We start from the raw sequence: 57,671 nt of genomic DNA, 5'->3' as shown, positions 1-57,671 counted from the left end.
ACCGCCCGGATCGAACCCCTTGTCTCTCACCGAAGGTTTCGCGCGGAAGCCTCTTCGGTCACCCGCTCCCCGGCGGGAAAGGCGGGAACTGTTCGCGACACTGTCAGTCGTCGGCTTTCCTGTCCAGTATGGCGCCGGCCAGGTAAATATTCTTCCTGCCGTATTCGGCGATGGAATCGGCAAATTCGGCAAGCTTCATCTCCATTCTCAGGGTGGGCACTTTCAGAAGCATGGGAAGATTCACGCCCGTAACGACTTCAATCTTGTTCTTTTTCAGAAACGACAGCGATATGTTGGATGGTGTCCCGCCGAAAAGATCCGTCAGGATAAGGACACCCTCTCCCGAGTCAGCTTTCTTGAGAACCGTGGTGATCTCCTTTTTCAGATCTTCCACACTCTTTGTGGCATCCACTGAAACGGGAAGTACGCCCTTCATCTCCCCCTTGATCAACTCGGCGGCCCGTATCAGCTCCCTTCCGAGATTCCCGTGGGTAATTACTATTACACCTATCATATCTCCCCCGTTCGACGGTTTATTGCCGTAGGCCGTAGTGCTGTAGGCTAATGAATCAGCCATCAATTGTCAAGGGATTAGGCAGAGGCCGCGAAAACGGGACACCGGCGGGCCGAACAGGATTGACAGGGGGGATGATCAGGCTTATACAATTAAAAATCAGCCATGGCGAGCAGGGAGGATATCCCATGACCGTTCCAGCGACACGAAACTGTCCGCATTGCGGCGGCCCCGTCCAACGGTACCGGAACCCCGTCCCGACCGTTGATATCATAATCGAAATCGATGACGGCATCCTGCTGGTTTACCGGAAAAATGAACCCGTCGGCTGGGCGATCCCCGGCGGCTTTGTCGACTACGGCGAGTCCCTTGAAGAGGCCGCCCGACGTGAAGCCCGCGAAGAAACATCGCTCGATGTCACCGATCTCCGGCAGATGGGAAGCTATTCAAACCCTGACAGGGACCCGAGGCTTCATACCATATCCACGGTTTTCATCGCCCGTGCGACGGGAACGCCGGAAGCCGACGATGACGCGGCCCGGATCGGCCTCTTCACAAGGGACAGCCTCCCGGAACCGATCGTCTTCGACCACGGCACCATACTGTCGGACTATTTCAGAACCAAAAAAGCATCGGGGTAACCCCGGACACGGACGGGTCATTCAGGATTTTTTCGTCCCGGCGTTTCTGAGGCTGCCCGATCCCGCCGGTGTCGGGCCTGAAAGGGCCGTTTTCACCACATCCATCATCTCATCGAAGAAATAAAATGTTATATCCTTCCGTACGTTCTTGGGGATATCCTCCATGTCTTTCATGTTCCACTTCGGAAGAATGATGGACTTTATTCCCGCCCGGTGCGCCGCCAGCACCTTGTCCTTGATTCCGCCTACGGGGAGGATCGCCCCTCGAAGGGTAATCTCTCCCGACATGGCAAGGTCCTGCTGCACGGTCCGCTGCGTGAGGAGCGACGTCAACGCCGTGAGGATCGTTACACCCGCCGACGGTCCGTCCTTCTGAATAGCTCCGGCCGGCACATGGATATGGATATCCATGTTATCGTAAAAATCCCTGTCGATGCCCAGCTCTTCCGCGTTGGTCCGTATGAAGCTCAGGGCCGCCGAGGCGGATTCTTTCATCACGTCCCCCAGTTGACCCGTGAGCAGGAGCCCCTTGTTCCCCTTCATGGCAGTGGCTTCCACAAAGAGCAGTTCTCCCCCGGCGGGTGTCCAGGCAAGGCCCATGGCAACCCCCGGTTTTGCTATACGGATGTTTTTCTCCGGTATGATTTTCGGGGGACCAAGGTACTTGTGAAGATCCTTCACACCGATCACCGTTTTCGCTGCCTCACCTCTGACTATGGCGCTGGCAATGCCTCGGCACAGCGTCGCGATTTCCCGTTCAAGATTCCGCACGCCCGCCTCACGGGTATAGGACGCGATGATCTGCTTCTTTGCGGCTTTCGTGAACTTTACCTGTCGGGGCTGAAGACCGTTTTCACTGATCTGTCGGGGAATGAGGTACCGCTCGGCAATCTTGATCTTTTCATCCAGTGTGTAGCCCGGCAGTTCGATCACCTCCAGGCGGTCACGGAGCGCCGGCGGGATCGTGTCAAGTATATTGGCCGTGGTGATGAACATGACCCGGGACAGATCAAAGCTCACATCCAGATAGTGGTCCATGAAGGAATTGTTCTGCTCCGGATCAAGCACTTCCAGGAGCGCTGATGAGGGGTCTCCCCTGAAGTCCATTCCCAGTTTGTCGATCTCGTCGAGCATGAACACGGGGTTGTTGGTCTCCGCCCTGCGTATCCCCTGGATGATTCTGCCCGGCAGGGCGCCAACGTAGGTCCGTCGGTGTCCCCTGATCTCCGCTTCGTCCCGGACACCTCCCAGCGAAATCCTTACGAATTTCCGTCCCAGGGCACGGGCTATGGATGTACCCAGGGAGGTTTTGCCCGTTCCCGGTGGACCAACGAAGCAGAGTATGGGCCCCTTGGTGTCGGGTTTCAACGTTCGGACCGCCAGGTACTCGATAACCCGTTTCTTCGGTTTGAGCAGGCCGTAATGATCTTCATCAAGAATTTTCAGGGCCTTTTTAATATTCAGGACATCCCTGGTTTCAATGTTCCAGGGAAGTGAGGTTATCCAGTCGAGATACGTGGAAGCCACGGTATATTCCGCCGATGAGGGATGCATGCGGGAAAGTCGTGAAAGCTCTCGTTCAGCCTCTTTCCGGGCTTCCTCGGGAAGCCCCCTCTCTTCAATTCTTGACCGGTATCCCTCTATCTCGACTTTCGATTGATCGTCGGTCTCTCCCAGCTCTTCCTGAATGGCCTTCAGCTGCTGGCGCAGATAATACTCCCGCTGGCTCTTGTCAAAATCACCCTTGACCTGTGTCTGTATCTTGTTACCCAGTTCAAGTATTTCCACCTGGTGATTCACCAGGCGTGTCACCATCTCCAGGCGTTCCCGAATGTCCAGGGTTTCGAGGACTTTCTGTTTTTCTTCCGCGTCGACGTTTATGACGGCGGCAATCATATCGACCAGGGCGCCCGGCTGGCGTATGGCTTTCGCCATGGCGCCGAACTCCTGAGGCAGAAAGGGAGACAGTTTTACGACCCGATCGAAAAGACTCACCAGATTGACCATGAGGGCTTCAATTTCTATTCCTTCGGCCTCTCGGTCAATGAGGGTCTTCACCCGCGCCGTCAGGTAATTCTTTCCCGTCAGGAACTCTTCTATCTTGAAGCGACGGAGCCCCTGGAGGATGAGATGGGCCTTGTTGTCACCGGCGTTGGCCATTTTCAGGATGGCGACGACGGTCCCCACATGGTGTATATCATCGGGATCGGGAAGATTTTCGTCGGGAATCTTCCTGGTCATGACCAGACCGATCAATCGGTCCCCCGTCATGGCTTCGTCAACGAGGGCAACCGCCCTTTCGCCGACTACTTCCATGGGAAAGGTCATATGGGGATAGATGACCACATTCCATACAGGCAGGATGGAGAGAACATCGGGGACTTTTATGTCTTTCAGGTCTTCCGACAGCTGCTGTTCGATCATGAATACCTCTCCTTTGCGCGAGCGGACAGGAATAGAACAATTGACTCTATCAGTGAGAGCCGATAGAAACCTTGCAAACCGCACTGGCCGGCGGAATCTTGGGAATCCGTATCTCCAGGAACCCCCCGGACAGGGTTGCTTCTACGCCATCGACATCGACGGGAACGGCGAGGGTGAGTGTGCGTTCGAAATTGCCGTAGGTTATTTCGGCAAGACGGTACCGGCACTGTCCGGCTCGAATCCGTTCCTCTCTCGACCCGTGTATGCGCACCGTACGGCTGTCGATTTCCAGGTGAAGATCCTCGTTGCGCACCCCCGGCAATTCAACGATGACGGTATACAATTCCGGGCTTTCGTAGATGTCCACGGCAGGTCTCCAGATTCGACGGTACACCGTAAGTGCCGGATCGAAAAAACGCATCGCCTCCGAAAGAGAACTGTGTCCTTCCACGTCAAACAGCCTGCGCTCGTCACTGAAACGTATCTTGATGAAATCCATGTTCCTCTCCTGAATCTCCCTGTGAATCCCGAGGGACGGCAGGTTCACCCCTCCATCGAGTGTCACGGGGGAAATCGCGTCTGCCCATACCGGCCCTGACGACTTCGTAAAATGGCAGCGGAGGCTTGCCTGGCACTATAGCCCCTGATGCTCGTTTGCGCTCCGGCCTCCGTCACTGCAGCGTACCGCACAGTACGCCTCGGTCCTCGGAATGCGCACGCCGTGCCTCAAAGAGCTTTTTACAAAGTCGTCCTCTATCAGACGTTTTTCGACATTGTACGAGTTCATCAATCCCTGATGTTGAGCGTTTTTTTCACGAGCCACTTCTCGTGCTCATAATCAATGACCCGCTGCAGCATTATCTTGTTCGCCATGACGGGACCCGCTCCGTGCCAGGTTCCGACGCCATGGAGGCCGGCGGTCCAGTTCTGCAGCAACTTGGTGATCTTCATGATATTCTCCGTCGGCGTTTCAGAACCGAAACCGAGATATTCATTCACGTAATCTTTTGTCTCGGGGTTCCTGAGATCCTTGAAGGACGGCATGGTGACGATCAGGCCGCCGCCGATATCCCCCGCCAATGCCATGACCCTCCAGAACGCCGTTGCCACGTTGAGCTTCGAGACATTGCCCATCAGTTCGTCGGGCATGAACACGCCCGAACCCTCGGGATCCTCTTTTCCGTCATGCGCCGCCGCAAGGCCGCAGGAACGGCTCGTCTCGCGCAGGACCACCATTTCCATGATCTGGTCATTGATGTGGGCGGCTTTGTCCAGACCCTTGTATTCCTGCAGCAGCTTGCAGCCGCCGATTATCTGGTTCATGAACCCGACCTTGCAGGTCCCCCCGCAGGTCATTCGATGGGTCCTGGCGAAGCGGGCCACAAGCTTTTCCGAATACTGATACTCACCACAGTGAAATACCCGTTCCCAGGGAACGAAAACATTGTCGAATATGACCATGGAGGTCTCCCGCTGGCCGTAGAGAGGATTGCCGAGCTCCTCGATGTCGTCCGCCTGCTCCCGTTCAGCCGAACTGGGCGTGTACTGGCATATGTAGGTTATGCCTTCGGCATCCACCGGCGTGGCGAAAGCGACGGCGTAGTCTTCTTCGCCCTTGTAGTGGGCGGCCTGGGGGAGAACATTTATGTAGTGGCTCGCATAGGCCCCGCTGATGTTTATCTTTGCGCCCTTAACAACGATCCCGTCCTTGTTTTTGTCCACGATCTTCAGGGACAGGAAGGGATCCTTCCACTCCAGGGTCTTCTCTTTCCTGCTGCCCCTGGGCTCCGTCAAGGCACCCGCGACGGAAAGGTCTTCCCGCTGGACCATCTTCAGATACTCCAGAAGCCTCGGGTGATACTCGGTGCCCAGATCTCTGTCCATTTCCCAGGTTGTCGCGTAGAGCGAGTGGAAAGAATCGTACCCCACGCATCGGTATATACAGGTCCCGAGCATCTCCGACGTAAATGTGCCCGCCTTGGCCTTCGCCACGAGATCGTCGATACCGGTGCTGACGTGGGTGTAGCGGTTCACCTTGTCATCGATGAGCGGTGAGTGGCAGGTCATGATATCTTCGTACTGCGGGTCGAGGGCCCACTCATAGCTTGCCTTGTTCGCCTCGACAACGGTTCTGGTAATCTTGTTGGTAAGAATGTTGTCGACCTTTTTCCCGTTCATGAAAATACGGGGTTTGATGGTTTTCAAACTCTCCTCAAACTGCTCCGGTGTCATTAATGGCATCGCTTCCCCTCCTGTCTGCTGTTCAGGTCACGGGGTTCCCGCGGCGGACGGATTTCCGTCCCGGGGCTCCCGACCTCTTATTATGTCAGTTTCCTCATCAGCACCTGGGCGGCCACATGGATCGCATCCCAGGCACCACCAAAAGTCGGTGAGTACGCGAGATCCAGGTATCCGACCTCTTCCAGGGACAGCCCGGACCAGAGCGCGACGGAAAGGCTGTTGATCCGCGCCACGGCCCCCTTTTCTCCTACGGCCTGGGCACCCAGAAGCTTTCCCGTCGGCGCGTCGGCCACGAGCTTTACGCCCAGCTTCTCGCCCCGAGACATGGACCGACCCACGGGAAGCCCCCATATCAGAGTACTGACAGGCCGGTAACCATAGGTTTGTGCTTCATTCTCCGTGAGACCCGTCGCGGCCGCTTCAAGATCGAACAGCCTGAAGGACTGCGCGCCCACCACTCCCTCGAATGGGGCCGTCGCGCCGCCTATGTTTCTGCCTGCCGTGCGCCCCTGCTTGTTGGCGATGTCGCCCAGCGGCAGATAGACCCATCTCCCGGCGACACGGTGAAAGACCTCACAACAGTCGCCCACGGCATAGACCTCGTCCCGGGAGGTTCGTTGGTAAAAATCCACTTTTACGGCACCGCTTTCACCCAGGACACAACCTATGGATTGTGCCAGGCTCGAATTGTTCCTGACGCCGACGGCCATGAGAACCAGATCGGCATTAAGCTCTCCCTGGTCCGTTATCACCCTGAGCCGGGAATCGACTCCCTTTTCAACGGAAAGCGGCCTCGTCCCGGGCATGAAGTTGACACCTTGTCTCTCCAGTTCATCTATCATCATGGCGGTTAACTCGGCGTCCCAGCGCACAGCCGGACGGTCCCGGCGAACCATGACCGTCGTCTCCAGGCCCAGGGTTTTCAGGGCCTCGCACATTTCCAGGGCGACATACCCGCCGCCTATGATGACCGCGCTGCGGCATTCGTTGTCATTCAGGAAGGATTTCAGGCGAAGGGCATCCGCCAGATTTCTCATCACGAACACTCCCTCACGGTCCGCGCCGGGGATGTCAAGGCGCAGGGCGTCCGCGCCGGTGGCCATGACCAGGATGTCATAGGACAGGCGGGTCCCGTCGGAGAGACGAACCCTCCCCGCTTCCGCGTCAATACCCTCGACGGCGGTTCCCGTCTTGACGTCGACGCCGGATTCTATGAATTGCCCGGGCGTCCGCACCACGAGCTTGTTGTAATCCCTGATTACATCACCGATGTAATAGGGCATGGGTCAGGCGGCATAGGAAACAAAGTCGCCACGCTCAACCATCGTGATCCGGAGTGACGGGTCTCTCCGCCTGGCCTCGGCAGCGACGGAAGGACCGGCGGCGCCTCCTCCCACGATAACGACGGATTCGTTCATGGATTCCTCCTGTACTCTGTGTGGACCTCTTGACGGCGGCGGCAGCGGACTCGCGCTTTTATACTCTCTAGCATCACCGGACGGGCAATTGCAAATATTAATCCGGGATTCTTTTATCTTGCCCCCTCGGCCGCCATGACGTACCATCCCGGTACGATCAACTGTCTTCTTCGCAACGGAAGGAAACCATGCCTGACCAGCAGCGCTCGTCCCGTCTCATACTCACATCTACGGAACGGCTCGCCAGAAGCCTTCAGAGGGCCTCCCGCGACGCTTTTCTCAAGGGCGGCGCACGTGGATGGGAACGGCCGGACATTATCAGTCTCAACGCCTGGCTCGACCGGGAATGGGCCGATTCGTGGCCGGAACGGGCGCCCGCTCCGGATCTGCTGCGCCTGGCCCTTTGGAAGCAGGTTGTGGACGAATTCCCTCCACCGGCCCCTCTCGAAGGCAGACCGTCCCTGTACCAGTCCCTGGACGAGACCTGCCGCATCCTGATCCGCCACAGGATAGACACCGGGAAGGGACTCCCCTCCACCGGCCTTGTGGAATGGCGCAGATCGGTCTGCAGTCTGTTTCTCGCGCGTCTGGCCGAAAACGGCCTCTTCCATCCGGCCGAAACGGTGCTTCACGTGCGAAAGGCCATTGAAGAGGGCTCCATCAGCCCTCCCGAGAACTGCTCCATCATGGGATTCGAGTCTCCCGCACCCGTTGAAGAAGATCTCTTCGATCTCATGGGCAGGGCATCCCGGACAGTCCGCGATCTTCTGACAAACCCCGTCCGGGGTTCGCTCCGGGCCCTGTCGCTTCCTACTCGGGAACAGGAAATCACCTGCCTGTGCCGTTGCCTCGCCGAAGACGCCCGCACCGTCCCCCTTCACCGGATCGGCGTCATCGTTCCCGAACTGGAACACTACGGCCGCGAACTCGCCACGAACCTGGAAGAGGTTCTCGGCAGGGCAGCCTCGCCGAGGGAAAGCTGGTTCAACATCACCCTTGGAGACCGGCTTTCACATCTGCCCCTCTTCAGAGCGGCCCTGCTCCCGCTCAGGATGTTCCTCGAAGGGGAAAGCCGGAGCCTCCTGCTCAGTCTGATCCTCTCTCCCTACTATCGATGCTGGCAGTCGTCCAGGGCAACGGTCGCCCGTGCCGACCGGATCTGGCGGGCCAACGGCGTGACGGGCGGTCTGAAGAAACTTCGCCGTTCCCTGAGGGGAGCCGCGAGGGACCTCGAAAGCCTCGTTTTCAACGAATCAGCCCAGGTACTGCATTCCCTCGAAACACACCTCGAGGAAGGGCGGGCCCCTCTTTCCTCCTGGATTGGGACGATCAGCGACTGCTGGGACGTTCTCGGCTTTCCCGTCATGGCCGATGAGACGGACCGGCTCGCCTGGCGGCACCTGAGAGAACTGACCGGTGATTTTCTCAACCACATGGGGGACACGACGCTCACGGGCGGCGAGTTTCTCGACTGGCTGACCCACCAGGCCTCCCTTCAAAGGACCCAGCCCGAACGCGCGGAAGACGCCGGAATCCAGATCATGGGCATGATCGAGGCCCGAGGACTTACCTTCGACAGACTCTACCTGCTGGACGCAAATGACCGTTCCCTCCCCCGACCGGTCCGTCCCCTGCCCTTCCTCGACAGTGCCGAACGGGCCATGGTCCAGGGCGGAACCACCCGGAGCCAGTTCGACTTCGCAGACATCGCCATCAACAGGATTCTTCATTCCGCCCTTTCCATCGTCTTTATGAGGGCTGAACAGGAGGACACGGTCCCTCTCACCCCGTCCCCCTTCTGGCCCCGGAACGAGGAACGGACCTCGATCAACATCTGGACAAACCCCGATCCCGCCTGGCTTCGGGCATCGTGGCTGAAAGCGGCCTGGGAGGGTCTGTCATCGGCTGAAACCGATGATGGAGGGCCACCCATCGGAACCGATACACTGCCTTTCCACCACCCGGCATTCCCGGAAAAGCATTCCCGGGGCCTCTCGTCGTCACGCCTGAAGACCGTCCTCACCTGCCCTTTTCTGTTTCTTGTCGAGATACTCCTGGCTATCGAACCGCTCGAGGATGTAACGACGCCTCCTTCTCCGCAGGAACGGGGCAGAAGAATCCACGACATACTCGCGTCCTTCACGGCGAAGCTCCGGGAACAGGCCGTAGATCCCGTCGAAAACCGGGAACAGGCATGGGATCTGCTTTCCCGGTGCGTGGACGCAGAATTCATCGGGCTTGAAGACCATCCCGCCTGGGGCCTTGAAAAGAAACGACTCCTCGGCTCTCCGGAATCGGACGTTTCGGGCGTGCTCGCATCCTGGCTGGAAGCCGAAAGGACCCACCGTGGCGAGGGCTGGCTCTGCCGCGCCGAGGAGAAGAGCTTCCAGGGTCTTGTGATCGATGATTGCCCCTTCCCGCTCAACGGCAGGATCGACCGCGTCGATTACCATGAAACAGAGGGATGGTCCTGCTACGACTACAAGACCGGCAGGATTCCGACGCGAGCGGACATCTGCCGGCACTTCACGGAACCCCAGCTCGCCGTTTACCTCCTGGCACTCCGTGATCGCGTCATACCCGACCTGGCAGGCGGCGATGAAAGGCTCTCACTGCACGGAGGCGGGTATATCCAGGTCAAATCGGCCGGTGACATCCGGTACCAGGTGATTCATGAAATCGCGGAGTCTCTGGCATCCTGGGAGGCCATAGTCGCCGATGCGGGCAGGCTCATCGCCGAAGGACGGTTTAACCCCGATCCCTGGCCTCTTGTGCCGGAAGAAACAAACAAGACGGAGCCCTGCCGGGATTGTTCCGTCCGAATGATATGCAGCCGGGGTCTCCTGCGGGAACTTTCACGGGACGATGAAGAAGAAACGGACAACGATCGGGAGGGACGCCGTGACGACTGACCCGGCCGACGCGCCGGCCCGGCGCGACACGCTCGATACAAGCCGCTCCTTCCACGTGGAATCACCCGCGGGATCGGGAAAGACAATGCTCCTGACAACACGGTTCGTGAAACTCCTGGCGCAGGTAGACCATCCCGCCGAAATCCTCGCCCTTACCTTCACGGAAAAGGCGGCCCGGGAGATGAGAACCCGCATCGCCGACGCCCTGCAGGGAGCCATGGACCCCGGGCCGCTGCGAGAAGGCTCTCCCCCCGGACCGGCTGAGGAGGAACTGTTCCGCGCCGCCGTGAAGGCCCTGCATCATCACAAAGACCGTCTGCGGCCCGCGTCTTTGTCAGGCGACCTGAACATCATGACCTTCCACGGATTCTGTCATTACCTGGCATCCCGGGCTCCGCTCGAGGCAGGCGTCAATCCCGGCTTCAGCATCATCGACGATTCCAGTCAATCGCTCCTGGCGGCTGAATCGGTCCACCGGTCCATCGATCGTCTGTTCACCCTTTCCTCCGATGACCCACGCAGACGGGCCCTGGAAAACCGCATCCTCTACCACGATAACAACCGGCGCGCCCTGACGGATGAACTGGTCGATGTGATCAGAAGGAGAGACCGTTTCGCCGACCTGGTGACAATAATCAGCGCGTCCGGAGGATCAGACCTGTCACGTTTCAGGGAATCACTAGAAAACAGGGTCCGTTTCTATGTGGAAAGTCGCCTCAGTGAACTGGCCGCAGGCTGCCTTCGGGCACCCCTGGGACGAGACTGGAAGAGGCTCAGGGCCCATCTTTCCGAAGCGGGGGCCCAAGTGGCCGAATGCCTGCCGGAGGAACTGCCCGGCGCCGACTGGGAGGAACTGCCCGCCTGGAAGCGCCTGGCGGACTGTTTTCTCACCAAGTCGGGAACTCCCCTGAAAACACCCGGCCCGGCCAGGGGTTTTTATTCAGGGTTTGTCAAATCAGAGTTGGGGACACTGATACGGGACATGCCGTCCTCGCTGTCCCGGCTGCTTCACGACACCCGGGGGTATCCCGGACACGACGAGCCCGCCGTCGATATAAAAACGCTCGCCGACCTGGTCATTCTTTGTGCCGCGATAATAAGCGACTACGAGACCTTTTGCAAAAACCGGTCCAGGACCGATTTTACAGGATTGGAGTACTGCGCCCTCCGTGTTCTCGACACGACAGACCCTTCCGACCTGGCTCTCTTCCTCGATCATCGCCTTCGTCACATCCTCATCGATGAATTTCAGGACACAAGCCGCCTGCAGTGGGAACTTCTGAAACGCCTGATTGACGGCTGGGAAGACGGCGGTGATAAAACGGTCTTCATCGTGGGAGATCCGAAACAGTCCATTTACGGATTCCGAAACGCGGAAGTGAATCTTTTCTATGACGCGAAGGGGGGCATTCCCCGCTCGGGCTCAAGACCTCTCGCCCTGTCGAGCCGCCTCCTTGAAACCAACTTCAGATCCCGCCCGGAACTTGTCGAATGGGTGAACCAGGTTTTCGGAACCACCGTCATGAAGGACCCCGACACCGAGGCGGACGAAGTACCCTTCAGCCCTTCCATCGCCGGAAGAAGCAGCCCGGAAGGCGGTTCCGTTCCCCTTTCACTGGCCCTGTTCGCGGGTCCCGGCGGCGCTTCGTCCGCCCGGGCGGATGAAGCGGCCTGGCTGGCGGCAACAGCAAAACAACTGGTGGCTGAAACCGGCGGCCGCGCGTCGGTGGGAGTACTTCTCTTTACCCGGACCCACCTCCGGACCTATCTGCAGGCCTTCAGTGACTACGGCGTTCCCCTGCAGGTCCAGGAGGGACTCTATCTCGCCGACCGTCCTGAAACGGGGCACCTGCTCCAGACGGCCCGCGCCCTGGCCCGCCCTCATGACGACTGTGCCTGGGCCTCACTGCTTCGATCCCCCTGGTCCTGGTTCGATGTCTCCACACTGGCGGAAGCGGCCCTGTCACCGGAAATACCATGGATCGAGAAGCTACGGGCACTGGGTCGCCGCCGTCCCGAGACGGAAGGGCTTCTTAATGCCCTTGAAGCGGCCTTGAAAAGAATCGGCAGAGACCCCCTCGGACGGGTAGTGCGTACCTTCTGGGAAGATCTGGACGGACCCCGCCGGACAGCCGCCCGTTACGGCATGGGCGGGGTGGCCAACTGTGTTCGTCTCTGCGGTATTCTCGACGACATGGATGAAGGTTCGCCCCAGGAAACACTGGAGCGTTTCGAAGCGTTGCTTGAAACCTTCTATGAACCCGTGGATCCCACAACGGCCCGGTCGCCCATCCACATGATGACCATCCACCGGGCTAAGGGCCTTGAATTCGACATGGTCCTGCTCCCCTTCATGGACTGGAACCCTTTGTCGGGAGGCATCTCGGGTCCGCCTCCCTACCTGGTGGAACGGCTTCCCGGCAAAAAGGAGGAACACCTCATCGCCACAGGCCGGGACCGCAGGAAACCCGATCCGGATCCTCTCTATCGCATCCTGTCCCGCCTCGAAAGACATCGAAAGACGGGAGAGGCAAAGCGGCTCTTCTACGTGGCGGCTACCCGGGCACGCTCCCGCCTGATCATGAGCGGTATCACGGGCCTGAAACAGGGCAATCCCGTTACCCCCCGAATGAGCCCCCTCTCCTGGGTGTGGACTCATCATGGCGGACAGGAGGGGCTGATGCCGGAATGGCCCGGGAGACCACCCGCTGTGAATGCCGGAATCGCTTTCGAAATCAATCCGGCTCCTCCCGAAATGCCCGACGAGAATTCCCCCGTGGCTCTTTTTGCCGATCAGATGCCGGCGGTTCCGGACATTCAGCCGGAACACCGGACCCTGTCCGTGAAGACACCCTCGGCGGGAAACCTCGACACCGATGCGGGCCCGGACACGGCGCGAGCCTCACGGGAAGAGGACCTGTACTCCATACCGGCAATCCGGGGGATGCTGATCCATCGGCTTCTCCGACGAGGTCTGGAAGGAAAGGGGCTTCCCGGCGAAGGCGCGGTAACGGACGCGCTGGTTCGGGAAGGCGTGCCCCGTGAGGAAGCGTTCCTCCTGACTCCGGGCATACTTGAGGAAACACGGGCAACTCTCGATTCTCCATTCATTGCCACCCTTCTTGAAAAGGCCGTCGGACCGGTCAGAACGGAATGGAAACTGGAAAGCGCCCTGTCACCATCGTCCCTGCTCTCGGGGTCCATTGACCTCGCTCTCTTCGACGGAACATGCTGGTGGATCATCGACTTCAAGACGGGAACACCCGGGACGGAACAGGACATGAACCTGTTCTTTGCGATCGAGGAAGAACGGTACCGCAGCCAGATCGGTGCCTACCGGCGGCTTCTGAAGTGTTTTATCGAACCGGAATCGACTCCTGTCCGGGCGGGTATTTTTTTCACTGCCCCGGGAGTGTGGAGAGAGTTATGCGATTGACATTACAGTAAACAATATTATATTAAGTGAAATTTTGTTTGTGGCTTATCAACACAATCCAATCATTCGTGTTGAAGAACCCTGTTGTCAATAGTCCCGAACGGGCGGAAAGGGTGTGAGCGGTGACCAGCTTGTACCGATGCAAGAAAACAAACGCCTTTATTGTTGAAAAGTGCGAGGACACGACCTGCGATTGGTGGCTCAAGACCGACACCTTCTGTAACTGCACGTGGGTTGCCTGTAATTATGGCCCCTTCACGCTGGAAGAGGTGGGCGAGATGATGGGCGTCACCCGGGAGAGAATCCGGCAGATTGAAGCGAAGGCCTTGAAAAAACTTCAGCACAAGAAGCGAAAGGACCAGCTTCTGGACTTCGCGAGTCAGTTCTACGAAGACTGACGGCTTCGAAAAAAAGGTTACCGGAGGCATGACCTCATGCATTATAACCGGATACCGCGTTGAGCCCCTCCCTCCGTCACCGCGGCGCACCCTGAAGTACCCCCATTCCTCGGGATATGCGCGCCGTACCCGCGATACGTGTATCGAAGCCGTCCCGCACTGGACGTCTTCGATTTTCTACGAGTTCCTCACGACTGATTCTGCTTTTTTTTCTTCGCCGCGAGTTCCTCGAGAAATCTCTGCATCTGCTCTCTGCTCTCCTTGAGATTGTAAAGCAACGCAGATATCTCGACCTCATGTTCCAGTGCCGTTTTTTTGTCCAGACGATGAACGATGTCCGAGAGTTTCTTCACGGCTTCAATGGCCCGCTCAGGCCGCTGGGCCAGTTCACGTGCCATGGCCCTGGCTTCCTCCATGAACATTTCCGGCGGGAGAACCTTGTTCACCAGACCGATGCGGTGGGCCTCCTTCGCCCCCATCGGCTCTCCCAGCATGGTGATTTCCTTTGCCTTGGCCGCCCCGACGAATCGGGACAGGGGATCGAAGAGCGGGTTCAGGCCGAACTTTAATTCGGGATGGCCGAAGATGGCCGTTTCCGACGCGATGATCATATCGCAGACCGTGGCGAGGTTGAACCCTCCCCCCAGGGCGATGCCCCCGACGGCGGCTATGACGGGCCGCTTGAAGGTGTAGATTTTCTGCAGGTACTTGACGGTAAAGAGAATGTAATTGTCGTTGTTGCCGTCGTTATCAGGACGGGGCGCGATTTCCTTGAGATCCATACCCGCCGAGAACACGTAGTCACCGCCGGTGACTATGACGGCCCGTACCGTGTTGTCATCTTCCATCCTGGTGAAGCAATCGATCAGCTCCAGCTGCATCTCACGCGACAGCGCGTTCAACTCCCTCGGACGGTTCAGAGTAACCGTGGCAAACCCGTCCTCGCGGGAAACTATAATGGTATTGTAGTTTGAGTACATGTTACGCGTAATCCACCATTTCTTTTAATTTTTTCCCTGGCTTGAACAAGAGGGTCCGTCGCTCCGGAATGAAGACGGATTCCCCGGTCCTGGGATTGCGACCCACTCTCGGTTTCCTGGTTTTTACGGAAAAGACTCCGAAGCCCCGGATTTCGATCCTGTCACCCTCAATCAGGGCGTCCCGTATAGAATCAAAAAGAATATCCACCGCAATCGCCAGGTCTCCCGGCTTGTAGTCAGGCAATCGATCCCGCAGACTTTCGACCAGTTGCTGTTTTGTCATGAATCAGTATCCGAGCCGGTAATCTTCCCGGTAAACGTAGCTGATACCGGTACCGCCGTTGACCATAATATCTGAAACGCCTGACGCCAGTTCCCTGATGAGATATCGGAGCAGCGTTTCACGCTTTTTCTTGTAAACAACGAGGGGTTCACCATCGATGCCGGCCAGGGACGCGGCGACGGCTATGGCGTCTTCCAGCCCGCCCAGTTGATCGACCAGGCCTTCTTCCAGGGCCTGCCGTCCCGTGAAAATCATGGACTCTCCGATTTTCAGGATATTTTCACGGGGGATGGACCGGTTCGCCTGGACGGCCTCCACGAACTGCTCGTGAATATCGTCCACCACGGCCTGGAGAATGCTCAATTCCTCATCAGTAATGTCCCGCAGAGGTGAACCCGTGTCTTTATAGGAGCCGCTCTTGATGACCTGGGTCCGCAGCCCCACCTTATCGAGCAGTTCCCGGAGCTGGGGGAATTGCATGAGAACACCGATGCTGCCCGTAATGGTACCCGGGTTGGCCATGATATGCTCGGTCGCCGAGGCGACATAGTATCCGCCCGAAGCGGCCACGGTCCCCATGGATGCCACGACCTTCTTGCTTTTCCTGACCTTCAGTATCTTCTCGTATATTTCCTGTGATGGAACGACACCGCCGCCGGGCGAGTTGACTCTGATGACGATGGCCCGTATGTCCCGGGATTTTCCATATTCATCGAGTTGCTCCACAACGTCCCGGGAATCGGTTATCATGCCCTCCACTTCGATGACGGCGACCTTCGGCCGGCCCGAGTGTCCGTCGCGTTCACCGGTGAAGAGAAGAACGGCCTGCGCGACCAGAAAAAACAGCAGGCCCATTACCGCAAGCAGCAACAGGCCGAATAGAATGGGATGTTTTCTCATAGGCTGACTGAACTGACGGGTATCCCGACGCAACCTCGCACCTGCAGTGGATGTTACATTTTTATGTTCGCCAGCAAGTCACCGAGATTTGAGACGACCTTTTCGTTGTTGTTTACATACTGGCGCTGGGCTGACGGTTCAGCTGACTGCTCGTAATCCTTGATGCTCAGCCCGACCTTCTGGTTTTCCATATCGATACTTTTGATGATCGCCGTCACCGTTTCTCCGAGGCTCAAGACGTCTTTTGCCGTCTTGACACGATTTTTGCTCAATTCCGATATGTGTACCAGGCCTTCGATACCTTCCTCGATTTCGACGAAAACCCCGAAATCGGTAACATTGGTGACAACTCCCGTCACGGTACCGCCGATTCCGTATTTCTCCTTCAGCTGCTCCCAGGGGTTTGGTTCGAGCTGCTTGATGCCCAGCGAAAATTTGCCGTTATCCACATCGATGTTGAGTACCGTGGCCTCGATTTCCTGACCCTTCCGGTAGAGCTCCGAGGGGTGTTTCACGCGTTTTTTCCAGGTCAGATCCGAAATATGCACCAGGCCGTCGATTTCGTCATCTATGCCGACAAAAATGCCGAAGTCGGCGACATTCTTTATTTTACCTTTAATAATGCTTCCTTCGGGATACTGCTCTTTTATGAGTTCCCATGGATTGGGCATGGTCTGCTTGAGGCCCAGGGATATCCGCTTGTTTTCAGGGTCCACATCGAGCACCTGCACGTTGACCGTATCACCTACGGATACTACCTTCGAGGGGTGACGGATCTTTTTGGTCCAGAACATTTCGGACACATGCACCAGGCCTTCCACGCCGGGCGCCACTTCCACGAAGCTTCCGTAGTCCATGATGCTGACGACCTTGCCTTCAATGACAGCGCCCACGGGATACTGTTCAACGATGCTGTCCCAAGGATTCTCCGTCAGCTGCTTCAAACCCAGGGATACCCGTTCCCGTTCGGGATCGAAGCTCAGAACCTTTACCCGGATCGCATCGCCCCGGGCATAGTTTTCCGAAGGGTGCCGAATTCGTCCCCAGGACATGTCCGTGATGTGAAGAAGACCGTCGATTCCTCCCAGATCCACGAAGAGACCGTAGTCTGTGATGTTCTTCACGATACCGTCAAGCACCAGGCCTTCTCTGAGCATCTCCAGGACCTTCTTCTTCTGCTCTTCCTGTTCCTGCTCGAGGATGGTTTTACGTGAAAGCACGACATTGTTTCTTTTTCTGTCGTACTTGAGAACCTCGAATTCCATTTTTTCGCCTATGTATCGATCGAGATCCCTCACAGGGCGGATATCCACCTGAGACCCCGGAAGAAATGCCGAGACGCACTTCACGTCGACGGTGAGGCCCCCCTTCACCTTCCTTACGATAATTCCCTCCACACAGGTCTTGTTGGCGTGAGCCTCGACGATGTCATCCCATATCTTGGCCCGTACCGCCTTCTCCCGGGAAAGAATCAGGTCCTCTTCGGTCTTTCGATCCACCACCACATCTATCTCATCACCAACGGCACAGGTTATGGCATCGTCCTCACCCTTGAATTCGGCGACACTGACCCGTCCCTCGGTTTTGTATCCCACGTCAAGCATGATGAATTCGCCGGTTATTTCCACGACCCGGCCGGTCACCATTTTCCCGATTGTCACATCCTGCAGGCTCTGTTCAAAGAGCTCGTCAAAGGTCATCGCCTCTGCCTGCCCGGACGCGTTTCCGGTGTCACCGTTCATTACCGCGCTTTCTTCCTGTTCACTCATCTGTCCGGCTGTTTTGTTGTCATCGTTAACCATGTACCTCATACCCCCTGGGCGTATTGTGTAACTCTCTGTTAAAAAAATAATTCGTACCACAGCAGAATTGAAATATCAAGCAGTTTGGCAATTCACCGGCCCCCCGGCGTACCTTTCGAAACCGACCGGATTTTAAAAATTTCCACCACGGCTTCAATGACATCGTCTATGCTCATGCCGGTCGTATCCAGAACAAGGGCGTCGTCCGACGGCCTGAGCGGCGCCAGATCACGGTTTCGGTCCTGTTCATCCCGGACCAGGATATCGTCATGGATGCGGTCATAGTCGGGATCATGGCCTCTTTCACACAGTTCCAGCCAGCGGCGCCGTGCCCGCTCACGGGGAGCGGCTTCAAGGAATATCTTTATTTCGGCATCGGGAAAGACAACGGTACCCATATCACGCCCCTCGGCAATAACGCCGCCATTCCTGCCGGCCTCTCTCTGGAGCGGCAGCAGGGCTTCTCGAACCCGGGGAAGTCGTGAAATTCTCGAGGCGGCCATGGCGACCTCCTCCGTGCGAATCATGCTGTCGACGGGCTCTTCTCCGACCATGAGAACCATCGTCCCCCCTCCGTCGGGCATGACAACCCCGATGTCCCTGCACACCAGGGCGAGGCCCTCCTCATCGTCAAGAGACAGGCCCGACCGGGCCGCCTGCCAGGCCACCGCCCGATACAGGGCACCCGTATCGAGACAGGCATAACCGGTTTTTTCGGCGAATAGCCTGCAGACCGTGCTCTTCCCCGAACCTGCCGGTCCGTCCACCACGACCACAGGCTGTCTTCCCCCCGGTCCGGCCACGGATTTGCCCCCTCATCACATTCACTTGATCGATATGAAAAAAAAAGATATTGTTTCAGAGAGCTGTCAAGAATACAACAAAAAAGAACCCGAACATGACCGCAACACGACCATGGAAACCGCTGCGGGCTCTTCTCAGCCTGTTCGTCGCGGCCTCCCTGCTTCTTGCCCTTCCCTCACCGTCACAGGCGACCTTTACCTATGACGACGAACGGCGCGTGGGCAAGGAACTCTACGACAAGATCAAAGAGGCAGGCCTTCTTCTCACGGATGATCCCCTGGTGGACTACGTCAATGAAATCGGGGAGCGCCTCATCCGGCAGGACAACCGCTACCCTCTTGACTTCACCTTTTCCGTCATACAGAGCTCCGGAATCAACGCCTTTGCCACTCCCGGAGGCTACGTCTACGTCTTTACGGGCCTCGTCAAGCTTGCTGAAAACGAGAGCCAGCTCGCGGGCGTTCTGGCCCATGAAATAGCCCACGTCAAGGCCCGCCACATAGCACAGATGGTCTCCGCGTCGAAACGGCTCGGTGTCGCATCGCTGGCGGCTGTTCTCGCCGGAGCCCTGATCGGCGGTGGTGAAGCGGCGGCGGCACTCATGGGATTGACCTCCGCGGCATCGGCAACCATGACCCTGAAATACAGCCGGGAACACGAGGAAGAAGCTGATCGCCTCGGCATGGGCTACCTCGTGGGGGCGGGGTACCTGGGCAGGTCAATGCTCGACTTCCTGAAAATCATGCAGTTCAACCAATTTTACTCGAATACCGTGCCGTCCTATTTCCTGACGCACCCCCAGACATCGGACCGCATCAGGTACCTGACTCTGCTCCTGGAGACCCGTTACAGGCAGGAGGGCGAAACGGAGATGTACGGCGGCTTCGAACGGCACAAGACGAGACTGTACCTGAAGAGGCAGAGTCCCCGGGACAACCTTCGATATTTCGCCGAACGGATTCGGCAAAACCCGCTGGATCCGGAAGCCCACTACGGCCTTGCCGTATCGGAAAGCAAGACGGGACAATACGACGCCGCTGCGCAAAGCTTCACCCGGGCACTGGAACTGAAGCCGGAGGACATTGAAATCATTCGTGATTTCGGCATCAGCTTCTTTGAGAAAGGCGATATACCCGCTGCCCTGGATCAGCTCGGCCAGGCATGGAACCGCGGCGCCCGGGACAGGGACACCCTGTTCTATCTCGGAAAAAGCTACGAAATGGAGGGAGACTATCCCGCGGCACTTGACATGTTTCGCACAATCAACGAAATAAATCCCAACGACAGCGAGATCTACTACAACCTCGCCATGATGTACGGGAAAACGGGCGAACTCGGTGAATCCCACTATTACTTCGGAAAATATTTCAAAAGTACAGGGAAAATGTCCAGCGCCCGATTTCACTTCAAAACGGCCCTCGACCAGGTTCCCCCCGAAAGTCCCCGCGCCGGGGACATACGGAAAGAAATGGATCCCGGGGAATCCTGATCCTTCAGACGCGCACGCTCGCGATCGCCGCCCCTATCGGGTCCGGCCGCGTTGAGGGCATAGACGACAAGGAAAAGGAATCGACCATGAAACTGACCGTCACAAAACAGTTCCCCGGCTCCTGCGCCACGGAAGCCATCATCGTCGGGCATTACGAGGAAAGCACCGGCCTCAGGGGGGCCGCGGGTGAGCTCGATGAAGCCGGCGGAGGCCTTCTTTCCTCGATCATCTCGGGAGGGGACTTCTCGGGAAAATTCAAAGACACAGCCCTCGTCTATACGGGAGGAGCGCTTCCGGCGAAACGGGTTCTCCTGGTCGGGCTGGGACGGGAGGAGGACCTTACCGACGAGAAGGTGCGTGTCGCCTTTGCCGGCGCGGCCCGGCGCATTCGAGACATCAAGGTGAAGGAATGTGCCCTGTCGTCCGACTTCGGCTCCGTCGGTTCCAGCCCGGAGGGGCCGATCACCGCTGTCGTCGAAGGAATGCTTCTGGGGCTCTACCGCTATACCCCCTACAAAACGAAGACCGATGATACGGACGAGATACAGTCCGTGTCCATTCTGTGCGACAGAGGACCCGGCGACCGGAAGGCAATGGCCCGTGCCGTCCGGGAGGCCCGGATACTCTGTGATGCCGTCTATCTGGCCAGGGATCTCGTATCGGCCCCGGCCAACGAGATGACGCCGGCACTGCTGGCCCGGGAAGCCCGCCGCCTCGAGGCCATCCCCTCGCTTTCCGTCAAGGTGATCGAAGCGGCGACCATGAAGCGCATGGGAATGCACGCCCTGCTCGGCGTGGGCGGAGGAAGCTGCAATCCTCCGAAACTTGTCGTCATGGAGTACCGTGGAGGAAAACCAAAGGCTCCTCCCGTGGTTATCGTGGGAAAGGGAATTACCTTCGACAGCGGCGGCCTCAGCCTCAAACCCCCGGACAGCATGGTGCAGATGAAAGATGACATGGCGGGGGCAGCCGCCGTCATGGGCACCCTCAAAGCCGTTGCCGAGCTGAAACTGCCCGTCAATGTCATCGGCCTTGTTCCCGCGGCCGAAAACCTCCCCGACGGCTGCGCCTGCAGGCCGGGAGATATTCTGCGATCCCTCTCAGGCCGGACCATCGAGATCATAAGCACCGATGCCGAGGGACGGCTCGTCCTTGCCGACGCTCTGACCTACGCGAAGCGGTTCAAACCGGCGGCTATCATCGACATCGCGACCCTGACCGGCGCCTGTGTCATCGCCCTGGGGGACAACCTGGCGGGACTGTTCAGCAACGACAAGCCCCTGAGAGACAGGCTCATGAAGGCATCGGAGCGAACGGGTGAAGCCCTCTGGGAACTTCCCCTCTGGGAAGAGTACGACGATCTGATCAAGAGCGATACGGCGGACATGAAAAACACGGGTACCCGGGCGGGAGGCGCCATCACGGCAGCCCTGTTTTTAAAAAAATTCATTGAAACGACACCCTGGGCCCATCTCGACATCGCCGGACCCGCCTTTGCCGCCAAAGAGCGGGGCTACATTCCCAAAGGAGCTTCCGGGGCGGGCGTCCGCCTGCTGGTTCAGATGCTTTGCGACTGGACATGACGGTCTGATGGCTCCGATTCTTGAAATAGAGGGACTCAAAACCCGGTTTCAAACCCGTCAAGGCACCGTCAAGGCCCTGGACGGCGTAAACCTGTCCCTTGATCGGGGAGAAACCCTGGGCGTCGTGGGAGAGTCGGGAAGCGGCAAGACGGTTCTCGCCCTCTCCATCATGCGCCTCGTGCCACAGCCGCAGGGAACAATCGTCGCCGGGCGGATTCTTTTCAAGGGGAAAAACCTGCTGGATCTTTCCGAGAAGGACATGCGCAATCTCCGGGGCAAGGACCTGTCGATGATTTTCCAGGAGCCCATGAACTCTCTCAATCCCGTCATACGGATCGGCGAGCAGATCGCCGAGTCCGTCCATCTTCACCGGAACATCTCCCGATCGGAAGCCATGGATCACGCCCTGGAGATGCTGAAACTGGTGGGCATGCCCTCACCTGAAGCCCGCCTCAAAAATTATCCCCACCAGATGAGCGGGGGCATGCGGCAACGGGTGATGATCGCCATGGCCCTGTCCTGCAACCCGTCACTCATGCTTGCCGACGAACCCACAACCGCGCTCGATGTGACCATTCAGGCCCAGATACTCGATCTGATCGACCGCCTGAAGTCGGAGTCAGGGTCCTCGGTGATCCTGATCACCCATGACCTGGGCGTCATTGCCGAGGCGGCCCGGAACGCCGCCGTGATGTACGCCGGGAAAATAGTCGAATACGCCCCGGTGGAAGAATTGTTCAGCAATCCTCTCCACCCCTACACGTCGGGACTGATGGAATCGATGCCCCGGACAGAGATCCTGTCGAAACGGCGGGGACCACTGAAGGCCATTCCCGGAACGGTTCCCAATCTCGTGGACCTGCCCCCCGGGTGCAGTTTCCAGGACCGGTGTTCCTTCACCATGAGCATCTGCCGGGAGCAAGAACCACAGCCGTTCCTGAAAGGGCCCGGGCATCAGGTCCGGTGCTGGAAATACAATTAAGCCGAAATAACCATGAAGCATCACTTGAATAACAATACCGCATCTTTAAAGAACAACAGCGTGTTTTCCATGGACCCGACAGCGGCTGAGGTGCTGGTGGACATGGTGAACATCAAGAAATACTTTCCCATCAGCGGCGGCTTCCTGTCACGCCGGCAGGGAACCGTCAAGGCCCTGGACGGTGTAACGCTTCAGATCATGCGGGGTGAAACCCTGGGCCTCGTCGGTGAAAGCGGCTGCGGCAAGACAACCCTGGGGCGGATTCTGGCGCGTCTTGAAACACCCACGAGCGGTGTCATGCGTTTCGACGGACAGGACATTATGAACCTGTCCGGAAGCGGCCTTAAAGGTTTCAGAAAACGGGTCCAACTGATATTCCAGGATCCCTACTCATCCCTCAACCCACGCATGAGTGCCGGCGCTACCGTGGGGGAAGCCCTTGGAATTCATGGGATCGTCGCGGGGAACGAACGAAAGCGACGCGTTGCGGAACTCATGAAAACGGTGGGTCTCACGGAAGAACAGATGGGCCGTTACCCCCACGAGTTCAGCGGCGGCCAGCGACAGAGGATCGGCATTGCCCGGGCGATCTCGGTCAATCCCGACCTCATTATCGCCGATGAACCCGTTTCGGCCCTGGACGTATCCATCCAGGCCCAGATACTCAACCTCCTCACGGGTCTTCAGGATGAGTTCGACCTGACCTACCTCTTCATCAGCCATGACCTGGGCGTTGTAGGACACGTGAGCGACAGGATAGCCGTCATGTACCTGGGCAAGATCGTCGAGACGGCCCGGAGAGACCAACTGTTCCAGGACCCCCGCCATCCCTATACGAAGGCGCTCCTTGCCGCGGTCCCCATACCCGATCCCCGACGCGTGCAACAGCGCCGACCGCTGGGTGGAGACATCCCCAGCCCCATGAACCCGCCGCCGGGATGCGCCTTCCATCCCCGCTGTCCGGTTGCCCTCGACATCTGCTCCCGGATCATTCCGGAACTGACGGAACGCGTTCAGGGGCACCGGGTCGCCTGTCACAGGGAATCGTGACACTCCGGGAAATCTCAAAAAACACTTGACGGGGGACTCACAAAAGAATATGAAGTGAGACCAATTTCAAGAACGAACCACAAGCGCCCGTAGCTCAGCTGGATAGAGTGGCAGACTTCGAATCTGTTGGTCGTAGGTTCGAATCCTACCGGGCGTACCAGACACGAAACCGTGACACGTTTTAACATACAGGGCTGCTAGCTCAGCAGGTAGAGCAACTGACTCTTAATCAGTAGGTTCGGGGTTCGAGCCCCCGGCAGCCCACCATAAAACCAAGGCCTTACGTCACTGCTGGATGTAAGGCCTTTTTCATTATCCGGTTCATGTAAGCACTGTGTAAGCAATTCGCTACAAAAGAGGTGGCAACGGCCCCTTCCTCAAAACCACAGCCAATCCTGCCTCCAGGCATAGAATCCCGGAACAAACCCCGCTCCTTCAGGGGCATAGGTCAGACTGCCCACGATAAGGGGCCATCATTGCCCCGAAACGGCCGCAGGGATGCCTTTCCAGACACTATCTCCTTCGGGGTGGGGGGTAGGTATGCCTTGGAGAATTGAGGGCTTGGAAAGGGCTCTATATGGCGGTTTTGAGGCAAGGTGTCGGTGATTGCCATCCCATGGCCAAACATTCCCGATATATTCTCATGCCAGTAACATCTCTGGGGCAGCTCAACTTTTTGCTATGGACCGCGCCGGGATGACTCGCATAGCACTGCGATCAATCGGCAGCTTCAGCTGCCTTTCACCATTTTCAAAATTAAAGTAGCTGGAGGCATCATCAATTGTATCATATGCCCAAACCATTGCAGAGGACAGCCGAATCAACTTCAGCAAAAAGACCAGAGATCCTTCCTCGTCGATCCATTTGCGATTCATTTTTCCGTACAAATCCGCCAGTTCATCCAGCTTGGATATTCGCCAGTTCGTATAGCCACTCCCTTGATATTTGTCACAATATATCGTTGCATCATAACAATCGATGTCGCTGCCATTATCATTGGCTGCCCACATCAGGGTTGCTTTTACGTCCAGAACCGTACCGTCATCAAAAGCAAGAAATAAATCATCACCACTCATTGCCATATTCGTCACGGCTAACAACTTTTCTCCCATAGCCGCGACCCACTCCTCGCCCGTAGCCGTGATTAACGTGATTAACTTATCTCCAATAGCCTCTTCAACTCGGGCCTTTAACTCTTCCCACTCTTTCTCATTGATTCTGGCTTCCTCCTGTACCCTCTGAATCTGTATCCGTTTTGCCTCCTCATGCCTCAGATCATCAACACGAAGGCCTATGTATCTCACCTTTGCTTTCTCTTCATCGCCTTCACTCTCGAAATACGCCCTAGCCCAGGTTCCCTTCTTCGTCTGACCCGTCTCCAGTTCAGTACAGGCTATTTCATAGAATTCGTTTTTCTTTTTCTTGTCCATTGGCCGATCCTCCCTGACAGAAAGAATGGTCGTTTCCGGTTTCTTGCTTGCCTGTTCTTTCGGTCTTGATGGCATCGGTTCATCCCCGCGTATGCGGGGAACATTGCCACGGTTTCACATAGACCTCCAGAGTAATCGGTTCATCCCCGCGTATGCGGGGAACATCGAGCGACGAGGTGTCGGGCTCGCTCAGGGCGCGGTTCATCCCCGCGTATGCGGGGAACATAGTCGAGATGAATATCGCCCAGCCCTGGTTTTCGGTTCATCCCCGCGTATGCGGGGAACATGCGATCACCAGGCCGAGGAAGGTTGCCAGCATCGGTTCATCCCCGCGTATGCGGGGAACATCTTTCTTCCCATGCGACCCGGCGCTCTTGCCCCGGTTCATCCCCGCGTATGCGGGGAACATCCCCGGTGCGCCAACTGCGAAGGCAAGGCCACGCGGTTCATCCCCGCGTATGCGGGGAACATTGCGGTCGCGGCGCCATGCTGCCGACAGTGGACGGTTCATCCCCGCGTATGCGGGGAACATATCTATCAACCCATGTATGCCGGCGTCCGGGCCGGTTCATCCCCGCGTATGCGGGGAACATGCCCCCAATAGATATATCGACGACAAAGGGATCGGTTCATCCCCGCGTATGCGGGGAACATGATACGTCCACCGGGCGTGTGGTCGATAGCGCCGGTTCATCCCCGCGTATGCGGGGAACATTAAATGCTGCCTGTGCGATAGCAGATCATTGTCGGTTCATCCCCGCGTATGCGGGGAACATGCTCAAAATGGCCCGCCGCACAAGCCGCTTGCCGGTTCATCCCCGCGTATGCGGGGAACATTCGGCAATGACCGGACTACTGGGATTGCTGGCCGGTTCATCCCCGCGTATGCGGGGAACATGGAATCCTCGGTGTCAGTTTGGTAAGTCCCGGCGGTTCATCCCCGCGTATGCGGGGAACATGAACTGGCAGGGAAATATCGGTTTTCCGTGGACGGTTCATCCCCGCGTATGCGGGGAACATATTTATCCCTTCCCTTTGAGCAGCATTTTCATCGGTTCATCCCCGCGTATGCGGGGAACATTGTTCAATCGATGAACAGACTACGGCGACCACCGGTTCATCCCCGCGTATGCGGGGAACATGTTCGTCGAGTGTCTTTTCAGTGGCGGGGAGTTGGTTCATCCCCGCGTATGCGGGGAACATTCGAACTGGACGGAAAATCGGAGCGGGTAGCGCGGTTCATCCCCGCGTATGCGGGGAACATAAGGCTCGGGTCGTGTTCAACCAGCATCCGGTCGGTTCATCCCCGCGTATGCGGGGAACATAACAGCGGCAATTGTGCGGACCCCTTTCGGACCGGTTCATCCCCGCGTATGCGGGGAACATATAATAGATCGCACCCGAGCAATCATAGCCGCCGGTTCATCCCCGCGTATGCGGGGAACATGCCCGGTCATGCAGATACGGGTTCTGCTATCACGGTTCATCCCCGCGTATGCGGGGAACATGCCCGGTCATGCAGATACGGGTTCTGCTATCACGGTTCATCCCCGCGTATGCGGGGAACATCGCAGAAAAGCCCGGGCGTATTTTTCGACGGCCGGTTCATCCCCGCGTATGCGGGGAACATACAAGCAATGCTTCCATGCCAGTTTCCTCGTGCGGTTCATCCCCGCGTATGCGGGGAACATCTGAGCAACGTCATATCGACGCCCCATATCGACGGTTCATCCCCGCGTATGCGGGGAACATGCACTGCGCACCGGGGACAAGGGTTAATGTGCCGGTTCATCCCCGCGTATGCGGGGAACATGTGTTTGTGCAAGTTGCGGGGCAAAGGAAAAGCGGTTCATCCCCGCGTATGCGGGGAACATGCGCCGATCAGGACATGCGGGACACCATTGGACGGTTCATCCCCGCGTATGCGGGGAACATAAAAACGATCTCAACAATCTTTTGACGGCGTGCGGTTCATCCCCGCGTATGCGGGGAACATAGGGGCTTCACCTATACCCTGGAAGGCCGGACCGGTTCATCCCCGCGTATGCGGGGAACATCCGAGCAGTTCGTTGAGGCGAAAGCCCACCTCCGGTTCATCCCCGCGTATGCGGGGAACATTCAACGGTATGCCTGCCCATATACGCCCACCACGGTTCATCCCCGCGTATGCGGGGAACATGCCCCCGGCCCTCACCCATCCCGCCAATGGTGCGGTTCATCCCCGCGTATGCGGGGAACATCATTCACAGAGCGGATCAACGCTGAGCTTCCACGGTTCATCCCCGCGTATGCGGGGAACATCGGCCGATCTGGCCGAGTATATATCCGCGGAACGGTTCATCCCCGCGTATGCGGGGAACATGGCATTCAATAAAAAAGCCCCCGCAATGGGGGCGGTTCATCCCCGCGTATGCGGGGAACATCAGTGCCGGGTGGCGGGTGACTATGAGATTAACGGTTCATCCCCGCGTATGCGGGGAACATCAATCCTGATCGGGCCGATATAGAACATGCCGCGGTTCATCCCCGCGTATGCGGGGAACATTTCACATGCTCATAGGATGGCTGTTTCTTCACCGGTTCATCCCCGCGTATGCGGGGAACATTCGGCGCACTGCGCGCCGGGGACAAGGGTGATCGGTTCATCCCCGCGTATGCGGGGAACATTACCATGCCGTCGGGCAACTGGTTGTATATTTCGGTTCATCCCCGCGTATGCGGGGAACATGCCGGATTCCATCCATACTTTACACTGGTTTACGGTTCATCCCCGCGTATGCGGGGAACATATCGAATCGGCGGCGCAGGGTCCGCCGGGAAGCGGTTCATCCCCGCGTATGCGGGGAACATAGCGAGGTAGGCTGCATGTTCCTTCGGGTGCTCGGTTCATCCCCGCGTATGCGGGGAACATACCACGTCCGCCACCGTTACCCTGCCTCTGGCCGGTTCATCCCCGCGTATGCGGGGAACATATCCCGCGGCAAAGGAAATTGACTGGCGCGACTGGTTCATCCCCGCGTATGCGGGGAACATAACGCTTCCGCTATCTCCTTCTGCTCGGCCATCGGTTCATCCCCGCGTATGCGGGGAACATCACTGCAACCTCACCATAGCACATCCCACCGCCGGTTCATCCCCGCGTATGCGGGGAACATAGACGAGCCATGAGCAAAGCGTCCATGAAAGACGGTTCATCCCCGCGTATGCGGGGAACATCCCATCAGCAGCCAACCTTACAAGAATTCCCCTGGTTCATCCCCGCGTATGCGGGGAACATGATCCGTCGGCGGACTCCCTGATCGTTGTTTTCGGTTCATCCCCGCGTATGCGGGGAACATGGTGTTTTTTTACGCCGCGAGTGCCAGCACCGCGGTTCATCCCCGCGTATGCGGGGAACATCGTCGGCGCAGGCATTAGCGGCTACCCCTGGCCGGTTCATCCCCGCGTATGCGGGGAACATCTTGACATCGTTAGGCACGTCTGTTGGTTTGTCGGTTCATCCCCGCGTATGCGGGGAACATTGTGTGCTGTTCAGGATGTGCTCGCTGAGGGCCGGTTCATCCCCGCGTATGCGGGGAACATCCAAGGTACATGGGCCAGCGGACAGCTAGAGACGGTTCATCCCCGCGTATGCGGGGAACATTGTGTCTGTGCAGTGACCGGAGCCTTCGTTGGCGGTTCATCCCCGCGTATGCGGGGAACATGCAATCCCGGACCCCGCATCGAGGACGGCATTCGGTTCATCCCCGCGTATGCGGGGAACATACTTCCTCTATCTACATGATTTCCTATTCGATTTTCAAAGAGCGAAAATCTACCAAAAAATGACGGCTTTTTTCATGCTCAAGATTCGTCATCGTCCTCCGGTAAAAAGGAGACTAACTTTACCCCGTCCATCTCAACGGGTATTCGCCGGTTCATCCCTAATGTACGGAAATCATATCCCGATTCCGTGTTCGTGGTCCATGCCATGACCGCATTACCCTCACCAATCCCGACCTCTATCTGTTCCCATATCATTTCCCGGACGCGCCGGGATACTTTCCCGATGTACACGCCGGCACGCACTTCCAGTAGCCAGATCGCCAACCTTCCGCGCAACCGAGGGGGCGCGTTTTCAACCACGGTGACCACCATCGCCAATACACTCCTTGTTCGGGATTGCCATTTCTACGGCCTCTTCATGCGCCTTGGGCCGTTCCATTTCTCCCGCCATGAGCACCTCTTCGATTGTTGGAATGATTCTCCTCAGAATCTTCGATTGGCGGAAAGCATCTCTACAGGAAATCCGGACTTCACGTTCAGGATTTTGAGGTTTTCTTTTGGCTATGCGGAAAGCTACAGGAACAACAGTGTCGAACTTGAAAATGTCGGCAATGTCGTAAACAAATGATTGGGGTTTTCCTGTATGCAGAAACCCTACTGCCGGGGCATATCCCGCTGCCAGAATCGCAGCTTCACAAATACCGTATAAGCAGGCTGTTGCGGAACTCAAACAGCGATTTGGAATGTCCCCGCCCTCCCAGGTGCTGTAGTCGTAATTGCGGCCCTTCCAGGGAACACCATATTGCCGAGCCAGCAACTCATACATTTTTCTGACTCGTACACCCTCAATTCCACGCAGTTGTTGAATACTACGTCGTTCCGGCGGTTCTTCATGAAACCGCATGGCGTACATCTTCCGTACAACTTTCAGCCGCGCGGAATCGTCCAATGCCAGCTTCGCCTGATACAACAGCCTGTCCGCACGGGCGCCACCGGGCTGACCCGATGCATAGAGGCGAACACCTCCATCACCTACCCAGATCAGAAGGCATCCTACGCGGGACGCCAGTGTAACCGCTGCATGGGAAACACGGCTGCCCGGCTCAAGCATCAGGCAGGCAACACCCCCAACAGGAATGTGCGTTCGAACACCGTTTTTATCGACAACGACGAAAGCGCCATCAAGTACATCCAAGTTGCCCTTTTCTAGAAAGAGCACTGAAATGCGGTCTTTCATCGGGATCGGCTTCAGCATGGGCAGAACTAGTTCGGTCATGTACGTTTACCCTTAATTGTTTTCTTGTTATAAACTTACAGTGATCGTATTCATCTCTGGCAAAATCATCGGCTTCTTGCTTGCTAAATTTTCCGGTGGCCGGCAGTATGCGTCGCCCGATAAATATCAGAAATTCATCCGGCTTTCGCTCCCAGCCTTTCATGAATACCTGTTTGCGCTATGGATTTTGTGCATATGAATACTAATGATTGAATTGTTGGCTGAAACAGATCGGCCATTATATGTTGCCTCAGCCAGACCGTCTCATTCTCGGGAAGGACATCAGGCTTCACCTGCCCGCCTTCAGCCTGATAAAAGAGGATTTCATCTTTTACCGGAATGTCGTCTGCCATTAAATACTCTCCATTGCCTTAAGCATCCGGCAGGCGAAATTCGTATGCCGAATCGTACTCCGTCCCTACACCCGGCGCACTAACATGAGACCGCATCCGAATCCCTTGGCTGGACCGAGCCCTCTAAAGAGGCATCGATCAATAAAAACGGCAGGGTCAGTAACAGTGAGCATACCGTTGAAATCCACCGTGCTTAAACTTATGGGGGTGCTTCCTTTTCTTTTGAAGAATTTGTGTTGTCTATAGCCATCTGCCCTTATATCATTAGGTGTTATGTTGAATCCATGGGAGGCTGCACGTTCTTCCAACCATTGAAAACCTTTATTATGAACAATATCAGAAATATTGAAAATTTTGTCTTCCTTTTTCAGTTTCAATTTCTCCTCCATAATCACATCATGACGTTTTTGTTGCCCGTCGTCTTTACGCTTGGCACGGATCGGATTAGCACGCACCGTAAACCCAAGAAGCTGACCAGCCCGAAGTTTCGGCTTGTATTCCTTGGTTTGGATTTGCCATATCTTTTCCTCACCTGCGGGTTTACGTTCCGAAACAGTGTAAAGTATCAGCGTGCCATTACGCACTTCGTAACGGTAAATGAAGTCGCGCTTTCGATCTTCATGGTCGGCAAACAGTTGCCAAACAAGTTGATGAGCCTGATATCCCGTATAACTGGCAAGCGCATTAACATCACGAGGAGAAAGGCCTTTTTGCAGCGTAATCATGCTGAAATACATTACGATTCCTCCTTTTTAAAAACGCCATAGTTTTCAAGACGGTCACTAAACTGCCAGCGCTTTCTGGAACGTGGCTCGTCTCTTCGGGTAATGACGTGTTGAAGTGCAATGCCACTTGCGATATCGGTTTCCCAATAAACATTTGTAGTTGTTTTCGAATTGATATTTGACAATTCAGCTATTGGTGGCACGGTCATCAGTGCATCACGCAGTGTCTCGGCCTTGACGATCATAGGATGAAGCGGCATAGCCAATGGACATGATTTGCGGCCAAGATAGAGCGTAAAGACGGGTTTTTGCAATGCAGTTGCTATTTGTTCGACAGAATAAGGGGCGTTTTCGGCCACGGTGATGGCGACGGTATAAACTGCGTCGCATCGATAATCACGACTGGACAGAATCGTGTTAAGTGCTCCCTTCTTTGCAAGTTCGGATCGTCGTGTATCATGTGACACGCCTTTTTTGGCTGAAGGAACCTGGGTTGTGTGATAGTCGCGCATAAGCACACCCATGGCGTCAATCCTAACAGCGAATGAGCAGGTTCCTGCCAATGAATTCTGCCGTTCTTCCTCGTCGCGCCGGATACCAAGCGCCGCCGCTAACAGACCGATAATCGCCGATTTGCTCGGATGGGCGTAGCTTGGGCGGTATTCCCCAACGGCTATATCCCCCCAGGAAGCCAGCGGCCCATACAACTGAAACAGAAGGTAGTCTTTCATAATCTTACTCCGTCACGAAAGTAATAATCTCTTCCAGGCTGCCCTCACCGGTTTCTGCGTTCATGGTTTTTATGGCTTCGGCACATTTACCGTAAACCGCATCCATGTTTTCCCGCTTCCTTTCAAGAGCTTCAATGGCTTTGCTTAAAATATCTTCACCCTTGATCGTTTTTAGAAAAGCCACAGAAAGCGAGCGGGGTTGTTGTTCGCCCTTCTCTGCAAGGATATATGAGGCATAGGCACGGGAGGCAAAACTATTCTGCTTACCGTTTGGTGATACTTTTGCGGCGGCTTCAACCAGCGCCCCCATCGCCTTATCGGCAAGCACCTTGCCCCCGATGTTTTCCTGCAACAAATCACGGTTGATGCAGATATAAAGGTAGAAAACGCCTGCGCCGAATTCTGTTTCGCCAATGTGCGCCGCGCCCATGTCCTCGTCCCCTTTATTCAGATCGTCCACAGCGGTAAAGTAATCATCTTCAACAGCAACATCGTGTACTGTTATGGCATGGGCAACCTGCACGGCAGCTTCAGTATTGAAAGCAGGTGAACTGGCCAGCATTCTTCCAAACATGGCAATATCTGCAGCGGTGTGACTTTCTTTGAGCAATTTCAGATCATCAGAGGACGGGGCGGTCTTGGTTGTGGCCAGTTTGTCTACAAGCACATCTATTCCTTTTTTCTCCTCCGGACTGAAGTGAGCAAGCTGTTCGATTTCCAGTTCTTCCAGCGGCTTAGCCGCGTTAGTCTTCTTCGCTTTGCCAAAAACCTCGGCAATCTGTTTAGCCCATTCTTTGGCATTATTCTCTGCAACACCTTTTGATTTCAACGCTTCATATATCTCTAGGCCCATTGTTTTGGTGCGGATACCGATATGACCTTTCATCGATTCAGCAAAAATAGATGATGTCCTCCATGCCCGTTTCAAGCTTTGGGAAGATACTCTCAAGCGGTTTTTGCCGCCCATAATGGCTGTTTTGGGTCGGCCCAGATCATCGCGGTTCAGGTTTGAAGGGGGATATGATGTCAGCAGATGCAGTTGAATGAAGTTACTCATGTTCGCTTCTCCTTTTTAGGTGATTTATTGTTCAGACGGCGACTTTGAATAGTATTCAAAAGCCCATTGTTTCCGTGTTTTGTCGTTCCAAAAATAAACGCTGTTAGCAAGGCTCTGCAAATTGACTGCACCGCCCAGTAGTGTCACAACGCGCCCCATGGCGCTAAACAGGCCCTCGGCCTCTTTCACCTTAAGTAAACGTCGAAAACGCAAACCGCTTACCCTTGCAGAACCGTCCGCCTTGCCTGTCGCCATTTGTTCAGCCAGCGTGCTTTCAGTTACGTCCATTTTTACGCGCGCCGCCAGTCCTGCCACCAGAGCGAGCGCATTGTCGTTGACTGCGCCATGTTTTCCAACAGCAATGCGCAAGCGGTGATAAGAAGGGGTGAGCACCACTTCTGTCAAAGTAGCACAACGGCGTAGTTCGGCCCGGTCACCCCTACTTGCATCTAACGCTTGCCACCATAAAGAAAGCGCCTGGGTCTCGGCTGAATCTGCGTTGAATCTCAGGTATGTTGTTGCCATGCCTCCTCCTTAATTTATTGTTTTCATAGTGCAAGTTGTTCTTGTTTTGTCAGTCTCTTGTCTTTCTTTGTTTCGGTTTTTTGTCGGGTGTCGTCTTTTCGACTGGAATGCCGAGAAGCTCCTTGATCTTCTTGCCCCTGTTGTATTGTTCTAATTCTTTGCGAGCTATGACAACCCGTTTAGGGTCTGCATCTTCGATAGGCCCTTCCCATGCGTAATCATCAAATATTTTTAATGAACGAATACAAAGGATAGAAAACCATTGTCTGCTTATTTCCTTTATGTCGTTTCCTGTATTCAGTGCAGATATTAAATCATTTAACGCCAAATAAAACTCGGCTTCTGTTCCCTGCCAAAAGCTATTGTCAACAAATGTTGTGTCTCCTTTGGCGTCACTTGGCCGCCGAAACCACGCTTTTTTAAGAGCACTCCGCGTATTGCTGGCAATCTCTGTGGCTGCCTTCACCATGCCCGCTGCTCTTTCCTCATAATCAGGACGGACGGTATTATCCACACAAAACAAGGGCATAGTTGATTCGTACCAGCAACGTGCTTTCATGTTATCCATATCATAACCAAACGCCCATAAACGGAACTGCCATCCACTTCTCCAGCGTTCGTAATACTCATGGACAATGCGTGCGGGCATCTTTTTCTCGTTGTCGTCATGAATGACAAAGCCAAGCCAATGTCTATAAGTCAATCCGCTGGGTTGCGCATGAACGGGCAAAATGCTTTTTTCACCTTTCTTTGTTTGTTCATAGTATGGGGATAGAGGATGAAGCCACCCATTGCAACTTGCACCCCCCGGTATTTCCTTATAGGTATGAATTATGGTGTTGGAATAGCTTCCACAAATGTCGCAGGCGCTTTCTGATAGCGATCCTAAATTTAACCTGATGCGTCGAGGCATGGCCCAAAACATAATTACCGGATTCGCATCTTCAGGCGTTGTATCTTCTCCGTAAATGACACCACCTTTTCTTCTTTTTCCGTTTCTTGTTTTAGCCAGCCATGGGAATTTATATTTATCTTCAAGAAGATTCGGATTTCCAGACGTACCATTAAATATTCCTTTTTCTAGCACATTCAAATATATAAGTTGCCATAAGGTATTGTGATGGTTATCGCCAACAACGAGAGTTGTCAAAGGCCCCCCGCCACGCAAAGATGTCATATAGCCCTGACCGCCAGCTGGTGCGTTGGTTTGAAATGCAAAGAGAGCTGTGGCGCAACAGCTTGGGCAAAGACCAGATACTGTATGACGCTTTATGAAGTGATCCGTATTATTTACCAGAGCATTTTGACCAGGTGTCTCTATAAATAAACCATCAACATCACTATCGTCGGCAGCAATACTCTCGTAATCCTGCATAAATCTAGGCCCATCTCCACCAAACTCAAAGGCATGATGCACCGATGAGAAGGCTGCTTTCAATTCCTCCGGAGATGGGGGCTCAATAAGTCTCTTGTGCCATTCTGCACGATTTTGCGGCGCTGCAACCGTCTGGACAAGACCAATCAGAAATTGAATCAACGCACCATTAAAGTCCGGCCGTGGTGCGTCAAGCGACATGACAGGATTTTCTTTGAACTGACCTGAAACTTCGTAGGGTGCTATTTTGGTTTTTGTCCCATCTTGTCTTCTTACAGGTATCCATGGCTCATCAATCAGATTAAACTGCATTTATTCCTCCTTCGTTAATAAGCTTCGCTCCGGCCAACCGACTGTATTCCAGCAACACGGTCTCATTTTTCTTGTTCAGCGCCTTGCCGCGCCAGTGACCGTCAACGTTTTGCTGAAGGACAACAAGAATCGTCCACTTGCCCTTGTCCGGCAGCACGTCTTTCAAACTGGCTACTTTCTCACCCAATACGCCATCATGTATAACTTCTTCATTAACCAAACTGCTGCGGATATTAACTTGACTCATATCCCACGGGAATCTTTTATGCGGATACCACGGTGTTAGCTTTGCACCATCCCAGCAGGCCAGTCGCACGGCAGTTTCCATAGCACCCAGACGCGTGGGCGTCTTCATGTCTTCCCGCCACTGGGTCACAGTAGCTTCGTAACCCTCATCCAGTTTAAGCATATTAATATGCGCAAGCGTTTTATCCGCTTGCCATTTTGCCTCCGCCTGCTGATCACGGTGCTGGAGCGATTCAGGTATCGTTTCTGCGCTTTCGGAAAAGGCGGCTTCAATCAACATTCTGGCATCGTCAGGCATCGTGAGATGTTTTTTCTCTGACAGGAGCTTTGCGGACAGCCAAAGACAGCCATGACTAGGATAAACAAACGCCGCCTTGGGGAAAAAAGATTTGAACCAGTCACTGTCTGCGTTTTCTTCCGGCCAAGGTCCATATATTATCATGCAGGGTGATTCGCGCCGATCAGGGCCTTCCTGTATGGGGTTGCCTTTCTCGTCGCGGGCATGGCGGTGCAATCTCCCACCCCTTTGAATCAGCAAATCCATAGGTGCAAGATCAGTAATCAGCAGATCAAAATCCAGATCAAGCGACTGTTCGACGACCTGTGTTGCAACCAGAACCTTACCTCTGCGCATCGACTCTGTGCTTGTTTTCCCAAATGCTCTTAAAGCTTCATTCTCTATATCGAGACGATCTCCTAAGGTAAAACGTGCATGAAACAGCATCACGCTATTTTTATGCACTTTCCTTTTTAGTCTTTCATACCCGTCTAATGCATCATATACCGTGTTCCTGATCCAGCAGACGCAATGTCCTTTTTCTATTGCTTCAACAATCCGATTTATGATTTCGACTTCTTCGTCAATGAGTAAAACCTTTACACTACATCGGCGTTGTGGCATTGATTCGATGGGTGTTTCACAAAGGCCCGTTTCTTTTGTGTAGGAAGTGATCATCGGATAGGCTCTAATTTTTTGTTCTAGCCGTTGATGATCGTCACAACCATTAGCAAAAGCGTTAATGAAGCCACGCCGCGTGTGTGCTGGCAGTGTTGCCGAAAGCAGAATTGCGCTTCCTCCAAGAGCCGCATGAAAGGTCAACAGGTTTTGCAACAATTTGTTCATGTATGGATCATAGGCATGGACCTCATCAATGATAAGAATATGATTGACCAAACCGAACAGTCTTAAAGATTGAAAACGGGCAGGTAGGATTGCCAGCAATGCTTGATCGAGCGTCCCGACGCCCACGTCAGCTAATTGGGCCTTCTTTCGGTTGTCGGCAAGCCATGATGAGCATTGCGCAGTGGCAGTTTCTTCGTCTTCGGTATAGTTATTCTGGCCGCCAATTGTTGACATGAAGGTATCGGAAAGATGACGGGCGCTGTGGGCAAGTACCAGTGAAGGACGAGTCTCTGCCTTAAACAGCCGCCGATAGACGTTGGTGAGCCTTCCATACATTGCATTTGATGTGGCCATTGTCGGGAGTGCCACAAATAGTCCGTTGCCTTGTCCTGCGGCCATCAAACGTCCCGCCAGAAGCAGAGCAGCCTCTGTTTTCCCGGATCCGGTTATATCTTCAAGGATAAACAAATGCGGCGAATTTCCAGTCGGGCACTGATCGACAAAAGCCTGCAATGGCGTGGGGACTGGAATGGATGGGAACAGTCCAGAAAAGACGGGCTGGTCTACTAACGGGCTGCCGGTACTGATGCCGGATGCTCGAATAGCAAACTCAGACTGCGGCAAAGCGATGGTCTCCCAATATTCTTGCAAACTGACCTGCGTAGCAGTGTATCGAAACCACTCACTATTTGATCCGATCCAGTCGCACAGCACAGTAAAACCGGCGACTAACCAAGAGGCTTTTTTCAGAATCCCTTCAAGATCATATGGCGAGGGAAGGGCAAATGTGTCAGGCAGAGCATTGCCTATTGAATCAATGTCTTTAATAAAACTTGCGGCTGCTGCAGAATCTGCTTCCCCAAAAAAACGGTGATAATTCAGAGGCATGCCATTTAAACCCCTCAGTTGCGGGGGCACTCCGTGATGTCCGGTAAATGATTTGGCAATTGACATGATGACATCTTGCCATTCTTCCAGCGATCTTTCTGGATCTTCATGCAACAAAGGATTTCCGTTCTCTACGAATGATTTAAGAAAGAGATAACCTAAGCTGTCATGTCGGACGGTATATTCCTTATTGCTCGTAATGCCCTGTAACTGCTTTAATATATCAGGACGCAAATTCTGGAACGTTTCTGAAAACTTGCCAATGTCATGAAGTGCAAGACCCATTATTAGCCAATGAATACAGATCTTTTCCTCAAGACCGGTGATTGTGGCAATTTTCTGCCGCAACGCAGGACTGTTTAATAAAAGAGAATGCCCAACCGCCGCCACATCCAAGCAATGATAAGGCAGGAGATGATAGCTCCCTGTCTCAGTGTCCACTTTTCCCCAATACTGGTAATAAGAAGGTGTTGTTTCTGTCATGTTTTCTCCATCGCCATCCAGACAGCGGCCACCATGCGGGCGTCGGCGAGCGCCCGGTGTCTTTGTGTTGTCCGCGGTATTGGTCCCACAAGATGGCGGTATATTGTTTCCAGTTTATGGTTCGCCAAGTTAGGGAAGCGCCTGCGGCTTGTTTCCAGCGTACAGATGAATGTGTTGTTCAGTGTCATACCTAATCGGGCAAATTCTTGTCGCAGAAAGGAAATGTCGAATTTGGCGTTGTGTGCCACCAGCACTCGGCCATCAATAAGTTTTCGCAATGTCGGAAATACGTCTTCCGGTCCTGGTTGCTCAATCAGGATCTCATTGGTAATCCTGTGAACACGGGTGGCCGTTTTGCTTATGGGATGCGCCGTTTTGACGAGGCTCTGATATTCCTGCACACTACTTCGATCCTGTATCAAAACAACCCCGACCTCAATGATGCGGTGGCCCCTCCGTGGATCAAGGCCGGTTGTCTCTACGTCAATACAGGCTGCATCGATCATGCTCGCGATTCCTTCGTCTGATCATTGCACTGTGCATGTTTGTTATTTCAAAATCTTGTCGGTAGATTGGTTCGTTACTGTACTGCCAGCCTGTACAATTCTGCACGATGGCGCTGATTTCGGTTTTGTCCGTATCGCTCTCCTGTCGTAGTAGGGGTCGGTGGAATTCTCTTTTTAGATTTTCGGATGCCTGTGTAGGAATCCCAGCGTACCGGAAGCCACCGCTATATTCAACGTCATTTGCATTTCCTTTACTCTTTCATCCCCTCATCTCTACTTTCAGCGCCAGTCGCCTTCACGGGTTGGGCCCGGGGATGTGGGGCGATGACCCGGACAGTGCCGCGGCTTCTGCCAGCGCCTTCTCCTTGCGATGCAGCTCCCGCTCGAGCTGGCGGATGCGCTTGCGATCAGCCTTCTGCTCGCTTTTTAGATGTCGGTTCGACTCACGGTCCCAGTCGTTGGCCGTCTCGCAGGCACGCCGCCACTACGCCAACTGCTCCGGATACAGCCCCTTCCGGCGACAGTACTCGGCCAACTCGGCCTCGTTCATGCCGGCACTCTCAACAACGGCATTGAACTTGTCACGCGAGCTCCAGCCCTCGGGAGCGCTATCCGAGTCGGGAAGCAACAACCCTCGCTCACGCGCCTGCCGCCGCCAGATGTACAGGGTGGCCTTGCTGATGCCTTCCTCTCTGGCCAGCGCGACGATCGACCGGTTGTGCGGTGGCATCATTTTCTTCAGAACAGCTTCTTTACGCTCTTTCGAATATTGCATGATCCGATCCTCCTCCGCCCCCAAGGAAAATCCATTATACAAAGATCTAGATCATGCGACAACTATCCTGACACAGGGGGTAATGTATCATATCTTGTGTCACTGGCGGGAGAGGGGACGGGGCTTCTGGGAGCACTTCCCTTTTGTACCCTTAGACGACGAAGCCCCGCATCGGAGATGCGGGGCTTTATTCGTTAAGCAACCGGTTTAAAGAGGGTTGCATTTGTTGCTGGCTCCCCAGCGCGGACTCGAACCACGGACCCGATGGTTAACAGCCATCTGCTCTACCGACTGAGCTACTGGGGAATGTTCACTGATGCAAAGAGCGTTGTTTCTTCAATCATTAAGAAGGCTCTCCGGACAGGAGAAGCCTTCTACCAGAGTCTTTTTATTTTTTCAACCCTTTTCGCCTGTTACCGACAGCTCGTGCAGGTAGTGAGTTCGGTGAAGGGAACGCCTGTCTTTTTTGATATCCACGCGAGCTGTTCTTCCGGCGCGAAGTAGCGTCCGCATTCGGCACAGGGAACCATTTTGAATACCTTGTTCCAGATGATTCTCCGGTCGCCGTCTTCTTCCATCTTCACGTAGCCCGTCGGGCAGACGACGACACAGGAGCCGCAGCCGATGCAGGCCCTGGGGTCGAAGATGATGGCCGGTTCATCTATGGCGCGGTTGAGGCCGCGGTCTTCGAAGGTAAGCGCCGACACTCCAACGATTTCCCGGCAGGCGCGGACACAGAGCCCGCAGAGTATACAGTCGTGGTCGGTTCCCTCTTCTCGGGGCACTTCCACGCCCAGAGATGCCGCCATGGCCCGAACCGCCTCGGTACCGGGATATTTCCGGTACAGAAGGGATGCCGCCAGTTTGCGGTTCTCCGCGATTGCCTCCGATCCGGTTCGTATTTCCATGCCTTCGTTCACCGGCGTGGTGCAGGATGCCGCAAGCTGCCATTTGCCGTTGGTTTTCACTTCAACCGTGCAGAGCCGGCAGGCACCGAAGGGACTGAGGTTTTCGTTATGGCACAGGGTCGGAATCGGTATGTTCAGCTCCCGTGCCTGCTGCAGTACCGTTGTACCTTCCGCCGCCTTGACCGTGCGCCCGTCTATGTGTATGGTAACCATTCTTTTCCCCTTCTTTTCATAAAATCATGGTTCGTGTACGTTCGTGCTATGCCCGGCTCCAGACAACGACCCGGTAGCATCTCAGGCAGCGTTTCGCTTCGGCCATGGCCTGGACGGCACTGTAGCCTCCTTCGACTTCCTCGAAACCGCCGACGCGTTCTTCCGCGTCCAGGTGGACCACCGGTCCGGCGGGCTCCGGGGCGACGAACCCCGTTGTCCGCCGTTTCTTGAAATCCACGCCGTCAAAGGACAGCTCGTCCCGGGGGGCCGGCTCTCCCTGCAGCCACGCGTCGATGCTCGCGGCCACGCGGTTACCGGCGTCCAGGGCTTCGATCAGCGTTGCCGGACCGAGAACACAGTCGCCGCCGGCGAAAACGCCGGGTATCGACGTTTCAAAGGTGACCGGATCCGCCTCGATCGTTCCCCATTTCGTCAGGTCGAGTTTTTTCGAACCGCCCACCACCGGAATGACCGGGCTCTGACCGATGGCGGATATGACCATGTCGGCCTTGACCCGGTATTCTGATCCCTTTACGGGCACGGGCCGCCGCCGTCCGCTTTCGTCGGGGTCGCCCAGCTTCATTTTCCTGCATTCCAGGGCCTTGAAAACACCCTTCTCCGCGATGATCGCGACGGGGGCCGCCAGATAGGTTATTTTCACGCCCTCCTCGAGGGCTCCCTCGACCTCTTCCACGCCGGCGGGCATTTCCTTGCGTGTCCGCCGGTAGATGATTTCCACGTTGCTAAAGCCGAGACGCCTGCAGCTTCGGGCACAGTCGAGAGCAACGTTTCCCCCGCCGATAATGACGACTTTTTTGCGGGGCTCAACAGTTTTTCCGAGATTCAGTTCCCGCAGGAATTCGACACCGTCCACGAGTCCTTCACATTTCTCGTCTTCGCCCTCGACGCCCATGGCATTGCCTTTGTGGGCGCCCACGGCGACAAACACGGCCTTGAATCCCTTCTTCCGGAACTCTTTCATATCCAGTTTTTCGATTTTTGTGTTGAGGTAGATCTTGACTCCCGTTCTCTTTATGAGATCGACCTCGTGGCTTACCACGCCGGAGGGAACCCGGTATTCGGGTATGCCGGCGGTGCCCATGCCGCCCGCCCGGGGGAGCGCTTCAAAGATGGTGACGCCGTAGCCCCGGCGTCGAAGATGATAGGCCGCGGCGAGGCCGGCGGGTCCCGCACCGATAACGGCGACGTTCTCTTCTTTTTCCCGGTCGGGGACTTTCAGTGAGGTGGCACCGCTTTCCGGTTTCTGGTCCGAGGCGGCCCGCTTGAGAAGCCTGATGGCAAGCGGTTCATCCAGGTCACAGCGTACGCAGGCCGCTTCGCAGGGGTGGGTGCAGGCCCTTCCGATTGTTCCGGGCATGATGCACCGCTCGCGGATGAGGTCCAGGGACTCGGCGAAACGGCCGTTTCTGATCAGTTCTATATATCCCGGGATGTCCAGTCCTGCGGGACATGCTTCTATGCAGGGAGCCGTTACCGACACACCGTAGGCTCCGCCGTTGAGCTTCCGGTCTCCCTTTGCAAGCGCCTGAAAATCCGCCTTGAAATACTTGAGGGCATCGGTGAAGGGCGTGAAGACCGTCCGGCCGAAGGCACACTTGCTGGTTGCCGCAGCCTGTCGGGCGATATGTTCCATTTCGGAGAGAACGGTTTTGTCGGCCGTTCCCGCCGCAAGGTCATCCATCATGTCCAGAAGCGTGTCTATCCCCAGCATACATACGGAGCACTCGCCGCAGGAAATTTTCCTGGCTTCCTTCAGATAGGCCATTGAAAGCGCGGGTACGTCAGCCGCCGCGTCTCCCAGGACCAGGCCGTTCCAGCCCATGATCGCCGATGCCGGAGCGCCCGAACTCAGGCGGGGAAACAGGGGCTCCACCGCTTTCGCCTTTGACGAAGGACCCTTCCGGTTGTCTATTATTTTTCCGTCCCAACTACTGAATGCTATTTTCTTCATGCCTGAATCACCTTATGAGTTGTCTTCGTCATTAATCAGCGAGTTCTTTCCAGGAATGAAGCCCTTCGACCTTGTCGATCAGCTTTCGGTACTCGAGATTGACACGTTCCTGGATAGTCTGGATCCTGTCCGGTGTAAGATGCCGGAACCGTCCCTGCTTCTTGATGTATAACTCGACGGGCTTGAGAGGCTCCGGCCGGTATGTCATGCGATATTTGCCGTCCTCCACCTCGTAGAGGGGGAATACTCCCGTCTCAACGATGAGCCGTCCCATTTTGATGCACTCCGATGTAGGCGTTCTCCATCCCGTGGGACAGACGGTCAGGCAGTGAATGAAACTGGGACCCTTCACCGCCCGTGCTTTTTTAACTTTATTCATAAAATCAACGGGATAACTATGGCAGGCTGTGGCAACGTACGACACGTCGTGGGCAACCATGATTTCGGCGATGTTTTTCTTCCACTGGCTCTTGCCGATGCTGACGGGCCCGGCCGGGTCCGTCGTGGTGGACGCGCCGAAGGGCGTCGCGCCGGATCTCTGAATACCCGTGTTCATGTAGGCCTCGTTGTCAAGGCAGACGTAGAGAACGTCGTGGCCCCGCTCCATGGTGCCTGAGAGGGCCTGGAATCCGATATCGAAGGTCCCGCCGTCACCGCCGATGCAGACGGTCTTTACGTCCCGGTCGGCGATCTTTCCCTTGCGCCGGAGAATTTTCAGGGCCGACTCGACGCCGGCTCCCACCGATGCCGCGTTTGGAAAGGCGACATGGATCCAGGGAAGCTGCCAGGCGTTGGTGGGATACATGGAGGATACGACTTCCATGCATCCCGTGGCGTTGACGATAATCGTGTCCTTGCCCAGGGCCTTGCACATGAGCCGTATGGCCAGCGCTTCACCACATCCCTGGCAGGCGCGGTGTCCCTGACTGAAATACTCTTTTCTATCCGTAAGCTTCGGGGCGTACAGATCAAAGTTTTCGACTATATTCATGATCCCCTCACACCGTATATTTCGTAGTCTTTACTGGGTTTCGCCGTCAGGGCCTTCCGGGCCTTCCCGACGATCTCCACGAAGTCGGCAACGGCCATGTCTCTGCCGCCGAGTCCGATAATCCGGTTCATCACGAAGGGCCTGTCCGGCTGATCGTACAGGGCCGACCGGATCTCCGCGAAAACCGGACCTCCCGGACCACCGTAGGACACGGCCCGGTCGAGCACCACGAGTACCTTGCATCCCTTGACGGCCTTTCTCAACTCCTCGAAAGGAAAGGGCCGCCAGAGACGCAGGTTGAGAAGACCCACGGAAACACCCTTGTTCCTCAATTCGTTCACGGCCACTTCTGCCGTTTCTGCCATGGAGCCCATGGCAAGAAGCAGGATATCCGCGCCCCTGGCCTTGTGTCCCTCAACGGGTTCGTAGGAGCGGCCGAAGGTCTGCTTCCACTCTTTCCAGACCTCGAGAATGACCTTCTTTGAGTTCTTCAGCAACACGTCCTTGACCATGGCCGCTTCGTTGTAGATGTCCGGCAAGCCGAGGTTCCCCATGGACACGTACTTGTCGGGATGAAGCGTCGCGATGGGTTTGAAAGGGGGAAGAAAGGCGTCCACTTCTTCCTGGTCGGGCATGTCCATGGGTTCCACCACATGGGTGAGCTGGAACCCGTCCAGATTGAGGTTCACCGGGAGCATGACATCTTTGTGTTCGGCGATCTTGAAGGATTGTATGGCCATGTCGATCACTTCCTGGCCGTTGTTGGCGAAAAAGGATATCCACCCGGCATCGCGCTGGTACATGATATCGCTCAGATCGTTCCAGATGTTGAGCGGTCCCGAAAGGGCGCGGTTTCCGATGATCATCACTACGGGAAGCCGCATGGCCGGAACGATGGGTACAATTTCCGACATATAGGCAAGACCTTGGGAACTGGTGGCCGTAAAGGTCCTGGCACCTGCACCCGAGGCGCCGCAACAGGCACTCAGGGCCGAGTGCTCCGACTCGACACAGATGAATTCCGAGTCAAGCCTCCCGGCGGCGACAATGTCGGAAAGATGCTCCGGTATGTGCGTGTTGGGCGTGATGGGATAGGCCGCGATGACTTCGGGACGGCAGAGCGCGACGGCCTCGGCGGCGGCTATGGCTATTTCCATTCCAATTCGTTTCGACATGGGCTACACCTCCTCCTCGACCATTGTGATTGCCCGGGGCCAGCATTCATGGGCACAGATTCCGCAGCCCTTGCAGTAGTCGAGATCAGCCTCGAAGTATCCGTCCGCCTTCTGGTAAACGCATCCCTCGGGACAGTAGATGTAGCAGACGCCGCACCGTATGCACTTACTCTCGTCAAAGATCGGCCGATCCGCCCGCCATGCTCCGGTGTGATACTGCCGGGCGTTGCCCGGCTCGAAGACCATCATGCCGGGAGTGATATCCTGCCAGTCTTCCGGCCACTTTTTTTTCTCTTTCATGGGATTCCACCTTCAGTTGATCGTTTAGGCTGCTTTCGATATCTTCAATTCTTTGTATGCCCTCGCCATGGCTTTCACGTTTCGCGGAGCCAGCCGCCCGAAGCGTTCCTTCAGAGGTTCTTCAGCCGACTCCATTTTCACAAGGTTCGTGGCACGCATGAGGGCACCCAGCATGGTCGTGTTGGTAATCGGAACGCCCAGCTCTTCCCGGGCAATGTGGCCGGCATCTACCGTGGCGATGGTGCCCTTGAAGCCCGTCCGTTTTCTGATTCCATCGGGGCTGTCGGCCGTATTGACAATAAGGATTCCATCTTCTTTGAGTCCGTCGATAACGTTGACCGTTCCCATAAGACTGGGGTCGAGTACCACCACTACGTCAGGCTGATAAATACCGGACCGCACCTTGATTCGTTTCGTGTCCACCCGATTGAAGGCCGCCACGGGAGCTCCCCGGCGTTCAGGGCCGAAGCTTGGAAATCCCTGGGCGAATTTGCCCTCCTCTATAGCGGCCAACGCGAACATCTCAACGGATGTCACCGCTCCCTGGCCGCCCCGTCCGTGCCACCGTATTTCAACCATACAGCACATCTCCCTGCGTTTTATTAAAGAAAGCCCTATAAATAATATCCGCGGTGGTGTCAACAAAACTTTTCCCGGTAAATACGTCGGCCGGGCCGCCATACAGCCCTGAAGGCCCGTATTCAGGCGGTTTCAGCGGGATGCCCGCTCGTAAAGGTCGCCGCCGTGGCAGTCGTTAATAACCAGGAGCGGGAAATCGACGACGGTGAGTTCTATGATGGCTTCGGGGCCGAGGTCTTCATAGGCGATCGTTCTCACGGAGCGTACGGTTCGTGCCAGCAGGGCCGCCGTACCGCCGGGGGCCCCGAAATAGACGGCTCCATACCGTACGATGGCGTCACGGACCTCGGGAGACCGCTTTCCCTTCCCGATCATGACTCGAAGACCTCTTTCGATGAAAAAGGGCGTGTACCGGTCCATGCGTCCGCTTGTGGTGGGGCCGATGGAGCCGATGATCCGTCCGGGCGGCGTCGGTGCCGGCGCCGCGTAAAAAACAACCGCTTCTTCAAGATTGACGGGGAGTTCACGGCCCTCTCCCAATGCCTCGCAGAGCCTCCGGTGGGCCACATCCCGGGCGGTGACCATGGATCCTGTGTACAGAACCCGGTCCCCGATCCTGAGGCTTCGACGCACCTTCTCGGTGAAGGGGGTATCGGCGACGATGACTTTGCTCACAAGATTATGTCCCGGTGCCGTGACGCGTGGCACTGCAGGTTTACCGTCACGGGGAGGCTCGATATGTGACAGGGCGACATCTCCACATGAACCGCCAGGGCGGTCACGGTGCCGCCGTAGCCCTGGGGCCCGATTCCAAGGTTGTTGATACCGTCGAGAATGTCCCGTTCCAGCAGACGAAGCCGCTCCTCCCCCCCGCCGTCGGGATCGAGCGGCCGCATCAAGGCTTTTTTCGCCAGGATGGCCGACTTTTCCAGGGATCCCCCGATTCCCACGCCGACGGTAACGGGCGGGCAGGCATTGGGGCCCGCCTGACGGACTGTCTCAATAACCAGTTGTTTTATACCTTCCAGCCCCGCCGAAGGAACAAGCATGCGGGCGACGCTCATGTTTTCACTGCCTCCGCCTTTGGGCATGGCGGTGATGCGTATCCGGTCGCCCGGAACGATTTCGGTGTGTATTACGGCGGGGGTGTTGTCACCCGTGTTCTGCCTCGTCAGAGGATCGCACAGGGACTTTCTCAGGTATCCCTCAGTATAGGCCCGTCGTACGCCCTCCTGGAGCGCTTCGTTGAAATCCCCTCCTCCGACATGGATGTCCTGGCCCACCTCGGCGAATATGACGGCAAGCCCCGTGTCCTGACAAAGGGGCAGGGATTCTTCCCGGGCCACGGTAATGTTTTCTATTATGGTCACCAGGGCGGAGCGCGCGAGCCGCGAGTCCTCACGCAGAAGCGCCTGTTTCAGGGCATCGAGCACATCGTCGCCGAGATCGCTGTTTGCCCGTATGAAAAGATCACGGACGGCTTCGGTGATCTCCGCGGCCTGTATGGTCCTGACAGTCCCCATCGGCCTTCCTATACTCCCCGCCTGAATTCTATGGCCTTGGCCATGGTCATCCGGTCGACGTACTTGAGGCTTCCTCCCAGGGGAACGCCGAGGGCGATCCTGGTGACCATTACCGGCGTGTCTTCCAGGAGCCGCTTGATGAGAAGGGCCGTTGTTTCTCCCTGGACACTGGGGTTGGTGGCCACGAACACTTCCCGAACGACGCCGTCGGTGGTGACGCGTCTGACCAGGTCGTCCAGACGAAGCTGCTCGGGACCGATCCCCTCGGCGGGAGAGAGAACTCCATGAAGGACGTGGTAGGTCCCTGAAAACCCGCCGCTGTCTTCTATGACCACCAGGGTGTCCGTGTCTTCGACGACGCAGATCACTCCCCGGTCCCGGGATTCATCGTTACACACATCGCAGAGTTCCCGCTCCGCCAGATTGAAACAAATGGAGCAGATCCTGATTTTCTTCTTCACTTCCAGGATACTGTCGGCCAGGCGCTCCATATCGTCTGTCGACGCCTGCAGCACATAGGCCGCCAGCCGCGCCGCAGTTTTTTCCCCTATTCCCGGAAACCGGCTCAATTCCTCTATGAGAACCCTGATCGGCAGGGGGTATCCCGCCATAGTGCACCTTCTTTCTCGCGCCGTGCCTTACCGTGGAAACGGCGTTTCGCTCAGGTCAACCCGGGGATGTTCATTCCACCCGTGATCCTGGCCATCTCCTCCTGGGTCATCTCCTGGGCCTTGCGGATGCCTTCATTGACGGCCGCCACGACGAGGTCCTGGAGCATCTCCACATCCTCGGGATCAACCACGCTCCGTTCTATTGCAAGCGCCACAAGTTCATATTTTCCATTCACCACGGCAGTCACCATGCCTCCGCCGGCGGAAGCCTCCACGGTCTTTTCACCCAGCTCTTCCTGCAGCTGCAACATTTTCGCCTGCATCTGCTGAGCCTGTTTCATCAATTTTCCGAAATTCTGCGCCACCTGTCTGCCTCCTTGTCATGAACTTCCGTCGACTATCTTTACATCCCGTATCTCGGCGCCCTCGAAGACATCCATGACCTTCTGAACCATAGGATGCCGCAGGGCCTCGCTTTTCAACTGATCCACGGATCTCTTCGTTTTCCGGGTTCCCGCGGACCCGTTTTCACTTCCCCCTTTGTCCGTCTCCTCTACGCGGATGATCATCGGGCGACCGGCGCACTGTGTGGCCAGGCGGTTCATGAGCTGTTCCGATTCAGGTTCCCGCAGGTGGTCAAGAAAGAGGAAGCCCGGGGGAAAGCCGACTCTGAGGATGTCGCCCTCCGTAGCCAGATGTTCGCCGGCGGACAGCTTGGAGTACACGATGGGATTTTCCTGTCTCAGCCGTTCCTTGAAGGAAACCCACAGATCGTCTCCCGGCTCGAACCGTGGCGGCTGATACGTTTCGTCCGGAAGGTATCCCTCCCGGGGCGCCGGTGGTGCCTCGGCGATGTCTCCCTCCCGATCCTCCATGGCTCGCACCGATTTCGCCGCCTTCCGATCATCCCCCGCTTTCACCGTGTCCCGGCTCCCGCCCGATACGATACGTGCTTCAAGGCCCTCCAGGCGATCGATCATGTCATCAACGGGAATGACCGGCTCCAGAATAGCCATTTTTACCAGGAGATACTCGAAGACGATCCGGGGATTCGACGATCTCCGCGTGTCTTCGTCACCGGCCAGGAGTATGTCCAGGAGCCGTTCAAGCGTTTTTTCGGATGCCATGCCGGCCTGGTTTCTCAGTTCTTCCCGCTCCTCTCCGGTGAAGTCGGCGAGCAGTTCGGTGTCCTTCGAAAGGTGGGCCGTGAGGATTCCCATCATGTGCCGGGTGAAGGCTTCGTAGAACTGTCGGATATCTTCACCCGCGTAGTATAATTCATCAATTATTTCAAGACATTGTCCCGCATTTTTTTCCAGCACGGCCCGGGACAGTCGGGCCGCGTACCGCCGTCCCGTTATGCCCAGGATGCTTTCGATGTCGGAGTCGTCAATGGTCTTTCCGGCGTAGGATATGACCTGGTCAAAGAGGCTCTGGGCATCCCTGAGGCTCCCCTCGCCTCCCCGGGCGATCCAGGCGAGGCCGCGGTCACTGATGGCGACTCCTTCCCCGGTGGCTATGGAGGAGAGGTTTTTCTGGATCATCCCCGTGGATATCCTTCTGAAGTCGAAGTGTTGACACCGGGAGAGTATGGTGGCGGGGACTCTGAAGAGCTCTGTAGTGGCGAACATGAACATGACATGGGCAGGCGGCTCTTCCAGGGTTTTCAGGAGCGCGTTGAAGGCCTCTTTGGTGAGCATGTGGACTTCGTCGATGATGTAGATTTTGCGCGGGGAGGAAACGGGCGCGAACCTGATGTTTTCCTTGAGTTCACGAATCTCGTCGATACCCCGGTTCGAGGCGCCGTCGATCTCGCGGACATCGATGGAAATGCCGTCCCGTATTTCCAGGCAGCTCGTACAGAGGCAGCATGGTTCCTCTGTGGTCCGGTCGCGGCAATTGACGGCCTTTGCCATGATGCGGGCCACCGTGGTTTTCCCCGTTCCCCGGGGCCCGCTGAACAGGTAGGCATGGGCCGTTCTGTCCATGCGTATGGCGTTGCGCAAGGTCTTGACCACGTGATCCTGGCCCACAACCTCGCTGAAGGTCTGAGGTCTGCATGAACGGGCCAGAACGACATATTCCATTAAAACACTCCCCCGAACGACAGGACGCGTCACGCCCCATCGAAATACTGATAGCCGGGCCACCCCGAAGCAAACGCCGGGACCGCTGCCGCTGCTTCCTTCCGGACCTGACGGGGTTCACAGTTCGTCGTTCCCCGGGACCCGGCTATCATGTACCGACTGAATACAATGGCGGAGAGAGGGGGATTCGAACCCCCGGTACACCTTTGTGGGCGTACACACGATTTCCAGTCGTGCTCCTTCAGCCTCTCGGACATCCCTCCGTGAACACTTCAGCGTGAAGGCCATCATCAAATGGCGGAGAGAGGGGGATTCGAACCCCCGTGAGGGCTTTTGGCCCCCAAGTCGATTTCGAGTCGACCCCGTTACGACCACTTCGGTATCTCTCCGCGGGAACATCCAAACGTCGTTTCATACCCTCTTTTGACGGAAAAATCTACTCATAATTTCCCGGCACTCCTCCTCGAGAACGCCGCCGGTCACACGGGGCACGTGATTTACTTTCCCGTCATCGAAGACGGTGTAGAGCGAACGGACGGCCCCTCCCTTCGGGTCGCGGGCACCGTAGACGATTCGTGAAACCCGTGCCTGGACAATCGCTCCCGCGCACATGACACAGGGTTCGATGGTGACATAGAGCGTCGTCCCCGGCAGGCGGTAATTGCCTTCCCGGGCGGCCGCGAGCCGCAGGGCGCTGATCTCGGCATGGGCCGTGGGATCCCGGCTCGAGAGGGGACTGTTGTGTGCCCGGGAGAGGATGACACCGTCGCGAACGACGACGGCTCCCACGGGAACCTCACCCATGGCGGCGGCCTTGCGGCACTCTTCGAGAGCGACCGTCATAAAACGTTCATCTTCCGTCATGGACAACTCCTGCACTGGTTGTAATACTGCTTTCCGGCTTTATCGCCGGGGTTCAGCCGTCGAAAAACAGCTCTTGCCTCCAGGCGGTCCCTTCGCTATGATGCATCACGGAGTTGCGGAATCATGCCATCATACACCATGTTCATTCCCGCCGTCATGTTGTCTGTCGCGGGCCACGGTCTTCTTTTGGGATTCATCGCGCTCAATCCCCTGAACACCGAGGGCTGCCGGGACAGGACGGCGGATCCTGTCGTGGTCCACCTGGCCGATGCGCCCGACATTCTTCGGGCGGAACATATCGCGGTGCGTGAGGATACCACGGAGGCAGGATTCGTGTCGACACAATCCCTTCGCCCGGACGCCGGAGAACGGGGCTTTTGCGAAGACACGATAATCCTCGGCAGAAATGAAACCCCCTATGACGACTACCTGACGCGGCTTCGGCAACGGATAGACCGTGAATGGCGCTATCCCCCTGAAGCGGGCTTTCATGAAGGCGTCGGAACGGTGGTGATCCGGTTCTCCATTTCCGGGCGGGGCGACTGCACGGACGCCCTCGTACTCAAGCCCTCGGGAAACCGTCATCTGGATGGGGAGTCTCTCCGGGCCGTCCTGTCGGCTGCCCCCTTTGAAGACCTGCCGAAGGAGTACAACCTGAACCGCCTCAACGTGATCGCGGAATTCAACTACGGCGTCAACGATGAATCCATCCCATGAACAATGAATCCAGGATAGTCGTCCATACCGGGGCGGCCCACTTTCTTACCCACTTTTATGAAATCGTTTTCCCCTCCCTGGCGATTCCCCTGATGCTGTCGCTGGAGATGAGCCTGGCCGATGTCCTGAAGCTTGGATTCCCCATGTACCTGCTTTTCGGAATAACGTCCCTTCCGGCGGGCCTTCTCGCAGACCGCCTGGGCAACCGCAGAAGCCTGGTCGTTTTCTTCGCAGGCCTCGGTATAGCTTCGATAACCATGGCATGCTCCACCACTCCCCGCTCCATGGGTTTCTCCCTGGCGCTTATCGGCCTTTTTGCCGGCATCTATCACCCCGCGGGGATGGGACTCCTGTCGGGATGCGTCAAAAAGCGGGGCATGGCCCTGGGAATCAACGGCATAGCGGGAAACCTTGGGTTTGTAACCGCCCCTTTCGTGGCAGGACTGATGAACTGGGCCGCCGGATGGCAGTCGGTGTACCTCGTAGCGGGGATCGTTTCTCTGCTCTGGGGTGTCATGCTTGTCCTGACACCCATCGATGAGCGGCCGGTCCACCAGGATTCACCGGCCGGCACGGGAAAAAACGCGAATGATAACCTCAAATATTTCGTCGTCCTCTGTGCCATCTTCACCCTCGCCGGGCTGGCCTACCGGGCAAACACGCTGGTTCTCCCGGCCTACATCGAGCTGAAGGCCGATTTTCTCTGGAACGCGCTGCAATCCATCGATCTTCCCCACATCACGGGGGCATCCACAATGGCGGCAACCTTTCTGGCATCGATCATATTCGGCATCGGTATGTTCGGTCAGCTTGCAGGGGGCAGACTGGCGGACCGCCACGATTTGCGGCTGCTTTACTTTCTCTTCCACCTGATCAGCCTGCCCTTTGTTCTCCTCATGGGCATTCTTGACCAGCAGTTCCTCATAGTGGCGGCCGGCCTTTACATTTTCTTTTCCCTGGGAATGCAGCCCATAGAAAACAGTCTGGTGGCCGTCTTCAGCCCGGCACGGTGGAGAAGCACCGCCTACGGCATCAAGTTCATTCTCTACTTTGGCGTAGGATCTCTGGCCGTGTATGCCGTGGGATGGATCGAAAGGGTCCGAAGTCTTAGTGTGGTTTATTTCACCATGGGGGGAATCATCGCCCTCTTCCTTCTCATGATCCTGTATCTCATGGTGGTTTCACGGAAGGCGCAGGCACGGAACGTACCTTCACCGGACCCGTAATCGTGTAATTTCAAGGGCGAGGACCGGATCATCGGTAATGAGGGCCTCCACACCCATGTCGAGCAGCCGGTGCATGTCGCGGGGGTCATTGACGGTCCACACGTGCACCGACAGGCTCTTCGCGCGTGCGGCCCTGATAAGGCGAGGCGTCACGACGGGTATTCCCCGCCACCGTTCAGGTACCTGAAGAGCGACATAGCCGGGCCGGACCAGGCCCGAAAGAGACAGCTTCTGAAGAAGCCGGAAACGGACCACTTCGCCATACCCGGCGGATGTGGCTATTTCGGGATAACGGGCACGGAAGAATCGAAGGAGCGCCGTGTGGAAGGAGGCCACGATGGTTCTGTCCATCCTGCCGTATCGCCGCACCAACTCTCCTACGGCAACGGCGCTGTCCTCGCCCGGTTCCTTGACCTCGATCACCATGCGGGCCCCCGGAAAGGCCTTGAAAACATCTTCGAGACCGGGAATGGAAATACCCGCACCCCGGAATGGCCTGTTTCCCGGTTCGGAGGGGCCGGACCACGTGCAGGCCGCGTCCAGACGCCGGAGCTGCCGGGAGGTGAATGCCCGCACCGACCCGCTTCCGTTGGTGGTCCGGTCGACAATCGCGTCGTGCGTAACCACGGGCACGCCGTCGGCTGCGAGACGCACGTCCATTTCCAGCATGTGGACGCCCGCTTCGAGGGCCCGTTCAAAGGCGTAGATCGTGTTTTCGGGCCACCACCGGCTACCGCCTCGGTGGGCCGCGACCCAGGCCCGATCAGCGGGAAGGCCTTTCAAAAAAGGGTGGACGCATGGAGTATCTTCAGGACACCCTGCCCTCTTCCGTTCATCCACGGCCGTTTCCGCCCTGCGGCTTGTTCCATTCCGCCGGATCGAGTCCATAGTAGTCCTTCAACTGGTCATACAGCTCGGGAATGCCGTCGGCCATGCGCCGGGAATCCTGGAAGAAAGTCTCCGTGGCCACGGCGAAGAATTCAGCAGGATCCAGTCCTCCGTAGTCGTTCAGGGGGCTGTCGCTTCCTCCCCCTTCCTCCCGTAGTCTCGAAAATTCCCGCCTGGAAATCGTCTGCCACCTTTCATACTGGCGCCGGTTTCGCAGGATGGGCGTTCCGTCGGCCCATCCGCTTTCCTGGTCGAGCTGGTGGGCGAATTCGTGAATAACAACGTTATAGGGGCCTTTCGTACTCTTCGATTCCCGTTTCGCGTCCTTCCAGGCGATCACCACCATTCCTTCCTGCCACGATTCTCCGGACTGGACGCCCGTGGTTTCCATGTAGAGCTCGCCGTCGAGAGGGATCCATTCGGGCGCCATGTAAACTTCAGGGTAAACCAGGATCGACGACAGCCGGGGATACAAAGCACTGCGGGTCGGCCGGTTCATGACAAGCAGGCAGGCCTGTGCCGCGACGGTGAGCCGTATTTCATCGGTCAGGGTGAGACCGCCGCATCCTTCAAAGCGCTTTTCATCGAGAAAGAGAAGGATTCTCTTTCTGAGTTCAATCTTGCAAGGGTCCGGCAGGCGGCGATAGAGCGCTACGCTTCGTTCGAGAATGGTTTCCCACTCGTCGGGGAATGGTTTCGACAGGGCCCTTTCCCGGCGCCGTCGCGCATACTGTGACCTGCCGGCGGCAATGATGCCCCAGAGAACTGCCGCGCCGATCAGGGCCATCCAGAACGTCATGTCACAAACCCGCGGTGAGCCTCCTGGTGATGGATGCTACGTGGGCTCCCTGGAAGCGGGCCGCCGCCAGTTCGTTCCCGCTCGGCATCCTGGCGTTCGTCGGGCCCGCTATGGTGCTCGCGCCGTAGGGGGACCCGCCTGCCACTTCTTCGACGGTCGTCTGCCCCTTGTAGCTGTAAGGCAGACCGACCACGATCATGCCGTAGTGAAGCAGGTTCGTGTGGAAACTGAGGATCGTCGATTCCTGGCCGCCGTGCTGGGTTCCCGAAGAGACAAAAACACTTCCCACTTTTCCCACCAGGGCGTCCTTCGCCCAGAGGCCGCCCGTGGAATCCAGAAACTGGCGCATCTGGCCGCACATGTTGCCGAATCTGGTGGGCGTTCCGAATATGATCGCCTCGGAGGACACCAAATCCTCGAGTGTTGCCCGGGGAACCGGGGCCATCTGTTCCTGGGCCTTCAGGGCTCCCAATTTTTCAATGATTCCAGGTTGAAGAGTTTCCGGAACGCGTCGAATGCTCACCTCCGCCCCCTCGACGCTTCGAACCCCTTCCGCCACCGCCTGTGCCATGGCATGGACATGTCCATAAAGAGAATAGTAAATGATGGAGACCTTCATGATTTTTCCCTCCGCTTTATTTGAGAGATACTACCCGCCGGCTTCGGCGCTTCGCGCGTGGTGCTCCGACCCGACACGCGGCGTTCCTACTTGACCAGCCTGGTGAGAGCCCGGATTCCGTCACCCTCGGCCACTCTGAGCAACTCGTAGAGAGCCATTTCCGCGCTTGTTGACTTGACTCCCTCGGCGTTCATGCGACGGAGGCCCGTTTCCCGGTTCGCCGCTGTCCGTGAGGACACGCAGTCTTCGAGGACCAGTGTCTCGTATCCTCGCTCCAGCAGGCCCAGGGCTGTCTGGTGCACGCAGATGTGCGTCTCGGCTCCCCCGACAAGAATCCGGCGGCGTCCCGCCGACTCAAGCGCCTCAACGAATGTCCGCTCGCCGCAGCCGCTGAAGCTTTTTTTCCCGATGGGTCTTGTATCCCCCAGAAGTTCCGCCAGAGGAGCAACGATGGGGCCCAGATTGACCTGCTCCAGAGCCAGGATGGGGACGTTGAACAATTGTGCGCCTCGAATCATGATCTGAAGGTTGTGGATGACCCGCTCGCTGTCCAGGACAGCAGGCATCAGGCGTTCCTGTGCGTCTATAATAACCAGTAGCGTTGTTGAAGGATCGAGCATTGTATAAATCCCCCGTAACAGTGAGTCCCCGGGCAAGCAATCCTGCCGTTGAACGGCTTCCCGGGGAATTGAGTATTATGGGCAGAAGGGCAATCACACACGCCCGGGCCGGAAGCGGCTGCAATCGGCACTCATCGTCAGATCATCATCGGTCGCGCCATCGATCCCGCAACGGTTCCGTCCTCCAGAACGATTTCCCAGTCCTGGGGCAGGGCGAAACAGTCCATCGACACCCCGTCGCGCTCAACACGCGAACGACATTCCTCTACCATCCGGTCAAGTGCTTCGTCGGTCCTGTCCTGATTATGATGAAACAAACCCAGTGATGCAACCCGTGCCCCAAGGGCCAGGTTCAGGGCGTCGGTGAACACCGAATGCCCCCACCGGCGGGCCTGTTCATACTCGCCCGCCTTGAACTCCGCGTCATGAATAAGGAGATCGGCCCCGGCGCAAATGGACCGGTATTCCTCGAAATCGAGTCCGCCGGGGTGGCGGTAGGTCAACTCATTGTCCGTGAGAAACACAAAGGCGACCTCCCCTTCACTGAACAGAAATCCCGTCCCCTGGTTGGGATGGCTCAACGGTATCGGGGTGACCGTTACTGAATCGATGGTAAAGCTGTCCCGGTGAAGGTCATCATACTGCAGGCGGCCCTTGATGATTCCGTAGTCCACGGGAAACAGGGGATCCCTCATCAGCGACGCGAGTACCTTTTCGATGGAATGATTCGGGAGCGGACTGCCGTGGAAGATGATGCGCCTGTTCCTGTCGTAAAGAGGTTTGAAAAAAGGGAACCCCATGATGTGATCCCAGTGCACATGGGTGAGGAGCATATGAAAGGTATCGTGATTTTCATCGAACAGCTGGTTGCCCAGGCGCCGTATGCCCGTTCCGGCATCGATGATGATAACTTCATCGTTTTTTGTCCGTACTTCCAGGCAGGTCGTGTCACCCCCGTATTTCAGGTACTCTCTTCCCGATACAGCCACGGATCCCCTGGCACCCCAGCACCGAATAATCATAGACCGTCCCCCTCCCGGCATACAGATCATTATGACCGAAGGATGATGAAGTCGAAAAAAACAATGTTTTCTTCTACCATAAACTTTTTCCCCTGTCTCTACAGAAATGTGTCGAACGATGCCATGGTTGCCGACTTGTCCCGGAACACGCCGGTGTCTGACAGACGGGGCCGATCACCGCTGATTTGGGCCCGGTATCGGTCAGGAACGGCGTGTCTCTCCGGGAGAAACCCCGACAAAACAGCCTTCGGGGCAGGCTCCTCCCCGGCAGTTCTCCGCACAGGGTTCCACGTGGATTGAGACATTGGTGCCGGGAAACTCGTTCCGTATAGCCGACGTCACTTCCTCGGCCAGGCTGTGGGATTGATCGACGGTCATTCCCGAATCGACTTTCATGCGGAATTCCACGAACCGGACCCGGCCCGCCCGGCGGGTGCGCAGGTGATTATAGCCGAGGACTTTTGGCTGTCCCGAAGCTATGATTGAGCGGATAAGCGCTTCTTCATCGTCGGGAAGGCGCGCGTCGACCAGGTCGCGAAAGGCCTTCACCAGTACGCGCCACCCCGTCACACCGATAAGCACCGCCACGCAGAGTGCCGCCAGCGGGTCAAGCCAGTATACGTCGAGACCCGGAAACGCCCAGCGGGCAACCATGATCAGCAGAAGGCCCGCCAGAACACCCAGCGAGGTATAGACATCAGTCCGCAGGTGCCAGGCGTTTCCCTGGAGCGCCACCGATTCCGCGGCGTAGCCTATTGCAAAAAGCCTCCTGGACACCAGGAGGTTCACTGCCGCTGAAACAGCCATAACGGCCGCACCCAACCCGATCAAGGAGACGGGTTCCGGGTTGATCAGCCTGTGTATCGATTCATACACGATCCATGCCGCGGCCAGGAGAATGAGCAGTGCTTCGATGGAACCGGATATGTTTTCAATTTTTTCGTGCCCGAAGGGGTGACTCCGGTCGGGGGGAACTGCCGATGCCTTGACGGAAATCAGGGCTATGAACGAGGCCAGCAGGTCGATGCCCGAGTGGATCGCTTCGGAAATGACGGCCATTGAGCCGGTGAAAACGCCCACCGTCAGTTTCAGCGCCACCAGGCCGGTGTTGGACGCGACAGACAGCCGGG

The 57,671-nt window shown here is 56.4% G+C and carries 50 protein-coding genes, 5 tRNA genes, 1 other RNA gene, 1 pseudogene and 1 CRISPR repeat array (1 of these 58 running past the window's edge); of the genes and pseudogenes, 12 read left to right on the top strand and 45 right to left on the bottom strand.

Annotated features, from left to right (window positions below; genetic code table 11):
- Window positions 1–2 carry a 2-nt sliver of a PTS sugar transporter subunit IIB gene (locus M0Q23_06835; GenBank protein MCK9528340.1) on the bottom strand. The gene continues 496 nt to the left of window position 1, outside the view, so a 2-nt sliver of its 498-nt coding sequence is all that appears in the window; its start codon straddles the left edge of the window (only 2 of its three bases are visible, at window positions 1–2); its stop codon lies off the left edge, out of view.
- 101 nt (window positions 3–103) lie between these two features.
- On the bottom strand, window positions 104–514 hold the full coding sequence (locus tag M0Q23_06830; protein ID MCK9528339.1) for a PTS sugar transporter subunit IIA: 411 nt from the start codon (window positions 512–514) through the stop codon (window positions 104–106).
- A gap of 134 nt (window positions 515–648) precedes the next feature.
- On the opposite strand from M0Q23_06830, the gene M0Q23_06825 reads away from it, so the two are divergent.
- Window positions 649–1,155, top strand: a complete 507-nt coding sequence (locus M0Q23_06825) for an NUDIX hydrolase (protein MCK9528338.1) — start codon at window positions 649–651, stop codon at window positions 1,153–1,155.
- Window positions 1,156–1,176: 21 nt separating this feature from the next.
- On the opposite strand, the gene lon is transcribed toward M0Q23_06825, so the two are convergent.
- The 4 genes from lon to M0Q23_06805 all read right to left on the bottom strand — a co-directional run bounded on the left by lon (window position 1,177) and on the right by M0Q23_06805 (window position 7,103).
- On the bottom strand, window positions 1,177–3,579 hold the full coding sequence (gene lon / locus M0Q23_06820) for an endopeptidase La (GenBank protein MCK9528337.1): 2,403 nt from the start codon (window positions 3,577–3,579) through the stop codon (window positions 1,177–1,179).
- 49 nt (window positions 3,580–3,628) lie between these two features.
- Complete coding sequence (locus M0Q23_06815) at window positions 3,629–4,078, bottom strand: Hsp20/alpha crystallin family protein (GenBank protein ID MCK9528336.1); 450 nt, start codon at window positions 4,076–4,078, stop codon at window positions 3,629–3,631.
- A gap of 287 nt (window positions 4,079–4,365) precedes the next feature.
- The gene (locus M0Q23_06810) at window positions 4,366–5,820 is read right to left on the bottom strand and encodes an aromatic ring hydroxylase (protein ID MCK9528335.1); all 1,455 of its coding nucleotides are present in this window, start codon (window positions 5,818–5,820) and stop codon (window positions 4,366–4,368) included.
- Window positions 5,821–5,900: 80 nt separating this feature from the next.
- Complete coding sequence (locus M0Q23_06805; protein ID MCK9528334.1) at window positions 5,901–7,103, bottom strand: FAD-dependent oxidoreductase; 1,203 nt, start codon at window positions 7,101–7,103, stop codon at window positions 5,901–5,903.
- Window positions 7,104–7,426: 323 nt separating this feature from the next.
- Here M0Q23_06805 and M0Q23_06800 point away from each other — a divergent pair, with 323 nt between their 5' ends.
- The 3 genes from M0Q23_06800 to M0Q23_06790 all read left to right on the top strand — a co-directional run bounded on the left by M0Q23_06800 (window position 7,427) and on the right by M0Q23_06790 (window position 13,984).
- Window positions 7,427–10,150, top strand: a complete 2,724-nt coding sequence (locus tag M0Q23_06800) for a PD-(D/E)XK nuclease family protein (GenBank protein MCK9528333.1) — start codon at window positions 7,427–7,429, stop codon at window positions 10,148–10,150.
- On the top strand, window positions 10,140–13,586 hold the full coding sequence (locus M0Q23_06795; GenBank protein ID MCK9528332.1) for a UvrD-helicase domain-containing protein: 3,447 nt from the start codon (window positions 10,140–10,142) through the stop codon (window positions 13,584–13,586). Before M0Q23_06800 ends, M0Q23_06795 begins: the two co-directional genes overlap by 11 nt.
- A gap of 122 nt (window positions 13,587–13,708) precedes the next feature.
- Window positions 13,709–13,984 carry a hypothetical protein gene (locus M0Q23_06790; GenBank protein MCK9528331.1) on the top strand — a complete coding sequence of 92 codons (276 nt, stop codon included), beginning with the start codon at window positions 13,709–13,711 and terminating at the stop codon, window positions 13,982–13,984.
- A gap of 188 nt (window positions 13,985–14,172) precedes the next feature.
- Here the strand turns inward: M0Q23_06790 and M0Q23_06785 are convergent, their stop codons facing one another.
- The 5 genes from M0Q23_06785 to cmk form a co-directional block, all read right to left on the bottom strand.
- Window positions 14,173–14,964 (bottom strand): enoyl-CoA hydratase/isomerase family protein, encoded by a 792-nt coding sequence (locus M0Q23_06785; protein MCK9528330.1) that lies wholly within the window; start codon window positions 14,962–14,964, stop codon window positions 14,173–14,175.
- Window position 14,965: 1 nt separating this feature from the next.
- Window positions 14,966–15,247: an integration host factor subunit beta gene (locus M0Q23_06780; GenBank protein MCK9528329.1), complete on the bottom strand. Its 282-nt coding sequence runs from the start codon at window positions 15,245–15,247 to the stop codon at window positions 14,966–14,968.
- 3 nt (window positions 15,248–15,250) lie between these two features.
- Window positions 15,251–16,147 carry a signal peptide peptidase SppA gene (sppA, locus tag M0Q23_06775; GenBank protein ID MCK9528328.1) on the bottom strand — a complete coding sequence of 299 codons (897 nt, stop codon included), beginning with the start codon at window positions 16,145–16,147 and terminating at the stop codon, window positions 15,251–15,253.
- A gap of 53 nt (window positions 16,148–16,200) precedes the next feature.
- A complete protein-coding gene (locus M0Q23_06770; GenBank protein MCK9528327.1) occupies window positions 16,201–17,949 on the bottom strand; it encodes a 30S ribosomal protein S1 in 1,749 nt (582 codons plus the stop codon).
- A gap of 92 nt (window positions 17,950–18,041) precedes the next feature.
- Entirely contained in the window at window positions 18,042–18,752 is a 711-nt protein-coding gene (gene cmk, locus M0Q23_06765) for a (d)CMP kinase (protein ID MCK9528326.1), read from the bottom strand.
- A 95-nt stretch (window positions 18,753–18,847) separates the two neighbouring features.
- Here cmk and M0Q23_06760 point away from each other — a divergent pair, with 95 nt between their 5' ends.
- From M0Q23_06760 to M0Q23_06735, 6 genes are all read left to right on the top strand, one after another.
- Complete coding sequence (locus M0Q23_06760; protein MCK9528325.1) at window positions 18,848–20,242, top strand: M48 family metalloprotease; 1,395 nt, start codon at window positions 18,848–18,850, stop codon at window positions 20,240–20,242.
- 86 nt (window positions 20,243–20,328) lie between these two features.
- Window positions 20,329–21,825, top strand: coding sequence for a leucyl aminopeptidase (locus M0Q23_06755; GenBank protein MCK9528324.1), 1,497 nt, complete (start codon window positions 20,329–20,331; stop codon window positions 21,823–21,825).
- A 7-nt stretch (window positions 21,826–21,832) separates the two neighbouring features.
- A complete protein-coding gene (locus tag M0Q23_06750; GenBank protein ID MCK9528323.1) occupies window positions 21,833–22,807 on the top strand; it encodes an ABC transporter ATP-binding protein in 975 nt (324 codons plus the stop codon).
- Between the two features lie 12 nt (window positions 22,808–22,819).
- Entirely contained in the window at window positions 22,820–23,857 is a 1,038-nt protein-coding gene (locus M0Q23_06745) for a dipeptide ABC transporter ATP-binding protein (GenBank protein MCK9528322.1), read from the top strand.
- A gap of 83 nt (window positions 23,858–23,940) precedes the next feature.
- A tRNA-Arg gene (locus M0Q23_06740) sits at window positions 23,941–24,017 on the top strand.
- Window positions 24,018–24,048: 31 nt separating this feature from the next.
- A tRNA-Lys gene (locus M0Q23_06735) sits at window positions 24,049–24,124 on the top strand.
- 401 nt (window positions 24,125–24,525) lie between these two features.
- Here the strand turns inward: M0Q23_06735 and M0Q23_06730 are convergent.
- From M0Q23_06730 to tadA, 28 genes and pseudogenes are all read right to left on the bottom strand, one after another.
- Complete coding sequence (locus M0Q23_06730) at window positions 24,526–25,287, bottom strand: hypothetical protein (GenBank protein ID MCK9528321.1); 762 nt, start codon at window positions 25,285–25,287, stop codon at window positions 24,526–24,528.
- A 75-nt stretch (window positions 25,288–25,362) separates the two neighbouring features.
- Window positions 25,363–29,052: a CRISPR direct-repeat array (repeat unit 29 nt; unit sequence CGGTTCATCCCCGCGTATGCGGGGAACAT).
- Between the two features lie 78 nt (window positions 29,053–29,130).
- Window positions 29,131–29,424, bottom strand: coding sequence for a type I-E CRISPR-associated endoribonuclease Cas2e (cas2e, locus tag M0Q23_06725; GenBank protein ID MCK9528320.1), 294 nt, complete (start codon window positions 29,422–29,424; stop codon window positions 29,131–29,133).
- Window positions 29,405–30,328: a type I-E CRISPR-associated endonuclease Cas1e gene (gene cas1e / locus M0Q23_06720; protein MCK9528319.1), complete on the bottom strand. Its 924-nt coding sequence runs from the start codon at window positions 30,326–30,328 to the stop codon at window positions 29,405–29,407. The genes cas2e and cas1e overlap by 20 nt, the downstream gene beginning before the upstream one ends.
- Before the next feature lie 134 nt (window positions 30,329–30,462).
- Complete coding sequence (locus M0Q23_06715; GenBank protein MCK9528318.1) at window positions 30,463–30,681, bottom strand: hypothetical protein; 219 nt, start codon at window positions 30,679–30,681, stop codon at window positions 30,463–30,465.
- Window positions 30,682–30,746: 65 nt separating this feature from the next.
- Window positions 30,747–31,418: a type I-E CRISPR-associated protein Cas6/Cse3/CasE gene (cas6e, locus tag M0Q23_06710; protein MCK9528317.1), complete on the bottom strand. Its 672-nt coding sequence runs from the start codon at window positions 31,416–31,418 to the stop codon at window positions 30,747–30,749.
- The gene (cas5e, locus tag M0Q23_06705; GenBank protein ID MCK9528316.1) at window positions 31,418–32,137 is read right to left on the bottom strand and encodes a type I-E CRISPR-associated protein Cas5/CasD; all 720 of its coding nucleotides are present in this window, start codon (window positions 32,135–32,137) and stop codon (window positions 31,418–31,420) included. Before cas5e ends, cas6e begins: the two co-directional genes overlap by 1 nt.
- Before the next feature lie 4 nt (window positions 32,138–32,141).
- Window positions 32,142–33,194, bottom strand: coding sequence for a type I-E CRISPR-associated protein Cas7/Cse4/CasC (gene cas7e, locus M0Q23_06700; protein MCK9528315.1), 1,053 nt, complete (start codon window positions 33,192–33,194; stop codon window positions 32,142–32,144).
- A 24-nt stretch (window positions 33,195–33,218) separates the two neighbouring features.
- Entirely contained in the window at window positions 33,219–33,719 is a 501-nt protein-coding gene (gene casB / locus M0Q23_06695) for a type I-E CRISPR-associated protein Cse2/CasB (GenBank protein MCK9528314.1), read from the bottom strand.
- Window positions 33,720–33,768: 49 nt separating this feature from the next.
- On the bottom strand, window positions 33,769–35,406 hold the full coding sequence (gene casA / locus M0Q23_06690) for a type I-E CRISPR-associated protein Cse1/CasA (protein MCK9528313.1): 1,638 nt from the start codon (window positions 35,404–35,406) through the stop codon (window positions 33,769–33,771).
- Entirely contained in the window at window positions 35,396–38,146 is a 2,751-nt protein-coding gene (gene cas3, locus M0Q23_06685) for a CRISPR-associated helicase Cas3' (GenBank protein MCK9528312.1), read from the bottom strand. Before cas3 ends, casA begins: the two co-directional genes overlap by 11 nt.
- Entirely contained in the window at window positions 38,143–38,652 is a 510-nt protein-coding gene (locus tag M0Q23_06680; protein MCK9528311.1) for a 3'-5' exonuclease, read from the bottom strand. Before M0Q23_06680 ends, cas3 begins: the two co-directional genes overlap by 4 nt.
- Window positions 38,653–38,986: 334 nt before the next feature.
- Window positions 38,987–39,430 (bottom strand): annotated as a pseudogene (locus tag M0Q23_06675) (transposase).
- Window positions 39,431–39,657: 227 nt separating this feature from the next.
- Window positions 39,658–39,733, bottom strand: a tRNA-Asn gene (locus M0Q23_06670).
- A gap of 107 nt (window positions 39,734–39,840) precedes the next feature.
- On the bottom strand, window positions 39,841–40,548 hold the full coding sequence (locus M0Q23_06665) for a 2Fe-2S iron-sulfur cluster-binding protein (GenBank protein MCK9528310.1): 708 nt from the start codon (window positions 40,546–40,548) through the stop codon (window positions 39,841–39,843).
- A gap of 46 nt (window positions 40,549–40,594) precedes the next feature.
- Entirely contained in the window at window positions 40,595–42,520 is a 1,926-nt protein-coding gene (locus M0Q23_06660) for an FAD-dependent oxidoreductase (protein MCK9528309.1), read from the bottom strand.
- A 31-nt stretch (window positions 42,521–42,551) separates the two neighbouring features.
- On the bottom strand, window positions 42,552–43,511 hold the full coding sequence (gene porB / locus M0Q23_06655) for a pyruvate synthase subunit PorB (GenBank protein MCK9528308.1): 960 nt from the start codon (window positions 43,509–43,511) through the stop codon (window positions 42,552–42,554).
- Window positions 43,508–44,686, bottom strand: a complete 1,179-nt coding sequence (gene porA, locus M0Q23_06650) for a pyruvate ferredoxin oxidoreductase (GenBank protein MCK9528307.1) — start codon at window positions 44,684–44,686, stop codon at window positions 43,508–43,510. Before porA ends, porB begins: the two co-directional genes overlap by 4 nt.
- Before the next feature lie 3 nt (window positions 44,687–44,689).
- Window positions 44,690–44,986, bottom strand: coding sequence for a 4Fe-4S binding protein (locus tag M0Q23_06645; GenBank protein MCK9528306.1), 297 nt, complete (start codon window positions 44,984–44,986; stop codon window positions 44,690–44,692).
- Window positions 44,987–45,010: 24 nt separating this feature from the next.
- Window positions 45,011–45,565 (bottom strand): 2-oxoacid:acceptor oxidoreductase family protein, encoded by a 555-nt coding sequence (locus M0Q23_06640; GenBank protein ID MCK9528305.1) that lies wholly within the window; start codon window positions 45,563–45,565, stop codon window positions 45,011–45,013.
- A gap of 132 nt (window positions 45,566–45,697) precedes the next feature.
- Complete coding sequence (locus M0Q23_06635) at window positions 45,698–46,240, bottom strand: FumA C-terminus/TtdB family hydratase beta subunit (protein MCK9528304.1); 543 nt, start codon at window positions 46,238–46,240, stop codon at window positions 45,698–45,700.
- Window positions 46,237–47,088, bottom strand: coding sequence for a fumarate hydratase (locus M0Q23_06630; protein ID MCK9528303.1), 852 nt, complete (start codon window positions 47,086–47,088; stop codon window positions 46,237–46,239). The genes M0Q23_06635 and M0Q23_06630 overlap by 4 nt, the downstream gene beginning before the upstream one ends.
- A gap of 8 nt (window positions 47,089–47,096) precedes the next feature.
- The gene (gene recR, locus M0Q23_06625; protein ID MCK9528302.1) at window positions 47,097–47,699 is read right to left on the bottom strand and encodes a recombination mediator RecR; all 603 of its coding nucleotides are present in this window, start codon (window positions 47,697–47,699) and stop codon (window positions 47,097–47,099) included.
- A 50-nt stretch (window positions 47,700–47,749) separates the two neighbouring features.
- Complete coding sequence (locus M0Q23_06620; GenBank protein ID MCK9528301.1) at window positions 47,750–48,040, bottom strand: YbaB/EbfC family nucleoid-associated protein; 291 nt, start codon at window positions 48,038–48,040, stop codon at window positions 47,750–47,752.
- 39 nt (window positions 48,041–48,079) lie between these two features.
- Window positions 48,080–49,786, bottom strand: a complete 1,707-nt coding sequence (gene dnaX / locus M0Q23_06615) for a DNA polymerase III subunit gamma/tau (protein MCK9528300.1) — start codon at window positions 49,784–49,786, stop codon at window positions 48,080–48,082.
- A 49-nt stretch (window positions 49,787–49,835) separates the two neighbouring features.
- Window positions 49,836–49,933, bottom strand: an RNA gene (gene ffs / locus M0Q23_06610) — signal recognition particle sRNA small type.
- A 22-nt stretch (window positions 49,934–49,955) separates the two neighbouring features.
- Window positions 49,956–50,049: transfer RNA gene (locus tag M0Q23_06605), tRNA-Ser, on the bottom strand.
- A gap of 32 nt (window positions 50,050–50,081) precedes the next feature.
- Window positions 50,082–50,175: transfer RNA gene (locus M0Q23_06600), tRNA-Ser, on the bottom strand.
- A gap of 22 nt (window positions 50,176–50,197) precedes the next feature.
- Window positions 50,198–50,650 (bottom strand): tRNA adenosine(34) deaminase TadA, encoded by a 453-nt coding sequence (gene tadA / locus M0Q23_06595; GenBank protein ID MCK9528299.1) that lies wholly within the window; start codon window positions 50,648–50,650, stop codon window positions 50,198–50,200.
- A 123-nt stretch (window positions 50,651–50,773) separates the two neighbouring features.
- On the opposite strand from tadA, the gene M0Q23_06590 reads away from it, so the two are divergent.
- Both M0Q23_06590 and M0Q23_06585 read left to right on the top strand, forming a co-directional pair.
- A complete protein-coding gene (locus M0Q23_06590; GenBank protein ID MCK9528298.1) occupies window positions 50,774–51,367 on the top strand; it encodes a TonB family protein in 594 nt (197 codons plus the stop codon).
- A complete protein-coding gene (locus tag M0Q23_06585; GenBank protein MCK9528297.1) occupies window positions 51,364–52,593 on the top strand; it encodes an MFS transporter in 1,230 nt (409 codons plus the stop codon). Before M0Q23_06590 ends, M0Q23_06585 begins: the two co-directional genes overlap by 4 nt.
- Here M0Q23_06585 and M0Q23_06580 read toward each other — a convergent pair.
- The 6 genes from M0Q23_06580 to M0Q23_06555 all read right to left on the bottom strand — a co-directional run.
- Complete coding sequence (locus M0Q23_06580; protein MCK9528296.1) at window positions 52,579–53,481, bottom strand: glycerophosphodiester phosphodiesterase; 903 nt, start codon at window positions 53,479–53,481, stop codon at window positions 52,579–52,581. The two genes, M0Q23_06585 and M0Q23_06580, sit on opposite strands and share 15 nt — an antisense overlap.
- Window positions 53,426–54,280 (bottom strand): zinc-dependent peptidase, encoded by an 855-nt coding sequence (locus M0Q23_06575; protein MCK9528295.1) that lies wholly within the window; start codon window positions 54,278–54,280, stop codon window positions 53,426–53,428. Before M0Q23_06575 ends, M0Q23_06580 begins: the two co-directional genes overlap by 56 nt.
- Window position 54,281: 1 nt before the next feature.
- Complete coding sequence (wrbA, locus tag M0Q23_06570) at window positions 54,282–54,899, bottom strand: NAD(P)H:quinone oxidoreductase (protein ID MCK9528294.1); 618 nt, start codon at window positions 54,897–54,899, stop codon at window positions 54,282–54,284.
- A gap of 86 nt (window positions 54,900–54,985) precedes the next feature.
- Window positions 54,986–55,519, bottom strand: a complete 534-nt coding sequence (locus M0Q23_06565; protein ID MCK9528293.1) for an isochorismatase family protein — start codon at window positions 55,517–55,519, stop codon at window positions 54,986–54,988.
- 137 nt (window positions 55,520–55,656) lie between these two features.
- Window positions 55,657–56,541 (bottom strand): MBL fold metallo-hydrolase, encoded by an 885-nt coding sequence (locus M0Q23_06560; GenBank protein MCK9528292.1) that lies wholly within the window; start codon window positions 56,539–56,541, stop codon window positions 55,657–55,659.
- Window positions 56,542–56,742: 201 nt separating this feature from the next.
- The coding region (locus tag M0Q23_06555) for a cation diffusion facilitator family transporter (GenBank protein MCK9528291.1) at window positions 56,743–57,671 on the bottom strand (929 nt) is incomplete at its 5' end.

This window comes from Syntrophales bacterium (genome assembly GCA_023228425.1).
Taxonomy (GTDB): domain Bacteria; phylum Desulfobacterota; class Syntrophia; order Syntrophales; family UBA2210; genus MLS-D.
Note: the sequence above shows the minus strand (reverse complement) of the source record. Positions and strands in the feature narration are given on the sequence as shown.

Coding starts and splice junctions, on each gene's coding strand:
- M0Q23_06780 (MCK9528329.1), bottom strand. CDS start 15,247: ATGACAAAACAGCAACTGGTCGAAAGTCTGCGGGATCGATTGCCTGAC.
- M0Q23_06565 (MCK9528293.1), bottom strand. CDS start 55,519: ATGCTCGATCCTTCAACAACGCTACTGGTTATTATAGACGCACAGGAA.
- M0Q23_06590 (MCK9528298.1), top strand. CDS start 50,774: ATGCCATCATACACCATGTTCATTCCCGCCGTCATGTTGTCTGTCGCG.
- cas2e (MCK9528320.1), bottom strand. CDS start 29,424: ATGGTGGTCACCGTGGTTGAAAACGCGCCCCCTCGGTTGCGCGGAAGG.
- M0Q23_06800 (MCK9528333.1), top strand. CDS start 7,427: ATGCCTGACCAGCAGCGCTCGTCCCGTCTCATACTCACATCTACGGAA.
- M0Q23_06630 (MCK9528303.1), bottom strand. CDS start 47,088: ATGGGGACTGTCAGGACCATACAGGCCGCGGAGATCACCGAAGCCGTC.
- M0Q23_06805 (MCK9528334.1), bottom strand. CDS start 7,103: ATGCCCTATTACATCGGTGATGTAATCAGGGATTACAACAAGCTCGTG.
- M0Q23_06755 (MCK9528324.1), top strand. CDS start 20,329: ATGAAACTGACCGTCACAAAACAGTTCCCCGGCTCCTGCGCCACGGAA.
- M0Q23_06815 (MCK9528336.1), bottom strand. CDS start 4,078: ATGGATTTCATCAAGATACGTTTCAGTGACGAGCGCAGGCTGTTTGAC.
- cas7e (MCK9528315.1), bottom strand. CDS start 33,194: ATGAGTAACTTCATTCAACTGCATCTGCTGACATCATATCCCCCTTCA.
- M0Q23_06810 (MCK9528335.1), bottom strand. CDS start 5,820: ATGCCATTAATGACACCGGAGCAGTTTGAGGAGAGTTTGAAAACCATC.
- M0Q23_06785 (MCK9528330.1), bottom strand. CDS start 14,964: ATGTACTCAAACTACAATACCATTATAGTTTCCCGCGAGGACGGGTTT.
- lon (MCK9528337.1), bottom strand. CDS start 3,579: ATGATCGAACAGCAGCTGTCGGAAGACCTGAAAGACATAAAAGTCCCC.
- M0Q23_06560 (MCK9528292.1), bottom strand. CDS start 56,541: ATGATTATTCGGTGCTGGGGTGCCAGGGGATCCGTGGCTGTATCGGGA.
- M0Q23_06825 (MCK9528338.1), top strand. CDS start 649: ATGATCAGGCTTATACAATTAAAAATCAGCCATGGCGAGCAGGGAGGA.
- M0Q23_06640 (MCK9528305.1), bottom strand. CDS start 45,565: ATGGTTGAAATACGGTGGCACGGACGGGGCGGCCAGGGAGCGGTGACA.
- casA (MCK9528313.1), bottom strand. CDS start 35,406: ATGCAGTTTAATCTGATTGATGAGCCATGGATACCTGTAAGAAGACAA.
- M0Q23_06620 (MCK9528301.1), bottom strand. CDS start 48,040: ATGAAACAGGCTCAGCAGATGCAGGCGAAAATGTTGCAGCTGCAGGAA.
- recR (MCK9528302.1), bottom strand. CDS start 47,699: ATGGCGGGATACCCCCTGCCGATCAGGGTTCTCATAGAGGAATTGAGC.
- M0Q23_06830 (MCK9528339.1), bottom strand. CDS start 514: ATGATAGGTGTAATAGTAATTACCCACGGGAATCTCGGAAGGGAGCTG.
- cas6e (MCK9528317.1), bottom strand. CDS start 31,418: ATGTATTTCAGCATGATTACGCTGCAAAAAGGCCTTTCTCCTCGTGAT.
- wrbA (MCK9528294.1), bottom strand. CDS start 54,899: ATGAAGGTCTCCATCATTTACTATTCTCTTTATGGACATGTCCATGCC.
- casB (MCK9528314.1), bottom strand. CDS start 33,719: ATGGCAACAACATACCTGAGATTCAACGCAGATTCAGCCGAGACCCAG.
- cas3 (MCK9528312.1), bottom strand. CDS start 38,146: ATGACAGAAACAACACCTTCTTATTACCAGTATTGGGGAAAAGTGGAC.
- M0Q23_06745 (MCK9528322.1), top strand. CDS start 22,820: ATGAAGCATCACTTGAATAACAATACCGCATCTTTAAAGAACAACAGC.
- dnaX (MCK9528300.1), bottom strand. CDS start 49,786: ATGGAATATGTCGTTCTGGCCCGTTCATGCAGACCTCAGACCTTCAGC.
- M0Q23_06665 (MCK9528310.1), bottom strand. CDS start 40,548: ATGGTTACCATACACATAGACGGGCGCACGGTCAAGGCGGCGGAAGGT.
- M0Q23_06750 (MCK9528323.1), top strand. CDS start 21,833: ATGGCTCCGATTCTTGAAATAGAGGGACTCAAAACCCGGTTTCAAACC.
- porB (MCK9528308.1), bottom strand. CDS start 43,511: ATGAATATAGTCGAAAACTTTGATCTGTACGCCCCGAAGCTTACGGAT.
- M0Q23_06760 (MCK9528325.1), top strand. CDS start 18,848: ATGACCGCAACACGACCATGGAAACCGCTGCGGGCTCTTCTCAGCCTG.
- sppA (MCK9528328.1), bottom strand. CDS start 16,147: ATGAGAAAACATCCCATTCTATTCGGCCTGTTGCTGCTTGCGGTAATG.
- cas5e (MCK9528316.1), bottom strand. CDS start 32,137: ATGAAAGACTACCTTCTGTTTCAGTTGTATGGGCCGCTGGCTTCCTGG.
- M0Q23_06730 (MCK9528321.1), bottom strand. CDS start 25,287: ATGGACAAGAAAAAGAAAAACGAATTCTATGAAATAGCCTGTACTGAA.
- M0Q23_06585 (MCK9528297.1), top strand. CDS start 51,364: ATGAACAATGAATCCAGGATAGTCGTCCATACCGGGGCGGCCCACTTT.
- M0Q23_06575 (MCK9528295.1), bottom strand. CDS start 54,280: ATGACGTTCTGGATGGCCCTGATCGGCGCGGCAGTTCTCTGGGGCATC.
- M0Q23_06680 (MCK9528311.1), bottom strand. CDS start 38,652: ATGATCGATGCAGCCTGTATTGACGTAGAGACAACCGGCCTTGATCCA.
- M0Q23_06645 (MCK9528306.1), bottom strand. CDS start 44,986: ATGAAAGAGAAAAAAAAGTGGCCGGAAGACTGGCAGGATATCACTCCC.
- M0Q23_06580 (MCK9528296.1), bottom strand. CDS start 53,481: ATGGACTCGATCCGGCGGAATGGAACAAGCCGCAGGGCGGAAACGGCC.
- porA (MCK9528307.1), bottom strand. CDS start 44,686: ATGTCGAAACGAATTGGAATGGAAATAGCCATAGCCGCCGCCGAGGCC.
- M0Q23_06715 (MCK9528318.1), bottom strand. CDS start 30,681: ATGGCAGACGACATTCCGGTAAAAGATGAAATCCTCTTTTATCAGGCT.
- cas1e (MCK9528319.1), bottom strand. CDS start 30,328: ATGACCGAACTAGTTCTGCCCATGCTGAAGCCGATCCCGATGAAAGAC.
- tadA (MCK9528299.1), bottom strand. CDS start 50,650: ATGACGGAAGATGAACGTTTTATGACGGTCGCTCTCGAAGAGTGCCGC.
- M0Q23_06770 (MCK9528327.1), bottom strand. CDS start 17,949: ATGGTTAACGATGACAACAAAACAGCCGGACAGATGAGTGAACAGGAA.
- M0Q23_06660 (MCK9528309.1), bottom strand. CDS start 42,520: ATGAAGAAAATAGCATTCAGTAGTTGGGACGGAAAAATAATAGACAAC.